Here is a 55,783-nt window from a genome sequence, read left to right on the forward strand (position 1 = left end):
CGGCGTCAAGGAAGGCGTCATCGAAGCCATGAAGTTCTTCACAAACGTCAAGACATACTCCCTCCCATGGCCGGAGTGAGCCTGGCCAGGCCGGGGCGGGCTCCACCCAGCCCCGGCCTTTTCACCCATTCCCTTTGACCCCCTGCACGGAGGCGGCCCATGCTTGTCCATACGGAAGGTGAATCCAACACGTCCCAAGCCCGAAAGGCCTGGCTGAAGACATCCATCGGCCCCAAATCCGCGCCGCTGCTGGAGCGGGACGCAGATGCCTTTTTGCACCAGAGCCTCTCCAGCCCCTGTGTCAGCACCATCGCCCGCGCCGAGGGCATCTGGATCGAGGATCTGGACGGGCGCCGCTACATGGATTTCCACGGCAACTCGGTGCATCACCTGGGGTATGGACATCCGAAACTGGTGGCGGCGATCAAGCAGCAGCTGGATGACCTGCCGTTTGCGCCGCGCCGCTTCACGAATGAACCCGCTGTGCAGCTGGCCGAGAAGCTGGCGGAGATCACTCCCGGCGATCTGGGCAAGACCCTGTTCACCACCGGCGGCTCCGACGCCAATGAGGTGGCGCTGAAGATCGCCCGCGCCGCCACCGGCCGCTTCAAGACGCTGAGCTTCTGGGACGCCTTCCACGGCGCGGGCTTTGGCGCTGCCTCGGTCGGGGGCGAGGCCACTTTCCGCAGCCATATCGCCGGGCCGCTGTTGCCGGGCACCGAGCATGTCGCCCCCTACAGCCCCTCGGACTGTCCTTACGGCCACAAGACGCTGGAAGACAGCGCCGCGGCCTGCGCCCGGATGATCGACTATGTGCTGGGCCGCGACGGCGACTACTGCGCCTTCATCGCCGAGCCGATGCGGGCGGTGCCCATCGTGCCGCCGCCGGGGTTCTGGAAATCGGTGCGGGAAATCTGCGACCGCCATGGCGTGCTGCTGATCCTGGATGAGATCCCCACCGGGCTCGGCAAGACCGGGCAGATGTTCTCCTTCCAGCATGACGGGGTGGTGCCGGACATTGTCACGCTGGGCAAATCTCTGGGTGGAGGCATCCTGCCCATCGCTGCCTGCGTGGCGCGCCGCGATCTGGATGTTTGCGGCGATTTTGCCATCGGCCATTACACACATGAGAAAAACCCGGTCACCGCCCGCGCTGCGCTGACCACGCTGGAGATCATTGAGGAGGAGGGCCTTGTGGAGCGCGCGGCAGAGCTGGGCCAATATGCGCTGGAGTACCTGCAGGAGCAGATTGGCCATTTGCCCCAGGTCGCGGACATCCGCGGCCGTGGATTGATGTTCGGGGTGGAGATGGCTGGCGACGGCGGCAACACGGCCCAGGCCCGCGCCCGCGCTGAGCGAATATACTACGCCTGCCTGGATGCAGGCCTCAGCTTTAAGATCAGCCAGGGCAGCGTCCTTACCCTGTCTCCGCCGCTCACCATTTCGCGGGGGGATCTTTCCAAGGCGCTTGATATTGTCACCGGGGCCGTCAGGGCCGCCGGGTAGAGCGCCGCACGGCGGGCGCCGCTGTCTAATGAGAGTACACGATCAGAACGGAAGACCAGCAACAGCACAATAGCAAACGGGGAGATCCAGATTATGCCGGTAATCGAAGCCAGCCAGTTCCGCCTCAGCTACAACGAAGCGACGTGCCGCAGCTCCGGCCAATGCGGTTTGGCACTCTCCCGCGTGATCAGCGCTGTTGGCGGCAAGGATGGCGAAAGCGCAGCCCCCGAAACAGATGAGTATATAAGACAGGCTGTCGCAGCCTGCCCCTCTGGCGCCCTGTCGTTCAGCGGCCGGACCAGTGGTGGCAGGGTCCAAGTCCGGGACAAGGACAGAGTTCGCGAGCGGAAGTTCTATCTCCCCTGACGCCATGTGAGCCGACCTGTGCGCTGCCCGGTTGAACAGAGGGAGCGGGGCAGGGGCCAAACGCCTCAGGTCAAAGCTTGTCGAGGACCTTCTTCGCGCTGTCGAGGTATTCCTCCTGCCGCGGCTCAGACATCCTGTCCCAGGTGCTGTAGGCCCGCTTCAGGCGCGGGTTGTCCCGCAGCTTGTCCTGATTGCGCACCAGGAAGTCCCAATAGAGCGGATTGAACGGGCAGGCATCCTCGCCGGTCTTCTGTGTCACGCTGTAGCGGCAGCCTGCGCAATGGTTCGACATCTTGTTGATGTAGTTGCCGCTGGCGGCATAGGGCTTCGACCCCAGCAGGCCACCATCGGCAAACTGGCTCATGCCGATCACGTTGGGTGCCTCGACCCATTCATAGGCATCGGCATAGACCGCCAGGTACCATTCATGCACCTGATGCGGATCGACGCCCGCCAGCATCGCGAAGTTCCCCGTCACCATCAGCCGCTGGATGTGGTGCGCATAGGCTTCGTCTCTGGTCTGGGTGATGGCGGCAGCCAAGCAGGCCATGTCTGTGCCGCCTGTCCAGTAGAAGCGGGGCAAGGGGCGGGAGGCCCCTAGGAAGTTCCGCTCAGTATAGCCCGGCATGTTGAGCCAGTAGATCCCGCGCACGTATTCGCGCCAGCCGATGATCTGGCGGATGAACCCTTCGGCCGCATTGAGCGGCGCGTGCCCCTCGTAATAGGCCCGCTCCACCCGGCGGCAGACCTCCAGCGGCTCTAGCAGGCCCGCATTGATGTAGTGCGACAGGACGGAGTGATAGAGGAACCGCTCGCCCTCCAGCATCGCGTCCTGGTAGTCGCCAAAGCAGGGCAGAGCCTGCTCGGTGAAGCTCTCAAGCGCCTGCAGCGCGCCTTCCCGGGTGACCGCAAACCAGAACGGGCGCAGGGTGCCGAAATGCTTGCCAAACCGGGCTTCAACCAGCTCCAGCACTTCCTCCGTGATGGCATCCGGGCGGGTTTCCGGCAGGCGCGGCAGGAACAGCCCGCCCTCGGCGGGTTTGCGGTTTTCGTGGTCGAAATTCCACTTGCCGCCCTCCGGCTGATCGCCATTCATCAGCAGCCCGGTTTCGCGTCGCATTTCGCGGTAGAAATACTCCATGCGCAGCTGCTTGCGCCCCTCCGCCCAGGTGCGGAACCGCTCATGGGAGCAGAGAAACCGGCTGTCTTGCCGTATGTCCAGGGAGACATCCGCTTCCTCGGCCCAGTTAAGAAGCGCGGACTTGAGCCTGTATTCGCCGGGTTCGGTGACCACCACGCGGGCAACCGGTTGCTCCGCGCGCAGCCGGCCAATTTCGCCGGTCAGGCTGCCGGAGTTTTCGGGATCATCCAGCCGCACATAGCGTACCTGCCAGCCGTCTGCCTCCAGCTCCTGGGCAAAGTGGCGCATGGCTGAGAACAGAAATGCGATCTTCTTCTTGTGGTGCTGAACGTAATTGGCCTCCTCTGCAACTTCCGCCATCAAAATGATGTCACGCGACCGGTCAGCCTGCCGAAGAGAGGCGATATTGCGGCTGAGCTGATCGCCGAGAATGAGGATGAGATTGCGCTTGGCAGACTGATCGTTTGTGGGGGTCATCACGCGTCACCTAAGCAGGTCATCCCGCAGGCCGCATGGTGGCGACCAGCTCCGCAACCTTGAGGCCGAATTTACGCATCTCCGACTTGTTCATGATCACCCCGTCAGCGGTCAGATACAGCCAGTCGGTGGCTTTCAGCGTATGCCCGCCTGCGCTTTCGGGGAGAATGATCTCATACTGGAGCTGCACCGTTGAGCCGGACACGATACCCTGCGCCTCTCCCGCCAGGTCATCGGCTGTGGCGGTGAAGGTGTTGCCGGGGCCAAGGGTCAGGAACCATTTCCGGCTTTGGGTGACGCCGTTGGAATAGGTGAACTCTTCGCTCAGCGTGCCGGTGTCGCCATCCCATTCGCCCACCATTTTGGCGGTGAAGCTGTTGGCCATCTTGCCGGTGGGGCCGAAAATCACGCCTTCGGACAGGATCTCACCGGACAGGTGTTCGGTCAGGATGAACTGCGGACCGGTGTCCGCATAATCCTGTGGCGACTGGAACCGGAAGCTGAACAGGTAGGTTTTCGCGATCATCGCAAGCACGATGAGGGCGAGGATGAGGGTCAGGAGTTTCATTCGGTTGCTCTTTCTGATGGCAGGGTCAGGGCAAAGGCGAAGGCAGCGGTTTTCAGAACGCAGGGCAGGACGGCATAGGCCAGGGCAAGGGCGCTGAGCGCCTGCTGGCTGTTGTCCGCCCCGGGCTGGAAGCCCTTCTGCTCCAGCAGCGGCAGCGCCAGGGCGGCGGCCAGGGCCAGTGCCAGCTTGCCGGCAAAGGACCAGATGCCGAAGGCGGCGGAGGCGTTGAGGCCCGCGCGGGTCAGCGCGATGCTGAACATGGCGGGCAGCAGCACCATGTCAGCGCCAAGGGTGGCGCCCGAGACCGCGCAGATCACCGCAAAGCCCATGAGGCTGCCCGGGCCGAGCGCTGCGGCGCCCGCAAAGCTGGCAATGGCCAGCGGCATGGCGATCAGCAGCGTCTGTTTCGGCCCGATCCGCTGGCTGAGACGCGCCCACAGCGGCACGCTAAGTCCGGCGCAGAGGAAAAACAGCACCAGCAATGGCCCGGCATAGCCGGTCAGCTGCAGCCTGTCCTCGACAAAAAAGAGGAACAGGGTGGAGGTTAGCGCCACCGGCAGGCTGTTGAGCACGGCCAAAGCCAGAAGGCGCAGCGCGCCGGCCTGTGTCAGGGCCATCGCCGACAACGGCTGACCGGTGACCGCCGGGCGCCTCCAGAGCTGCAGGGTGGCCGTCGCGGTGAGCAGGGCAAAGCCCCCCAGGACCAGGCCAAAGGCCGCATAGCCCTGGCCCGCGGCGCCAAGCGCCACCAGAACCGCCGGTGCGATGGCGGCAAAGATCACGCCGCTCAGCATTCCGGCTTCGCGGAAGGCGGCCAGCGTCATCAGCTCGCGCGGGGTGGATTGCTTGGCCAAGGTGGCGCTGCGGCCATAAAGCAGGATCATGCCCAGGCTGTAGGCCGAGAACAGCAGCAGCAAAACAAGAACAAGCTTTGGCACCACCAGGGGGCCTGCCGTCAGGCCGAACAGCAGCGGAAATCCGACGGCAAGACCGCCCGCCGCCGCCAGCGCGAACCAAAGCTGCGCCTTTGGCCAGCGGTCGATGGCCCAGCCGATCAGCGGATCCTGCACCAGGTCGAACAGGCGGATCCCCAGCAGGATGCCGCCAAGCGCTCCCAGGCCGATCCCCAGGTTCACCGACGCAAACTGCGGCAGGTGAATGTAGAGCGGGATCCCCGCCGAGGCGAGCATCATCGCATAGAGGCTGACGCGGGAATACAGCATCATCAGCCCAGAAGCGCGCGGGTGAAGCGGGCGGAGCGGGTGTTTGCGCCGACAAAGATGGACATGAAGCTGTGCTTGATACCCGGTTGGTTCAATGTGCACGCGGTGCGTCCATTGCGCAGGAACTTCACACGGTCCGGTCCCTGGCTGACGGCCAGATACCGGTCGCCGGGGGAGACGCCTTGGAAACAGGCCTCGAACCGGGCGCGGGCCGGGGCGGGATGCCCCAGGCGCCGCATCTCGCGCAGGGTAGCTTCGACCAGGTCTTCCTGGCTCAGATGGCGCTGGTAGGTGAGCTCGATGCCGAAATCCTGCGACCAGTCCAGAGGCGCCGCGCCCCGCGTGAACAGCCGCGCCTGATAGACCGGCAGTCCCAGCAGCCGGAACGTCGCCGCGCCGCGCTGTTCGGCCCCCGGCAGCAGGGATTGCACCGACGAGGCAAAACCAGCCGCCGGAACCGCCAGCAGGCAGAGGGTCAGGAGCAGCTTACGCATGGGCGAGCTCCACCTGCACCACATTGGTGTGACCGATGGCAAAGGAGGCGGCGCAGATCTCCAGATAATATTGCCAATTGCGGAAGAACGCCTCGCCATAGCCCAGTTCCGTGATCCGGCGCTTCTGCGCGGCCAGGCGCTGTGCCCAGATCCGGCAGGTGCGGGCATAATCCTGGCCGAAGGCAAAGCTGTCCGCGACCTGCAGCCCGGCCGATTTTGCCTGCTGCGCGATCACCTGATCGGACAGCAGCATGCCGCCGGGAAAGACGTACTGGCGGATGTAATCAGAGGAGGTCCGGTAGGTCGGAAAGAAGTCGTCCCGCACCGTGATCGCCTGCAGCAGCACGCGGCCGCCTTCGGCCAGGCTGCTTTTGAGCTTGGCGAAATAGCTGGGCCAGTAGCGCTCACCCACGGCCTCGATCATCTCGATCGAGACAATATTTTCGAATTTGCCGCCAATATCGCGGTAGTCGCGCAGCTGGATGTCGGCGCGCCCGTCCAGGCGGCTTTCGGCATAGCTGTGCTGGTTGCGCGAGATGGTGACGCCGGTCACATCGCGGCCCTCGGCACTGGCCTGTTCGGCAAAGCCGCCCCAGCCGCAGCCGATCTCCAGCACCTGCTCGCCGCTGCCCAGCCGGGACAGGATGCGGGCGTTCTTGCGGGTCTGCGCCTGCGCCAGATCATCGCCCTCCGCCCCGAACAACCCGGAGGAATAGGTCATGCCGTCATCCAGCCACAGCTGGTAGAACTCATTGCCTACATCGTAATGGGCGCGGATGTTTTTGCGCGCTCCGCGTTTGGAATTCGCCCGCAGCAGGGTGTCGACAACGCGGAACTTGGCCCGGTTCAGCGGGCTGGCCTGATCGTAGCTGCCCAGATGATCGCGGTTCTGCATTGCCAGCTGCATCAGCCCGTCGACCGACGGCGTGTCCCACAGGCCCTGCACATAGGCCTCGCCCAGACCGACCTGGCCGTGCGCCGCCATGGCCGAGACCGCGGCCCAGTCGTTGATGTGCATTTCCGCCTCGGGGCCGCGGTCGCCGAATTCATAGCGCGCGCCATCCGGGGTGCGCAGCGTCAGCCGCCCCTCACGCAGTCGCGCGCAGACCGTCAGAAATTCCGACTGAAGGGCTTTGTCCGTGAATGCCATGATCTGTTCCTTTGGCCGGGGAGGGGGTGAGAGAATTCATCATGCGGACAATCCGCATGGCGCTGGCGATGCCGTCTTCGTGAAAGCCGTGGCGGTTGTAGGCGCCTGCGAACCAGGTGTTGTTCTGCCCCTGTATCGCCCGGATCTGGCGCTGGGCATGCAGCGCTGCCTTGTCGAAAACGGGGTGGGAGAATTCCACCGTGTCATAGACCTTGTCCGCAGGAATAGGCCGGGTGGGGTTCAGGGTGACAAACAGCGGATCGCTTTCGGGGATGCTTTGCAGACGGTTCATCCAGTAGGTGACCCCGACGCCGCCGTCCTGGCTGCGGTAGGCCCAGCTGGACCAGCAGCTGCGCCGCTTGGGCATCTGGCGGCTGTCGCAATGCAGAAGCGCGGTGTTCGGCTGATAGCGGATTGCCCCCAGCGCCGCGGCTTCGGCTGGGGTGGCATCACCCCCCAGAATGGCAAGCGCCTGATCCGAATGACAGGCCAGGATGATGTCATCAAAGACGCGCGGGGCCGCGCCCTGCGCCTGCACCGAAGCACAGCCCGCCTGCCGGGTGACTTGCCGGACCGGGCTGCAAGAGCGGATCTCGCAGCCCCGGGCAACCAGCGCAGCCTCCAGACGGCGGACATATTCGATGCTGCCGCCCTTGACCGTCCACCACTGATGCTTGCCGGTCCCGGCCAGCAGCGCATGATTGCGGAAGAAGCGGACCAGCGATTTCGCCGGGAACGCATCAACGTCGCTGACCGGGGTTGACCAGATCGCGCCGCACATCGGCATCAGGTAATGGTTGCGGAACCAGCTGCCGAGGCCCAGCTCATCGACCAGCTCGCCGATGGTCTTGTCATCATCGGTGGCGGCGGCCTCGGCCCGTTTGCCGAAGCGCACGATATCGGCGACCATCTTGTGGAACTGCGGGCGCACCAGATTGCGCTTCTGTGCCGCCAGCATCCGCAGGCTGTTCAGCCCGTATTCCAGGCGGCCGTCGTCGATGCTGGCGCAAAAGCTCATCTCGCTTTTGATTACCGGCACATCCAGCTCCCGGAACAGCCTCGTGAGGTAGGGGTAGGTGACATAGTTGAAGACGATGAACCCGGTATCCACCGGCTGATCGCCGTTCTTTCCCGCCAGAACGGTGCGCGCATGTCCCCCCAGCCGGGAGGCAGCTTCAAACAAGGTGACATCATGGCTGCCGGCCAGATAATACGCCGCGGACAGACCGGAAATGCCGCCTCCCACGATGGCAATCTTGCGGCGCGGCCCCTGAGTTTGATCCAGCATGCGTCGGTTTTCCCTTGCTGTTGTTTGGACCGGATACGCCGTGGGCAAGAAACCGGATCACCTCTTTCCCGATAAAACTGTGCTTGCAGGTGATCCGGGGCGGCAGCGGCTGCGTATCCGGTGCATGATCGAACATGTTGCAGCACAGACCTTTCACGCGCGCCGGGGCCGCCTGAAGAACGCCTTCCGCTACGGCGTGGACTACATTCTGACCGACATGACTGATGGCGCGCCGCCGCTGCTGTCGCGCAACCGCTTCAACCTGTTCTCGATCCACGACCGCCGCCACGGCGGCCCCCGCGGCAACGGGCGCGGCGTCGCCTGGTTCCGCGAGGAGCTGGAGCGGCGCGGGTTTCCCTTGCAGGGCACTCAGCTGCTGCTGCTGACACAGCCGAGTTTCCTGTGGTTCCACTTCAACCCGGTCAGCTTCTGGATCGCGGTCAAGGAAGGCCGCCCCCGTGCCTTCATTGCCGAGGTGAACAACACCTTCGGCCACCGCCACTGTTATTTTGCGGCCCATCCTGATTTCCGCCCGATCCAGCGCAGCGAGGTGATCGAAGCGGAGAAGCTGATGCATGTCTCGCCGTTTCAGCAGGTGGCCGGGCGCTACCGGTTCAATTTCGAGATGACGGAGCGGGCGTTCAACATCCGGATTTCCTACACCAATGGGCGCGAGGGCGTGCTGGCGACGCTGAATGGCCTGCGCCGTCCGGTGACCACCGGCGGGCTGCTGCGCGCTGCCTTGCGCAGGCCGCTGGGAGCGGCCCGTGTGGTGGCGCTGATCTACTGGCAGGCGCTCAAGCTCTGGGTCAAGCGCGCGCCGTTCCTGCGCAAGCCGGAACCGCCGAAGCCGTTGATCTCCGACAGCTCGACCTTCTCGGGCGGCAAGGCGTGACGCAGTTTGCAGGCAAGAGCATCTGGCTGGTCGGGGCGAGCCACGGGCTGGGGCGCGAGGTTGCCCGGCAGCTGGACCAGTCTGGCGCCCGGCTGGTCTTGTCGGCGCGGTCAGAGGATGCGCTGGACGCGCTGGCACATGAGCTGCGCCGGGCAAGGCCGGTGCCTGTGGATGTCACCGATATGGACTCGGTCAGAAAAGCCGCCCGTCTTGCCGGGCCGCTGGATGGCATCGTCTACAACGCAGGCGCCTATGAGCCAATGCGCACCCAGGACTGGGACAGCAGCGCGGTGCTGGGGATGAGCGATGTGAACTTTACCGGCGCGCTGCGGGTTCTGGGGCAAGTGGTGCCCGGATTTGTGAAGGCGGGCCGGGGGGATATCACGCTGGTCGGCTCCTTAGCCGGATACCGCGGGCTGCCCGCATCCATCGGCTATGGCGCCAGCAAGGCGGCGCTGATCAGCCTTGCGGAAACCATGCGGCATGATCTGAAGGACAGCGGCGTCACCGTGCGCGTGGTCAACCCGGGCTTCATCAAAACCCGGCTGACGGACAAGAACAGCTTTAAAATGCCGCAGCTGATGGAACCGGAAGATGCTGCCCGGCATGTGGTTGCGGCGATGCAATCGCGCCGGTTCAGGACGGATTTTCCCCGTCCTTTCTCCTGCGCGATCAAGGCGTTTAATCTTCTGCCCGACTGGCTGGTCTACCGCGGCAAGTGAGGCTGGCAGCCCGTTGCCGCCGTGGTCAAATCCGGAACAAGGGCTGCAGCAGACGCGGCATGAATGCCTTGAAACGCAGCGGCGCATCGGTGGCGGCCAGGCAAATGCAGGGATCGCCGGCATCCGCAACCGGCGTGTGCTCCAGGGTTTCATCGCCGATTTCGACATCCCCGACACCAAACCGCCCGGTCTCGTCGCTGAAACTGCCCTGCAGCACCAGGGTCAGCTCCAGCCCATTGTGGCTGTGATCCGGCACCGCCTGGCCTGCAGGGATATACAGCAGCCGGGCGGATCCCAGATCATCCTCGAAAAGGATGTTCTGTTTTACTCCCATGCCCAGCGTCTTCCAGCGCGGCGGCTGCCCCTTCAGAGACTGCATCACCGGCCCAGGGTAGATCCCCTTGGGGTCATAGACCGGCACCGGCGCGGCAGGCTCATCCAGCTGCGCCATGAGGTTTGATTTCGCGTCCTGCGACATCGCCACGCAAGCGGCCTCTTCCAGCAGCGCGCCACCAACCGCCTGATGCGCGCCAAGCGCTGCCTGGCAGTCGCGGCAAAGGGACAAGTGGCTGGCGACAACCATGGAAAAGGCATGCGGCAGGCTGCCCGCCGCGTAGGCCGCGATCATCGGATCGGGGATGTGATGTGTGATTGCAGGCATTCAACGCAATCCTTTTAGTTCCTTGCGCAGCCGCCCCAGGCCAAGGCGGATACGCGACTTTACTGTTCCCAAGGGCAAGCCCGTCTGGGTGCTGATCTCCTGGTGGGTCAGATCGCCGATATAGGCCTTTTCGATCATCTCCTTCTGATCGGGGTGCAGTTGCTCGATGGCCTGTTTCAGGTGCAGGCTCTCCTGCTCCAGGGCGAGGATCTGGCTGGCATCGGGCTCTGTTCCGGGATCCTCTCCCAGCTCATCGGGAACGGGGCGGTTTTCCTTGCGGACGATATCGATATGGCGGTTGCGGGCGATCTGGTAGATCCAGGCCGAGGCCTGCGCCTTGTGCGGATCGAACATCGCCGCCTTGCGCCAGATGGTGAGCATGACGTCCTGGACAATCTCTTCGGCCAGCGCCGGCCGCGCGCCGCAGCGGATGACAAACCCCTTCAAGCGCGGTGCCAGGTAGTCGAACATTTCACCGAACGCCGCGCGGTCCCGATGATCGCGCACAGCCAGCAGCCAGACGGTGAGCTGCGAATAGGTTTGCTCTTTTGACACTACTGCTTTGCCCTCAGGGGATGCCCGAAGCACGATGTTTTTATCGGGCGGCCTGTCCAAGTTTAGTGTCAGCATAGTCCGGATACGGACCTGTGTGGAAGTTGGATCATGGGCCGCCGCAATTTTTGCGACGCCCGGAAACACCGATGGGCGGCCAGGGCACCAAGACCTGATCCGCCTCCGGCTGCGGGACGTAACACATGCAAGCCCCTGCAAGAAAGAGTTCAGTGATGCGCAATATCGTTGTCAGCGGCGGGTCCGGCGCGATCGGGTCAGCCTTCCTTCGTGAACTGGCGCGGAAATACCCGCAGGCCAGCATCCACAGCCTGTCCCGCAGCCCGAAAGCCTCAGCGCCGCCCGGCGTGCAGTCCATACACGTGGATTACCTGGATGAAGACAGCCTGCAAGCCGCAGCGGGGCAGGTCGCCAGGAAAGGCGCGGTTGACCTGATAATCCTGGCGGGCGGGATCCTGCATCAGGGGGATATCACGCCGGAAAAATCCCTTAGAGAGCTGAGCGCCGGGAAACTCCTGGCGCTGTTCACGGCCAACACGGTGGCTCCGGTCCTGACCGCAAAGCACTTTCTGCCCTTGCTGCCGCGTGACAGGCGCGGGGTTTTTGCCGCTCTGTCCGCCCGCGTCGGCAGCATCTCCGACAATCATCTGGGCGGCTGGTATTCGTACCGGGCGTCCAAGGCAGCCCTGAACATGTTCATCCGCACTGCCGCGATAGAAATCCGCCGCCGCAACCCGCAGGCCATTGCCGCCGGGCTGCATCCCGGCACGGTGGAAAGCGGTCTGTCCCGACCCTTTCTGCGCAACGTTGCCCCGGACAAATGCTTTTCGCCGCAGTATTCGGTTTCCAGGATGATGACCGTGATCGACACCCTGACACCCTCTCAAAGCGGGTACTGCTTCGCCTGGGACGGAAGCCTCATTGACCCTTGAACAGCCTGGAGCGCGAGGGTGGCCAGCTGGCCGGAATGATCCGTTTGCACCCGCGTCAGGCCGCGTGCGCGGTCTGCCCACCAGTCTCTCTTAGCGGGACCTGAGCCCAAATTTCCAGCAAACCAGCTGCTCTTGGCAGGCCATATGCGGCAAGCACCCTCCCATATGCGCACTCAGGGTAAAAAACATTTCCGGAAAATAAAAAATGTCTTTGTGATGCGCCTTCTTCCCAGCATCATTCCCTTGAGACCAGATGAGTCCGCAAGCCGGCCCTGATCTGGTGCGCTTCACACCGGTGCGCCCCGCCTGATGCGGCTGTGCGTGCCGGCAAAAAAACCGAGGAAACACACTCGGCAAGATGGCAATGAACCGGGAGGAAAATTCAAATGTCATTGGACGTGAGCACAATATTTGCTCAGCAAGTCACTCTGAACTCGCTGGTGCAGAACATTCTGTACGCATCGGGTGTCGTCGGGGCAATCCTGGTGGTTGTCGGGCTTTTGCTGATCGACGCGGGGACCGCGCGCCGCAGGAACCTGTTCAACTCGACGATCGAAAAGACGCTGGGCTTCTTCCTGGGGTTTGCAACCTACTACGTTATCGGTTTCGGCCTGTGGGCCGGGCAGTATTACATCATGGAAGGCGCGACCATGATGGATTCCATCAATGACTGGTGGCTGGGCGGCGCGATGACCAACGCGCTGGCGCATCACACCGATCCGGGCACCTTCCCGGGGCTGAACACCTTCCAGATCTTCATCTTCTTCCTTGCGGTGTTTGCCGGGATCATCAACATCCTGCTGCATTTCGCCGTGTCGGAGCGGATGAAGGCCCCGGCCTATTTCATCACCTGCATCGTCGCCGCAGTGGTGTCCTCGGCCCTCAGCTGGGCGACCTGGGGCTCGGTCGGGCCGCTGACCAATGCCGGCTTCCACGACTTCTTCGGGGTAGGCTTCGTGTACCTGTTCCCCGCGGGCATGGCACTGGTGTTCACGCCGAAACTGGGCGCGCGCCCGGGCATGATGGCACCGCACCCGCGGATCTCGGCCTATCTGGCGCCCAGCATCGGCCTGTGCGCACCCGGCCTGCTGCTGATCTTTGCCGGCCTGCCGATGGTGATCCTGTCCTGCCTGTTCTTCTTTGACCCCGAAGCGCTGGCGGTCAGCGTCACCATGGCCGACACCAGCGTCGGCATCGCGATCAACAACTACGCCCTGGTCTGGGCCGGCGGCGCGATCACCGGCCTGCTGATTGCCTACTCGACAGGCAAGTACGCCTATACCCTGCTTGGGCCGCTGGCGGGCTATGTCGCCGGGGCGTCTGGCTTTGATGTCTACCTGCCCTGGCAGGCCTTCGTCCTCGGCCTTGCAGCGCCTTTCGTGGCCTACGTTGTCTACGAGTTCACGCTGAAACGCGGCATCGACGAGCACAAGCTGTTCCCGCTGTTCCTGGGTTCCGGCGTCTTCGGGATGATCGTGCTGGGTCTTTTCAAGGCCGGCACCCCGCGCGGCGGCTACTTTGGCATCGAGGAAGGCGCCTATGCGTTCCAGCACGGGGAAATCTCGCTGGTGATGCAGCTGGTGGGCACGGCTGTCTGCATCGGCACTGGCGTGGTCACGGCGCTTATCCTGGCCTTCATCCTGGAGCGAACCGTGGGGCTGCGGGTGAATGAGGACGACCAGATCGAGGGCCTGGATGGCAAGATCTGGGATCTGGAGCCCGACGTGGTCACCCACGCGGACAGCGCGCAAAACGCCTGACACCGCCTGCAATCGCAAAGGCCCCGGCATCTGCCGGGGCCTTTTTTGCTGGGGCAATTCCCGCCGGGCGTTAGAGATGCGTTGTCAGTTTGTAGCCCGGCGCAAAGAACAGCTTGGCCAGCGTGACCGGGCTGCCGCGCAGCCAGGTGATCCGTTCCGCCGTGAATACCGGGTCCCCGGCGGGCGCGTCCAGAAACTCCGCCACCGCCTGATCCGCCTTGGTGGCCATGAAGCTCAGCTCCAGATTGGTGAACGGCACCTTTTGCACCAGCCAGTCATTCGGTCCCGACTGGGAGAAATCCGCCTCCAGCACCTCAGGGATGCTGTCGGGGATCACCCAGCGCACTTCGTACTGAAAGGGGGCATTGTCCGCATAGTGCATGCACCTGATGTGCAGCACCTCCTGGCCCTGGGGCAGGTCGAGCCGGGCGGACAGCCATGCTGGCGCAGCCTGCACGCTGCGCTCAACCAGGGAATACCGGTATTCCGCGCCGGTTCCTGCGATCTCGTCCCGGACCAGCGGGATCGAGAACTGGGCCTTGCGCACCGGGGAATTCAGCACCCTGGTGCCTGCCTTGCGCTTGCGCTCCAAGAAACCCTCCTCGGCCAGCTCCCGCAGCGCCCGGTTCACGGTGGTGCGGGTGCTGGAAAACTCCTCGGCCAGTTCGGTCTCGCTCGGCAGCAGGCTGTCCGGCGCCCAGATCCGGTTCTGTATCCGGTCGAGAACGACCTGCTTGATATCCCGGTAGCTCATTTTCCGGCGCGGTGCTGCCATGGTGCCTCTCAGGGTCATAAGAAAATTTAACACCCATAAGAATACACATAATCCCCGGACAGGAAAGCGGCATCCGGTAACGGAGGCTCAGATACGCGGGCAGGGCGTCAGCCGCTCAGAACCACTGCCCGGGTTCCATCAGCCCCAGATCCAGCAGCTGGCGCGAGTGCCACTCGAACGGCGCGGAATTGTGCCAGCGGAAGGTTTCGATATCGAAGGTGGAACCCGGATTGCGTTTCAGCGCCTTGGCCGTGCGGAAGGAGCAGACGGCCGCGGTCAGGTTGTGGTGCCAGGGGCAGGCGTATGTGTTGTACTCCTGATCGTTGAAGGTGTGATCCGGCTGCAGCTCCAGCCCCGGCTTGGCCCTGAACAACGATATCCGGTCGATCTTGCGGCTGGCCGTGGGGATATGCTCCTCGAACCGCCAGCGCACGCCGCCAAAGAAGTCCAGCTGCCGCTCGCGCGGGTGGCCGGTTGCGGGATCCTGGCGCGACTGGGCGTAATAGCCGGACTTGTCCAGATAGGCATTTTCCAGCGACACCGCGCCGGGACATGCCTCCAGGTCGCCCGCGTAAAGGTCGATCACATAGCTGAGCATCGCATCGCGCCGCTCCTCAGTATGAAAGGCCAGCATCTCGCCGACGGTGCGGGTTTCGCAGAACGGGTAGAACAGGTATTCCGCGTTGTAGCAGTAATACAGCCAGCAGCCCGGCTGCGCCGCCGCAATGACCGCGTTGACGGCACCGGTCACCGCGCCCTCCGGCCCGCAGTCGAACGGCACCCGGTGCACCTTGGCGCGCACGTCCTGCGGCAGGTCGAAGGCATCGGGCATCAGCGCCACAACCGCCTTGAAGCGGCTTTGCAGATGGTGGCGCAGGGTGGTGGCAATCTCCACCTCATCCTCGATGAAGACCAGCGCAACCGGGCCCTTGGCCAGCAGCGCCTTGCCCTGCTTCAGGAAATCCTCCAGCGAAGAGTACATCATGCCCGTCTGCCCCTGCCTTTCTGGCCTTTGCGGCCAAAATCGGGTAATTCCCGCGTCATTGCAAGCGGCGGCATTTGCCTGTAAGGCAGGCCGCTGACCCCGGATCAGGCTAAAAGGCTGAGACTCATGAGCGCCCCGAAGAAGCTGTTTATCAAGACCTATGGCTGTCAGATGAATGTCTACGACAGCGAACGCATGGCCGAAGCGCTGGGCGGCGAGGGCTATGTCGAGACCAAGTCGCCCGATGAAGCCGACATGATCCTGCTGAACACCTGCCACATCCGGGAAAAGGCGGCAGAAAAGGTCTACTCCGAGCTGGGCCGCTTCAAGGGGCTGAAGGCTGAAAAACCTGACCTGAAAATCGGGGTGGCGGGCTGCGTGGCCCAGGCCGAAGGCGAAGAGATCATGCGCCGCCAGCCGCTGGTCGACCTGGTGGTCGGCCCGCAAAGCTATCACCGCCTGCCGGAGATGGAAGCCAAGGCGCGCGAAGGGGAGAAGGTGCTCGATACCGACTTCCCCGAAGAGGATAAATTCGAGAAACTGAAAAACCGTCCCAAGGCCAAACGCGGCCCGACCGCGTTCCTGACGGTGCAGGAGGGCTGCGACAAGTTCTGCGCCTTTTGCGTGGTGCCCTATACCCGCGGGGCCGAGGTCTCGCGCCCGGCAGACCGCATCCTGCGCGAGGCGCAGGACCTGGTGGAGCGCGGCGTGCGCGAAATCACCCTCTTGGGCCAGAACGTGAACGCCTATCACGGTGCCGGCGCCAATGGCGACCTGACCCTGGCGCAGCTGATCTGGGAGCTGGACAAGATCGACGGGCTGGAGCGCATCCGCTTCACCACCTCGCATCCCAATGACATGCAGGACGACCTGATCGAGGCGCATGGCACCTGTGCCAAGCTGATGCCGTACCTGCATCTGCCGGTGCAGGCGGGCTCCGACAAGATCCTCAAGCGGATGAACCGCTCGCACACGGCGGAAAGCTACATCCGCCTGATCGAGCGCATCCGCGCCGCGCGTCCCGACATCCTGATTTCCGGCGATTTCATCGTCGGCTTCCCGGAAGAGACCGAGGAGGACTTCCAGGCCACCATGGACCTGGTGGAAGAGGTCAAATACGGCACCGCCTATTCCTTCAAATACTCGACCCGCCCCGGCACCCCGGCGGCAGAGCGTCCCCAGGTCGACCCGGCTGCGGCCGACGACCGGCTGCAGCGTCTGCAGGCTCTGCTCACCAAGCAGCAGCGCGAGGTGCAGGACAGCATGGTCGGCCGCGAGGTTGGCGTGCTCTTTGAAAAAGCCGGCCGCCTGCCGGGCCAGATGGTTGGCAAGTCCGACTATCTCCACGCCGTGCACGTCGCCGATTGCAGCCGTGACGTCGGCGAACTGGCGCGGGTCCGGATTGTCTCCTCGGGTGCAAATTCGCTGGCGGGCGAGCTGATCGGCTAACGCCGCCGCCGCCAAGCGAATCTCTTGGGGCAGCCGCTTCCTGGGGCTCCCTGGGGGGCTTTGCGGCAAATTGATGGCGCGTCCTGATTGCACCGCGATCAGCAACAATTCCCTCCTGGCGCCGCGAGTGTCCGGCGCTAGCGCTCAATGCGCGCGTAAAACAATACAATTTTACAGGTGGAAATATCTAAATTCAGCTATTTTAGACTTTATGGCCTGAGCGGTGGCCACTTATGGGGGAAGCTCCTTGGGGGGCTTAGGTGAAGGAATTCTGGTTTTGTTGAAATTCAAATTGAACAAGGCGATTGCGCTGGCTGCCGCTGCCACGGCCGCGCTCAGCATCGCCGCCGCGCCCGCCAGCGCGCAATCCCAGCAGCGGACGATCAAGGGCGAACGGTATGTTCCCACCATCTGGGTCGACCCGGACGGTTGCGAGCATTGGGTGATGGATGATGGGGCCGAAGGCTACATGACCCCGCATGTCAAACCCGATGGCAAGCCGGTCTGCCGGCGGGGCAACATCTGCGGGGTGATGCCGACCGACCAGTTCTTCGCCACCGACCGGCATTTCATCAACGCAGCGGGCAAGCAGCGTCTGCGCGAGTTTTTCCAGCAGGCGCAGAGCAACGGCGCGCGCTCTTTCATCGTCGCCGGCCACACCGATAGCAGGGCTTCGGATGAATACAACATCCGCCTGTCCGAGCGCCGCGCAAATGCAGTGGCCCAGGTTGCCCGTTCTGTCGGCGCGCGCATCGCCGGTATCCGCGCCTATGGCGAACGCGATCCGCGGGTGCCCAACACAAGCGCCGCCAACATGGCGCAGAACCGCCGCGTCGAAATCTACTGCCTGCGCTGAGGGGGATAACATGAAACGCTACATGCACACCGCTGCTGTCCTGGCCGCAGCCGCTGCCGTTTCGGCCTGCACGCCGACTGTCGATAAAACCACCGACCAGCATATTGCGGACGGCCAATCGCTGGACCTGTCCAACCTGACTGCAGGCATCTGGATTGATCCAAATGGCTGCGAGCATTGGATTATCGACGATGGCCTCGAAGGCTACGCCGATCTGCGCCGCACCCCCGATGGCAAGCCGGTCTGCAACAGCGACCTGCCGCCAACGCTGGCGACTGGCCCGTTCAAGGACGGGTCGACCTTCGCGGATCCGCTGTGACAGCGGCCGTATCGTGCTGATTGCAGCCGCCCCCCGGGGCGGCTGTTTTGTTTCAATTGAGTGAAATTCCGCTGCTCATGCTTGCGCAAACGCAGCAGGGGCGGCAAACTGAAAGGGCAACCCCGGATTGAGGAGATCAGCTTGGCCATCGGTGCCCTGAATGACGCGCAAGACCAGACCGCAACCCATGAAGTGCTTCTGGAATTTCCCGACAACCGCTTGCTGATCGACCTGTGCGGCGAATATGACCGCAACCTGGCTGACATCGAACAGAAACTGGGCGTGCAGATCGTCCGCCGCGGCAACCAGCTTTCGGTGATGGGCGAGGATTCGGCGCGCGAGCAGGCGGCCGGCGTGCTTACGGCCCTCTACGACCGGCTGGAAACCGGCCGCAGCGTCGAAAGCGGCGACATCGACCGCGAGTTGCGGATGGGGCCGGGGCCGGACACCGACGATGCGGAACCTGACGGCCAGCTGCAGATGTTCCGCGGCGGCCGGGTGGAGATCAAGACCCGCAAGAAACTGGTGGAGCCGCGCACCGAGGCGCAGAAGGCCTATGTGCACGCGCTGTTCGAAAACGAAATGGCCTTCGGCATCGGCCCGGCCGGCACCGGCAAAACCTATCTGGCCGTGGCGGTCGGCGTCTCGATGTTCATCACCGGCCATGTCGACCGCATCATCCTGTCCCGCCCGGCGGTGGAGGCCGGCGAGAAGCTCGGCTATCTGCCCGGCGACATGAAGGACAAGGTCGACCCCTACATGCAGCCCTTGTACGACGCGCTGAACGACTTCCTGCCGGGCAAGCAGCTGGCCAAGCTGATCGAGGACAAGCGCATTGAGATCGCGCCCCTGGCCTTCATGCGCGGCCGCACACTTTCCAACGCCTTCGTGGTGCTGGATGAGGCGCAGAACGCCACCACCATGCAGATGAAGATGTTCCTCACCCGCCTGGGCGAGGGCTCGCGCATGGTGATCACCGGCGACCGCTCGCAGGTCGACCTGCCGCGCGGCGTGCAGTCGGGCCTGGCAGACGCCGAGCGGCTGCTGAAATCGGTCCCCAAGATCAGCTTCAACTACTTCACCGCCCGCGATGTGGTGCGCCACCCCCTTGTGGCGGCCATCATCGAGGCCTATGACGCAGACGCAATGCCGGCCTGATCCCGCTTTCCTCTTGCCTCAAATATCCCGGGGGCGCGGGGGCTGGCCCCCGATTCCGGATGTGCTCCATGACACTCGACATCTCTATCGAAGACAGCCGCTGGCAGGACGCCGGGCTTGAGCCGCTGGCCATTGAGGCCGTCACCGCCGTCCTGGACCATTTCGGTCTGGATCCGGAGGAGTGCGAGATTTCCCTGCTGGGCTGCGATGATGCCCGCATCACGGAGCTGAACGCGGAGTTCCGCGAAAAACCCAAACCCACCAACGTGCTGAGCTGGCCCGCCGAAGACCTGGCCGCGGAGCAGGATGGCGGCACGCCGCAGCTGCCGGAACCAGATTTCACCGGAGAGATTCCGCTGGGCGACATTGCCATTTCCTTCGAAACCTGCGCCCGCGAGGCGCAGGAGGCGGGCAAGCCGCTGGCCGATCACACCCGCCATCTGACCGTTCACGGAATGTTGCATCTTCTGGGCTACGATCACATTCGCGACCGCGATGCCGCATTAATGGAAGGGATTGAGGCGGAGATACTTGGCAAAATGGGTATCGCGAACCCATATATGGGTGAGGATGCCCCCTGAGCGGGGTTTTTGGATAGGACCGATGGGCGACATAGAAGGCAGTTCTAACGCGGCGCAGGGCGCGCTGCAGAACGTGAACGGCACGGCGGCAGAAGCGCCTGCCACTGAGAAAACCGGTTTCTGGGCACGGCTGTTCGGCGTGTTCAGTTCCGAGACGCAAGCCGAAGATGAACCTGGCAGTGATCAGCCTGCGGCGGGTATGGGCCCGCACGGCATGATCAATCTGCGCCGGCTGCGGGTGGAAGATGTTGCCATCCCTTCCGCCGAAATTGCCGCTGTGCCGGTCACCATCGACAAGGACGATCTGGTCGGCATCTTCCGGCAAAGCGGCTTTACCCGGATCCCCGTGTACGAGGGCACGCTGGACACGCCTCTGGGCTTCGTCCACCTCAAGGATTTCTCGCTGACCCACGGCTTCAATGGCGGCAGTTCGGACTTCGACCTGTCGCGGATGCTGCGTCCGCTGCTGTTTGTGCCGCCGTCGATGCCGATCGGGGTGCTGCTGACCAAGATGCAGGCCGAACGCCGCCACATGGCGCTGGTGATCGACGAATACGGCGGTGTCGACGGTCTGGTGACGATCGAGGATCTGATCGAACAGGTGGTCGGCGAGATCGAGGATGAGCACGACGCCGACGAGCTGCAGACCTGGTACCAGGAAAAGCCGGGCAGCTACATCGCCCTGGCCCGCACACCCCTGCCGGAGTTCGAGACCGAGATCGGCCATTCGCTGACCAGCCATGACGCGGTCGACGAAGAGGAAATCGACACGCTGGGCGGCCTGGTCTTCATGCTGTCGGGGCGGGTGCCTGCCCGCGGCGAGGTGATCGAACACCCCGAAGGCGCCGAGTTTGAGGTCATTGACGCCGACCCGCGCCGGATCAAACGGCTGCGTGTCCGGCTGCCGGACGCCGCTGCATGATCACACTCGGGCTGCGCCGGGCTGCCCGCCAGCTCAGGCTTGCGCCGGCGGCGCTGGCCTTTGGCGGCGGCGCGCTGCTGTCGCTGTCGCTTGCTCCCTGGCATGTTCTTCTTGGTCTGCCCGTCGCGCTGGCCGCTGCGGGCTGGCTGATCCTGCAGGCTGCCTCGGCCCGCACCGCGGCGCTGGCCGGCTGGCTGTTCGGGCTGGGGTATTTCGTCTTTGGCCTGTCGTGGATCATCGAACCCTTTCAGATAGACCCGGAGCGCCACGCCTGGATGGCGCCTTTTGCGCTGGTGTTCCTGGCCGCAGGCCTCGCCCTGTTCTGGGGCGCTGCCTTTGGCCTGACGGCGCGGTTCAGCCGCGGCGCCTGGCGGGTGCCGGTGCTGGCGGCCATGTGGACGCTGGCGGAATTTGCCCGGGCCTATCTGCTGACCGGTTTCCCCTGGGCGGGTTTCGGGCAGTTCTGGATCGATACGCCGGCCGCGAACCTGCTGCCCTGGACCGGGCCGCAGGGGCTGGGGCTGCTGACGCTTGCGGCGTTCCTGCCGCTGGCCCTGATACGGCAAAACCCGCTTGCCGCCGCCGCGCCGCTCGCCATTTCCGCGGCCGCCGCTGTTGCCGTTCCCGCGCCGCCGCAGGCCGCGCAAACGGGCAAGGCCGTGCGAATCGTTCAGCCCAATGCGCCGCAGAACCTGAAATGGCACCCGGACCACCGCTGGGAATTTGTCCGCCGGTCCGTTGCCTTTTCCGCGGGGGCGCCGCGCCCGGATCTGATCGTCTGGCCGGAAACCGCGGTGCCGCAGCTGCTGAACTATGCTGAGGACACGCTGCGGATCATCTCGGACAGCGCGGGCGGCGTGCCGGTTCTGCTGGGGATCCAGCGGGAGGAGGCAGGCGCCTATTACAATTCCGCGGTGCTGCTGGACGCCGATGGCATGGCCACCGCCACCTATGACAAGGCGCATCTGGTGCCGTTTGGCGAATACGTGCCGTTTGGCGACTTCATGGCGCGCTTTGGCATCCACGGCTTTGCCTCCCAGGCGGGCGCGGGCTATGCCGCCGGTCCCGGCGCCCAGGTGATGGATCTGCCCATCGGCAGCGCCTTGCCGCTGATCTGCTACGAGGCTGTTTTCCCTCAGGATGTGAACGCCGCCGAATCCCGGCCGCAGATGCTGGTGCAGATCACCAATGACGCCTGGTTCGGCACCCGGTCCGGCCCCTATCAGCACCTGGTGCAGGCCCGGATGCGGGCGCTGGAGCAGGGTCTGCCGATGATTCGCGCCGCCAATACCGGCGTCTCTGCCATGATCGCGCCGGACGGGGCGATGCTGGACAGCCTGCCGCTGGGCGAGGCCGGCTATATCGACGCAAGCCTGCCTGCACCGCTGCCGCCGACGCTCTACAGCCGCACCGGCGACTGGCCTGTCCTGCTGCTGTGTCTTTTTGGTGTATCTGCGGCATTCTTCCGCAGCCGCGCCCTTGCACCGCGGTCATAGCTGCTTAACTCTGTCGGAATATAGATTGACCCGCGCGGTCTTGCCGCGTAATGCGGCCCGATACCTGCCACAACGGCTTCCTGGCGTGGCGGGCTGAACCTCAATGGAGCACTCTTTCATGACCCGTATGAACTACACCTTCACTTCGGAATCGGTTTCCGAAGGCCACCCGGACAAGGTCTGCGACCGCATTTCCGATGCGGTGCTGGACGCTTTTCTGGCGGAGGAGCCCGAAGCACGTGTGGCAGCTGAAACTTTCGCCACCACGAACCGTGTTGTCATCGGGGGCGAAGTCGGCCTGTCCGATCAGGACAAGCTGCACGACTACATGGGCAAGATCGACGAGATCGCCCGCGCCTGTATCAAGGACATTGGCTACGAGCAGGACAAGTTCCACCACGAGACCGTGGAGGTGACCAACTTGCTGCACGAGCAGTCGGCCCATATCGCGCAGGGCGTGGATGCCGCCGGCGACAAGGACGAAGGCGCCGGCGACCAGGGCATCATGTTCGGTTTCGCCACCAATGAAACCGACGCGCTGATGCCGGCGCCGATCCAGTTCTCCCACGCGATCCTGCGCCGCCTGGCGGAAGTGCGCAAGAACGGCACCGAGCCGACGCTGGGCCCGGACGCGAAATCGCAGCTGTCGGTGATCTACGAAGGCGGCAAGCCGGTGGGCATCAGCTCGCTGGTGCTGTCGACCCAGCATCTCGATGAATCGCTGACCTCGAATGACATTCGCGCCATTGTCGAGCCCTACATCCGCGAAACCCTGCCCGAAGGCTGGCTGACCGACGCCACCGTCTGGCATGTGAACCCGACCGGCAAGTTCGTGATCGGCGGTCCGGACGGCGACGCAGGCCTGACCGGCCGCAAGATCATCGTCGACACTTACGGCGGCGCAGCCCCGCACGGCGGCGGCGCGTTCTCCGGCAAGGACCCGACCAAGGTGGACCGCTCGGCGGCCTATGCCGCGCGCTACCTGGCCAAGAACGTGGTGGCTGCGGGCATGGCGGAGAAATGCACCATCCAGCTGTCCTATGCCATCGGCGTCTCCAAGCCGCTGTCGATCTATGCCGACACCCACGGCACCGGCGAAGTTGCGCCCGCTGCCATCGAAAAGGCAATCGATCAGGTGATGGACCTGACCCCGCGCGGCATCCGTTCGCACCTGGGGCTGAACAAGCCGATCTACCAGCGCACGGCGGCCTATGGGCACTTCGGCCGCGAGCCGGATGCCGACGGCGGCTTTAGCTGGGAGCGCACCGATCTGGCCGAGGCGCTGAAGAAAGCGGTCTGAGGCCAAAGGGAAAAGATCAGGGGAGCGGGCCGCAAGGTCCGCTCTTTTCGTTTCCGGAGTGCTCCCGCCCGGATCAGTGCCTTCATGGAATGCACCTTTCCCGTTGGGCCCGGCGCCGCGCTGCGCGCGGCGCACCGGTCAGCCGTGCTGACCGGATGTTTCGCGGGCGGATCATTGCGGGAGAAGCGCCGGCCTGTTGGGGGTGGAGCCGGGCAGCGGGCTGCGCCATAGTGGCCGGGTGAATGTACTCAGCTGCAGGGGCCGCGATGCTGCGATTGACAACTGCTTTTCTCTGCCTGGCGCTGCCGCTGACAGCGGCCGCAAAGGAAGCGCTGCCGCAGAAATTCAGCCTGCAGGGCCAGACGCTTGTCTATGACACCGAAACGGATGTGGAAGGCCAGCCGGCCGAAATCGCCGATGAGGACATCGACCGGCTGCAGGAGATCCTGGCGCAGAATCCGGAGATCACCGAGCTGCAGCTCAACAGCATCGGCGGCAGCGTCTATGCCGGCGAGGAGATTGCCGCGCTGGTGCTGGAATACGGGCTCGACACCCTGATCGACGGCGAGTGCATCAGCGCCTGCGTGGATGTTTTCCTGGCGGGCAACCGGCGGCGGATGACGCTTGGCTCCCGCATCGGCTTCCATCAGCGCAACTGGCCGGCGCCTGCGGTGCACAAGTATTACCGCAGTGAACGGAAGGCGCAGCGCTGGTCGACGCCGTTCGAGTTCGGCTCCTGGATCTATGAGGATACCCAGCGCGAGATCTATGACCACCTCAGCTATATGGTGGCGCGCGGGGTCGACCCCGGCTTTGCCATCGAAACCATGCGCACCGATCCGGACGGGGAGTGGTATCCCAGCCGCCTGCGGCTGATTGCTGCCGGGGTTCTGCGGGAGCTTCTGCCGGGGCAGCGGCCCTAGCCGGGGTGGCGCCGGCTTGACCCCGGGGCCTGCTTGCGGCAGAGGAGCGGCCAGCCTTTCAAATACCGCCTCGAACAGGAGCCCCGACGCATGTCCGGCGACCAGAAGCCCCGCGACGACCAGTCCAAGGAAGCCCAGCCCGCCGCTGCCAATGCGGCTGAGAAACACGCCAGCGGCGCGCCCTGGCGCAATTTCTACGGCCGCTTCAAGGGCAAGACGCTGAAGGACAGCCAGAAGCGCTATCTGGACGAGGATCTGGCCAAGCTCAGCCCCGGTGCGGTCGGCTGGGAGGAGAACCCGGAGCGCACGCCGCTGGACCTGGACGCGCTGTTTGGCGGCAAGGACGTCTGGCTGGAGGTCGGCTTTGGCGGCGGCGAGCATCTGGTACATCAGGCCGTCAGCAACCCTGACACCGGTATCATCGGCGCCGAACCCTTTATCAACGGGGTGGCCATGCTCCTGGGCAAGATCCGCAAGGCGGAGGCGGACAATATCGCCATCCACCCGGGCGATGCCCGCGACCTGATGGATGTGCTGCCCGCGGGCTCGATCTCGCGCGCCTTTCTGCTGTACCCGGACCCCTGGCCGAAGAAGCGCCACCACCGCCGCCGTTTTGTGACGCAGGAGCATCTGGAGCCGCTGGCCCGCTGCCTGAAGCCGGGTGCGATCTTCCGTGTGGCCACCGATATTCCAGACTATGTGCGCCAAACCCTGGAGGAGGTGCCGAAGGCCGGTTTCGAATGGCTGGCCGAAGGCCCCGAAGACTGGCGCCAGCCCTGGGCGGACTGGATCTCCACCCGCTATGAGCAGAAAGCCCTGCGCGAAGGCCGCACACCGCATTACCTGACCTTCCGCCGCCTCGGCTGACCAGCGGGCAGGCCGGCGGGCAAATGCGCTGGACCGGCCGGCCCCGATCCGTTACCGATAGCGCAAACGAACAGACGAACGACCGACAGACGAAGGAAGCCCCCATGTCCGGACACGGCACGCCCATCCCGATGACCTCGCACCGCTGCGGCCCGCTGACCGGCACGGCGGAGGTGCCCGGCGACAAGTCGATCTCGCACCGGTCGCTGATCCTGGGCGCACTGTCGGTGGGAGAAACGAAGATCTCCGGCCTGCTGGAAGGCGAAGACGTGCTGGACACCGCCAAGGCGATGCAGGCCTTCGGCGCCGAGGTGGTGAACCACGGCGGCGGCAACTGGTCGGTGTTCGGCGTCGGCGTCGGCGGCTTTGCCGAGCCGGACAACGTGATCGACTGCGGCAACTCCGGCACCGGGGTGCGGCTGATCATGGGTGTGATGGCGACCTCTCCGATCACCGCGACCTTTACCGGCGATGCCTCGCTGAACAAGCGCCCGATGGCGCGCGTCACCGACCCGCTGGCGCTGTTCGGCACCCAGTCCGTGGGCCGCTCCGGCGGCCGCCTGCCAATGACCATCGTCGGCGCGGCGGACCCTGTGCCAGTCCGCTATGAGGTGCCAGTGCCCTCGGCGCAGGTGAAATCGGCGGTGCTGTTTGCAGGCCTCAACGCGCCCGGCAAGACCGTGGTGATCGAGAAGGAAGCCACCCGCGACCATACCGAGCGGATGCTGGCCGGTTTCGGTGCCGAGATCATCACCGAGGAGACCGAAGAGGGCCGCGTCATCACCCTGACCGGCCGGCCCGAGCTGAAACCGCAGGTGATCGCGGTGCCGCGCGACCCGTCCTCCGCCGCCTTCCCGGTTTGCGCGGCGCTGATCACGCCCGGCTCTGATGTGCTGGTGCCGAACATCGGCCTGAACCCGACCCGCGCGGGCCTCTACTACACCCTGCAGGACATGGGCGCCGACCTGACCTTCGAGAACATGCGCGAGGAGGGCGGCGAGCCAGTTGCCGATCTGCGCGCCAAGTACTCGCCCAATATGAAGGGCATCGAAGTGCCGCCGGAGCGCGCCGCCTCGATGATCGACGAATACCCGGTGCTGTCGGTGGTGGCCTCCTTCGCGGAAGGCAAGACCATGATGGCGGGCGTCAAGGAACTGCGGGTCAAGGAAAGCGACCGGATCGACGCGATGGCCAAGGGCCTGCGCGCCAATGGTGTGACGGTCGAGGAAGGCGAGGACTGGTGGGAAGTGACCGGCCTTGGCATTGATGGCGTGCCGGGCGGCGGCACCTGCGAGAGCTTTCTGGATCACCGTATCGCCATGTCCTTCATGGTGATGGGCATGGGCGCGCAGAACGCTGTCTCGGTTGACGACGGCAGCCCGATCGCCACCTCCTTCCCGATTTTTGAAACCCTCATGGGCAACCTCGGCGCCAAGCTGGAGCGCACATGAGCAAGAGCTTCACCATAGCCGTTGACGGGCCGGCTGCCGCAGGCAAGGGCACCATCTCCAAGGCGGTGGCTGCCCATTACGGTTTCGGCCACCTGGACACCGGGCTGCTGTACCGGGCCGTCGGAGCGAAGATGATGGAGGGCGTGGCCCCGGTCGAGGCGGCCCGGAACCTGACGCCCGAGGATCTGGCGCGCGAGGATTTGCGCGGGCCGGAGGTGGCGCAGGCGGCCTCCAAGGTGGCGGTGATTGCCGAAGTGCGCGCGGCACTGGTGGACTTCCAGCGCGCCTTTGCCCGCCGGGCGGGCGGTGCGGTGCTGGATGGTCGCGACATCGGCACGGTGATTTGCCCCTATGCGCAAGTGAAGCTGTTTGTCACCGCCAGCGCCGAGGTACGCGCGCGGCGCCGGTTCCTGGAGCTGACGGCGGCTGGCAAGGTGATCACCCTTGCCGAAGTGCTGGCCGACGTGAAGGCCCGCGACGACCGCGACATGAACCGTGCCGAGGCACCGCTGAAGCCCGCCGATGATGCGGTTCTGATCGACACCAGCGATCTCAGCATCGAAGAGGCGCTGGCCAGGGCCTTGGCCGTGATCGAAAGCCGTATGGAGCCCGCGGGCTGACACGGAAACGCCCGCAACTGAGACATCAGCTGCGGGCGTAAGGGCAGGCAGAAGGGCTCGCCCTGCGGGACACGGCCAGCGCGGGATCAGAGCGCGCCGACGGCCACGTGCTTGATCTTGCCCCACTGGCTGTCCGCAGTTTTGGCAGTACCGGCCACATCCTCCAGGAAGGCAGCGCGGGTGGCGGCGTTCAGGAACAGGAACAGCTTGCCGTCATGCACCAGGTACTGGTCCGGGTCGCCGTCAAACTTTTTGCCGACTGACACGCCGTAAGAGCAGAAGCCGCCATGCTGCGGCAGGTATTTCGCCGGATTGGCCTCAAACGCGGTCTTGTTCTCTTCCGAGACAAAATAATACGACGCGCCGTCCACCGTGGCGGAGTAGGTGGCCATGCCCTCCACCGGGTTGCGGCTGTCCAGCAGCGCCACCAGGTCGACGCCATGCGCGCCCAGCGGCGCGCCGCCGGCGGAGATGCCATTGGAGACGTTGACCTCGTCGGCGGCAAAGGCGGGCGCGGCCAGCGCGGCAGTCAGCGAAATCAGGGCGGTTGTCAGAAGCATTTTCATGTTGGTCCTCATCGGGTTCAAGGGCGGGTTCAGGGGCACCGGGGCAGGCTGTGCGCCCCGGTGATCTGAAGCTAAGTCCGCAGCGCTGGACGTTTAATCTCCGTCCGTCCCGGTGATCTTGCAGATCGTCCCGAATTTACGGGGCGTTGTTTTGTTGAGGGCTCACCCAACTGTGCATGGAGCCGAGTGCGGCGTCGCATTAGCCTGAAGGGGCGTGTCAAAAGGGGAGGTGCCGTCATGGCCTGGCTGCGGACATTTGTGATTGCTTGCGTACTGGCTGTGCCCGGGCTGGCGCAGGAAACGGCACCAGAGCCGGAGCCGCCGATGACCTATGAACGGCTGGGCCGCATCCTCTTTGCCCTGGACGAGAAGACGCAGCCGGTGGGCCGGGGCTTTCAGCTGACCATTTCCGGGGTGCCGATGCTGGTGGTCACCGACCCGGCCGCGGACCGGATGCGTGCGATGGTGCCGCTGCGCCCGTCCGAGGGGCTGACGGCGGAAGAGCTGATGCGGATGATGCAGGCCAATTTCGACACCGCGCTGGATGCGCGCTATGCGGTCGCGCGCGGCCAGCTGTGGGCGGTGTTCATCCACCCGCTGTCAGCGCTGCAAAAGGATCAGCTGATCTCGGGACTGGGGCAGACGGTGAATATCGCCCGCACCTACGGGACGCTCTACACCGGCGGGGCCTTGCAGTTCCGCGGCGGCGACAGCCCGGGAATCCAGCGGCAGCTGATCGAGGAGCTGCTGGAAAAAGGCGAGGAAATCTAGCGGGCTGGCCTGGCGGCGGAGCCCGCGGCGGCCTCATCCCGCCGGGTACGAAAATCAGCCCGAATTGCTGGAAGAAGAATGAATTTCGTCATCGGAGCGCAGGATTAATACGCACCAAGTCGCAAGCGGCGGCCTAAAGTCGCCTCAAACAGCTTGGAGAGCGCACATGACCAGCTTTCAGGACCGCCTGACCGCTCTGCGCCGGGAGTTTCACCGGCACCCGGAGCTCGGCTTCCAGGAAGACCGCACCAAGGCCAAGGTCGCGGCGCATCTGCGCGGGCTGGGGCTGGAGGTGCATGAGGGCGCAGGCGTGGTCGGGCTGCTGCGGGCCGGCACCGGCAACCGGGCCATCGGGCTGCGGGCCGATATGGATGCGCTGCCGATCAGCGAAACCTCCACGCATGGATACGTGTCCGAAACACCGGGGGTGATGCATGCCTGCGGCCATGACGGCCACATGACGATGCTCTTGGGCGCTGCCGAACGGCTGGCGCAGGAGCAGGGGTTTGACGGCACCGTAGTGTTCCTGTTCCAGCCCAACGAGGAGCACGGGCTGGGCGCGCAGGCGATGCTTGCCGAGGGCGTGCTGGAACGCTTCCCGATCGAGGAGGTCTATGCCATCCACAATCTGCCGGGCACGCCGGTGGGTCAGGTCTCGACCCGCCCGGGGCAGATCTGCAGCAGCGAGAGCCTGTTCGAGATTGCGATCAAGGGGCAGGGCGGCCATGCCTCGATGCCGCAGGCGGGTGTGGATGCCATCACCGTCGGGGCAGAAATGGTGCTGGCGCTGCAAACCATCGTCTCGCGCAAGCTGGCACCGGGGGCGGGTGCCGTGGTGTCGGTGACTGAATTCCTGACCGACGGCCAGCGCAACGTGCTGCCGGGCCACGCGGTGCTGAAGGGCGACGTGCGCGCCCGCATGCCCGCCGACCGCGCGGCAGTGGAGCGCTTCATGCGGCAGATCGCCGCCGGAGTTGCCGCCACCCATGCGGTGGAGGTGGAGGTAAGCTTCAACACCGAATTCGTGGAAACCATCAATGCCGCAGGTCCGGCCGAGGCCGCCTGCCGCGCCGGCGAGGCCGCGGGCTGCGAGGTGATCCGCAACCGCCCGCCGATGAGCTTCTCCGAGGACTTTGCCCATTTCGCCAACGCCGTGCCCGGCTGCTTCCTGCTCTTGGGCAATGGCGAAGAGGGGCCGCACGGCCAGCCGCTGCATGCGGCGGATTATGATTTCAACGACGCTCTGCTGCCCATCGGCGCGGAGGTCTGGGTGCAGCTGGTGCGGGACCGGCTGCCAGCGGGAAAGGACTGACCATGCTTGAACAATTTGCTGTTGCCCTGCGCCACACGGCAGGGAGCCCGAAATCCGGCGAGGCGGCCTATAGCGTGCTGTCGGAACAGGACTTCGCCAACGCACAAGCGGAGATCACCGCCTGGGAAGGGTACGAGGAAACGCCGCTGGTTTCCTTGGCCGGTTTGGCGTCGCAGATCGGCGTGGGCCGGATCGACTACAAACACGAAGGCCCGCGGTTCGGCCTGGGCAGCTTCAAGGCGCTGGGCGGGTCTTATGCGGCGATGCGGGTGCTGCAGCGGGAGCTGAGCAAGCAACTGGGCCAGGACGTCAGCCTGGAGGAAATCCGCAAGGGCGCCCACAAGGAGGCTTGCGCCGGGATCACCCTGGTCTCGGCCACCGACGGCAACCATGGCCGCTCGCTGGCCTGGGGCTGTCAGCGGTTTGGCGCGCCCTGCCGGATCTATATCCATGCCGAAGTCAGCGAGGGCCGCGCCGTGGCCATGCGTGAGCTGGGCGCCGAGGTGATCCGGATCGAAGGCGACTATGACGACTCGGTGCTGCTGGCCAAGAAGGAGGCCGAGGAAAACGGCTGGTTCGTGGTCTCCGACACCTCCTGGGAAGGCTACACCGAGCCGCCGCGCGACGTGATGGCCGGCTACAGCGTGATGACCCGCGAAGCCTGCGAGGCGATGGAGCAGCCGCCCACCCATGTGTTCCTGCAGGGCGGCGTCGGCGGGCTGGCGGCATCGGTCGCGGCGGCGCTGCGGCAGTATTACGGGGCGGAGGCGCCGCGGGTCGTGATCGTTGAGCCTGAGCTCGCGGCCTGCCTGTTCGACAGCGCCAAGGCAGGCAAGGCGACCAATTTCGCCATCAAGGAAGAAACCATCATGGCGGGCCTCTCCTGCGGTGAGCCGTCGGAAATGGCCTGGCAGGTTCTGGCAGAGGAGGCCTCGGACTTCGTGACCATCCCCGACAGCATCGTGGCGCCCGCGGTGCGGCTTCTGGCCAATGGCGAAACCGGCGATCCAGTGGTGGAGGCGGGCGAAAGCGCGGTGGCGGGCCTGTCCGCGCTGATCGCGGCTTGCCAGTCGCCGGAAATGAAAGAAACGCTGGGCCTGGATGAAAGCTCCCGCGTGCTGCTGATCGGCTCCGAGGGGGTCACCGATCCGGCGATCTATGCCGCGATCATGGAAGGGAAAGACCATGTCTGACGCGCCCGCACGCGGGTTTCCGGAAGCGGAGTTTGCAGCCCGGACCGGGAAGGCCCAGGCGCTGATGGCACAGCAGGGGCTTGATGGGCTTCTGCTGCTGACAGAGCCGGAAGTGCGCTATTTCAGCGGCTTTCACACGCTGTTCTGGCAGAGCCCGACCCGGCCCTGGTTTCTGTTTGTGCCGCCCGCGGGCAAGCCGATTGCCATCATCCCGGAGATCGGCGCTGACCTGATGCGCCGCACCTGGATCGAGGACATCCGCACCTGGAGCGCCCCGGCGCCCGAGGATGACGGCATCAGCCTGCTGACAGAACTGCTGTCGCCCATTGCCGGGCGCGGCGGGCCCATCGGTATCATGAAGGGGCATGAGACCTCTTTGCGGATGCCGCTGGGCGACTATGAGCGGCTGATGGCGGGGCTGCCGGGGCTGAAGGTGGCGGATGCCACCCCGCTGGTGCGCGGCCTGCGGATGGTGAAATCCGCGGCAGAGATCGAAAAGCTCTCGCACATCTGCGCCATCGGCTCCCGCACTTTCGCGCAGGTGCCGCAGATTGCCCATGAAGGCCAGCCGTTCGAGGATCTGTTCCGCGCCTTCCGGCGCGAGGCGCTGGCGCAGGGCGCAGACGATGTGCCTTATCTGGTCGGCGGCGCCGATCAGGGCGGCTACAGCGACGTGATCTCGCCGCCCACCGGCCGCCCGCTGCAGGCCGGTGACATCGTGATGCTGGACACGGGCGCCACCTGGGACGGCTACTTCTGCGATTTCGACCGCAACTTTGCCATTGGCCGCGCCGATGACCTGTCACGCCGCGCCTATGACGTGCTGTGGCGGGCGACAGAGGCGGGGATTGCCGCGGCCAAACCCGGGGCGACCTGCCGCGAGCTGTTTCAAGCGATGCAGTCCGTGATCGCGGAGATGGACGATCAGGGCGGCGATGTGGGGCGGCTGGGCCACGGGCTGGGGATGCAGCTGACCGAATGGCCCTCGCACGCGGCTTTTGACGAGACGGTGATTGAGGAAAACATGGTGCTCACCCTGGAACCCTCGCTGAGCTACGGCGATGGACGCATCATGGTGCATGAGGAAAACATCGTCGTGCGGGCGAATGGTGCTGAGCTGCTGACAATCCGCGCCGCTCCCGAACTGCCGGTGATCTGAAGGAGGCTTTGGGCCATGAAACTCCCCTATGAGACGGACGCAGGCATCGGCACCCGCGCCACGCTGGGTGTGATCGTGCTGGAAACCGACGAGACGCTGGAGCCTGAGTTCGCCCGGATGATGGCGCAGGACGGCGTGGCGCTCTATCACAGCCGCATTCCGATGGTGCCGGAAATCCGCCCGGAGACGCTGGCGCGGATGCAGGCGGACCTGCCGGCCTCGGCCCGGCTGCTGCCGTCCTCGCTGGATTTTGACGTGATCGGCTATGGCTGCACCTCGGCGTCTACCGTGATCGGCTCGGCCAAAGTGGCGGAGGCGGTACAGACGGTCCTGCCAAAAGCCAAGGTCACCGACCCGCTGGCAGCGATCATTGCGGCGGGCAAGGCGCTGGGAGCGGCGCGGCTGGGGTTTGTCACGCCTTACCTGCCGGAAGTCTCGGCGCAGATGCGGCAGAAGCTGGAGGAGGCGGGATTTGGAATCGCCGGCTTCGGCTCGTTTGAGGAAATGGACGACCGGGTGGTGGCGCGGATCACCGAGGCGGCGATTGCGGCGGCGGCCAAACAGGTGGCCAGGGCCGGGGACTGCGATGCGATCGTGATCTCCTGCACCAACCTGCGCTGCCTGCGGGTGATCCCGGAGATCGAGGAGGCGGCGGGGGTGCCGGTGGTTTCCAGCAATCAGGCGCTGGCCTGGCACATGCTGCGGCTGGCCGGAATCTCAGACTCCCAGCCGCAATTCGGCAAGCTGTTCGCCCGGGGGTTGGCAGCCGGATAGATACAATTTTACGGGATTTGCCAGCTGACAATCCGTGGCAAGCTGACCCGCCTGACAGCGCAGTCTGCGCTTGTAATCCGCGCGCGGATCATCACAGTTTGGCAGCCGAAACCTGACCTGTGCCGCGCGAGGACCCCGGATGCCTGCCACCCCTGCCGAGAACCGCCCCACGACCCGCAACGTCCTGTTCATCATCATCGACCAGCTGCGTGCGGATTGCGTGTTCGGCGCCATGGCAGAGCATGTGGAGCTGCCCAACATCCGCGCCTTCATGCAGGAGGCGGTCTCCTTCAAACGGCATTTCTCGGTCACCAACCCCTGCGGGCCGTCGCGGGCCTCGATCCTGACCGGGCAGTATGCGATGAACCACCGCTCGGTGCGCAACGGCACGCCGCTGCGCCATGACACGCCGAACATCGCCACCGAGATGCGCAAGGCGGGCTATATGCCGATGCTGTTCGGCTATACCGATACCTCGCAGGACCCGCGCGCCTATGATGCCAACGACCCGGCGCTCAGGACTTATGAGTTCCCGATGAACGGGTTCCACGAGATGACCGAGATGCGGCTGGAAATGTCCTATCCGTGGCAGTCGCATCTGATGAACCGGGGCTATGAGTTCGAAAACTACTGGGATGTCTACAAACCGGTGTCCCCTGATGGCGGCGCGCCCCGGCTGAACGACCCGGCGCTTTATGCGGCAGAGGACAGCGACACGGCGTTCCTCACCAACTCCTTCCTGGGCAAGATGACCGCCTATCAAAAGGAAAGCTGGTTTGCCCATCTGACCTATATCCGCCCGCATCCGCCGCTGGTGGCACCGGCGCCCTACAACACCATGTACGACCCGGCCTCGCTGCCGCTGCCGGAGCGGCTGGATACGTCGGAGCAGGAATGCGCGCAGCATCCGTTCTTTGATCCAGCACTGCGCAAGAGTTCCATTGCGGGCTTTGTCGAGGGCTTCCCGGACCTGGAGCCGACGGATGACAACATCCGCACCCTGCGCTCGGTGTACCTGGGCCTCGCCACCGAGGTGGACCATCATGTCGGGCGGGTGATCCAATTTCTCAAGGACACGGGCCAGTACGATAATACAATGGTGGTCATTACGGCAGACCACGGCGAGATGCTGGGCGACCGGCACGCCTGGGGCAAGATGACGGTTTATGACGCCGCCTATCACACGCCGCTGATCATCCGGATGCCGGGCAATGAGGGTAATGCCGGCACCTGCCTCACGCAGATCACCGAGTCCATCGATGTAACGCCAACCATTCTGGATTGGGTCGGGCAGGAGATCCCGAATTCGATGGACGGCCGGTCGCTGCTGCCGCTGCTTCGCGGGGACGTGCCGCAGGACTGGCGGCAGTATTCCTTCTCGGAGCTGGATTTCTCCGAACCGTTGAAGCCGACGCTGTGGCAGAAGGCGCTGGGCACCTCGGCAAGCGACAGCTGCCTGGCGATCCTGCGCGACGGCCGGTTCACGCTGGTGGAGTTCGCCGCCGACCTGCCGCCGATGCTGTTTGATGCTGAGGGGCAGGGGGAGCTGGCAAACGTGGCCGGGCAGCCGGAGTATGCCGCCGATCTCAACCGGCTGACCCGGCTGATGCTGCGGCACCGGATGAAGAACATGGACCACACGCTGTCGCTGATGTCGATCACCGCGGACGGTGCACGGGGCGTTTCCCGCTTTGCGGGGCAGCGGAGCTGAGCACAAGCGGGGGCAACGCTGCCGGAATACCGAAAGGCCCGGTTCGGTCTGGATACCGGACCCTTCACGGTTGATGCGGGTTAAACGAACCAGTCTTCAGCCTGCTGATCGCTTGATTTGATCCGTTTCAGCCAGGCGATCTGCAGCGGATCGCCGCCGCCTTCACCGCCGGAGCCTCTGCCGCCGGTGACTTCGGGAATTCTTTGGTTGGCTTGACCGCAATATTCCCACACATCCGTGCTCCATCCTAGATCTCTGATTGCAAGGGAAATTCTGTTTGCCTGACCAGCTGGCCAGTCCGGCCTTTGCGAAAGCGCATTTTTGCTCAGGCCGGGGTGGCTGTTGCAAATCATTCTCAATTTCATTGACAGTTGAGAATGATTTGCAATAACGATGCGTCAAAGACATCTTCAAAACGGAGAATCGGATGCTTTCGAACCTGCTCAAGACGGTTTCCGCCGCCGCGGTTGCGGCTGTTGCTGCCAGTGCTGCCATGGCTGAAGACAAAATGAAGGTGGTCACCACCTTTACCGTGCTGGCCGACATGGCTGCCAATGTGGCGGGGGATGCCGCTGAGGTCGTCTCGGTCACCAAACCGGGGGCGGAGATCCACGGCTATGAGCCGACTCCGCGCGACATCGTGCGGGCGTCCGATGCCGACCTGATCCTGTGGAACGGCATGAACCTGGAGCTGTGGTTCGAACAGTTCCTGTCGAACCTGAACGATGTGCCCTCTGTCACCCTGACCGACGGCATCGACCCGATCCCGATCGCAGCCGGCTCCTATGAGGGCAAGCCCAACCCGCACGCCTGGATGGGCTTGGATAACGCGCTGATCTATATCGACAATATCGTCGAGGCTTTTGCCGAGCACGACCCGGAAAACGCCGCGATCTACGTCAAGAACGCAGGCGAGTACAAGGACAAGCTGCGCGCCACCATCGAGCCGCTGCGCCGCGCCATTGCGGAAATCCCCGAGGACAAGCGCTGGCTGGTGACCTGCGAGGGCGCCTTCAGCTACCTGGCCCGCGATTTCGGCATGAAGGAACTGTACCTGTGGCCGATGAACGCCGACCAGGTCGGCACCCCGCAGCAGGTGCGTTCGGTGATCGACGGCGTGCGCGCCAATGACATCCCGGTGGTGTTCTGCGAAAGCACCGTGAACACCGCCCCGGCAGAGCAGGTGGCCCGCGAAACCGGCGTGACCTATGGCGGCGAGCTTTATGTCGACTCCCTCAGCGAGGCCGATGGCCCGGTGCCGACCTACCTGGACCTGCTCAAAGTCACCTCCCAGACCGTGGCCCGCGGCCTGACCGAAGTGACCAACTAAAGCCGCTGTTTTTCATATCCAAGTGCCCCGCAGCGGAAGTTGCGGGGCGTTTCATTTCACAAAACACAATTTCTGTGTGTAACTCTGCGGGAAAGCCCAATGCTTGATGCCAGCGAGACCCACATCATGAATACCAGCGCCGCACCAGCGGACGGCGGGATTGCCGCACAGAATGTCACGGTCACCTACCGCAACGGCCATACCGCGCTGTGGAATGCCAGCTTTGGCATTCCCCGCGGCACGGTTACGGCGCTGGTCGGGGTGAACGGCGCGGGCAAATCGACCCTGTTCAAGGCGATCATGGGGTTTGTCCCGGCCGCGCAGGGCGAGATCCGCATCCTCGGCATGACCGTCAAGGAGGCGCTGCGCAAGAACCTGGTCGCCTATGTGCCGCAGTCGGAGGAGGTCGACTGGGCCTTCCCGGTGCTGGTCGAGGACGTGGTGATGATGGGCCGCTACGGCCACATGGGTTTCCTGCGCCGCCCCAAGGCTGCTGATCATGAGGCCGTCGACCAGGCGCTGCGCCGGGTCAACATGCAGGACTTCCGCCACCGCCAGATCGGCGAGCTGTCCGGCGGTCAGCGCAAGCGGGTGTTCCTGGCCCGCGCTCTGGCGCAGGACGGGCAGGTGATCCTGCTGGACGAGCCATTCACCGGCGTCGATGTGAAGACCGAGGAGCAGATCGTCGCCCTGCTGCGGGAGCTGCGCGAGGAAGGCCGGGTGATGCTGGTCTCCACCCACAACCTCGGCAGCGTGCCGGAGTTCTGCGACCGCACTGTGCTGGTCAAGGGCACGGTGCTGGGCTACGGGCCGACCGAAACCACCTTTACCCGCGAAAATCTGGAACTTGCCTTTGGCGGTGTGCTGCGCCATTTCACCCTGGGCGGTGAAAAGCTGCACGAGGACGGCGACACCCGCGAGGTCACCATCCTGACCGACGACGAGCGCCCCTTTGTCCAGTACGGCGAAAAGACCCAGACCAGCGAGAGCAGCGGCGAGGGCGGGGGCAAGCCGTGATGGAATACCTGCTGGAGCCGTTCACCTACGGCTATATGACCAATGCGATGTGGGTTTCGGCGCTGGTGGGCGGCGTCTGCGCCTTCCTGTCCGCCTATCTGATGCTCAAGGGCTGGTCGCTGATCGGCGACGCGCTCTCGCACTCGGTGGTGCCTGGCGTGGCGGGCGCCTACATCCTGGGCCTGCCCTTTGCGCTGGGCGCCTTCATCGCGGGCGGGCTGGCGGCAGGGGCGATGCTGTTCCTGTCGGAACGCTCCGGTCTCAAGGTCGATGTGATCATTGGCCTGATCTTCACTTCCTTCTTCGGTCTTGGCCTGTTCATCGTCTCGATCAGCCCGATGTCGGTCTCGGTGCAGACCATCACCATGGGCAACATCCTGGCGATCACGCCGGAGGATACGCTGCAGCTGGCGATCATCGGCTTTGTCTCGCTGGCGGTGCTGCTGGCGAAATGGAAGGACCTGATGGTCACCTTCTTTGACGAAAACCATGCCCGCACCATCGGGCTCAGGCCCGGGCTGCTCAAGGCGGTGTTCTTTGTGCTGCTGTCGGCGTCGGTGGTGGCGGCGATGCAGACCGTGGGGGCGTTTCTGGTGATCGCCATGGTGGTGACGCCGGGTGCCACGGCCTATCTGCTGTGCGACCGCTTCCCGCGGCTGATCATGGTGTCGGTGCTGATCGGCGCTGCCACCAGCTTCCTTGGGGCATACGCCAGCTACTTCCTGGACGGCGCCACCGGCGGCATCATCGTGACGCTGCAGACGCTGATCTTCCTGCTGGTCTTTGTCTTTGCCCCGAAACACGGGCTGCTGGCGGCCAAGCGCAAGGCGCGCGAAGCGCTGAAGCGCGGCCCCGCCGCACAACAGGAGGCAGCGTGATGGATCTCGATACCCTGCTGATGCCGTTCCAGTTCGCGTTCATGCAGAACGCCTTTTGGATCTCCATGATCGTCTCGGTGCCCACGGCCCTGCTTTCCTGCTTCCTGGTGATGAAGGGCTGGGCGCTGATGGGCGACGCGGTCAGCCACGCGGTGCTGCCGGGGATCGTGCTGGCCTATGTGCTGGGCTTCCCGCTGATCATCGGCGCCTTTGCCGCCGGCATGCTGTGCGCGGTGGCGACCGGCTTCCTGGCGGGCAACAGCCGGGTCAAGCAGGACACGGTGATGGGGGTGGTGTTTTCCGGCATGTTCGGGCTCGGCATCGTGATGTACGTGGGGCTGGAGACCAACGCGCATCTGGACCACATCCTGTTCGGCAACATGCTGGGGGTGGAGCCGGATGAACTGTGGACCGCGGGGATCATCTCGCTGGTGGTCGGCGCGGCGCTGGTGCTGAAGTGGAAGGACCTGCTGCTGCACAGCTTCGACCCGGCGCAGGCGCAGGCTTGCGGCCTTCCGGTCACGGTGCTGCATTACGGGCTGCTGGCGGCGCTGTCGCTGACCATCGTGGCAACGCTCAAGGCGGCCGGGCTGATCCTGGCGATCGGTCTACTGATCGCCCCCGGTGCGATTGCCTTCCTGGTGGTGCGCAAGTTCAGCACCATGCTGTGGGTTGCCGTGCTGGTCTGCATGTTCTCGATGCTGGCGGGCACCTATGCCAGCTTTTTCCTCGACAGCGCGCCGGCGCCGACCATCGTGCTGATCCTGACCGCGCTGTTCATCCTCGCCTTTGTGCGGCGGCTGTATCTGACGCATCGCAGGTCGATGCAGCGCGCCATGGACTCCTCCGGCGGCGCGTGAGTCACGCGGTTCCGGGCCTGGCCATCTCCAACAGCCACTGCCGCACCAGTTCCGCGTTGGGAACCAGGTCCTGGGTCTTGGACCACACCAGGTAAAAGCCCGCGCCGGTGGTCCAGGACCATTCCTTGCGCGCGGCCAGCAGCCCTTGCTTGATCAGCGGCTCGGTCACATGCTGCCAGCCGAACGCAAAGCCCTCGCCTGCAATTGCCGCCTGCAGCACCAGCGCATAATCATTGAGGCGCATGCCCGCGGCCGGCGGCCGGCCTTTGACCCCGAAGTGCTCGAACCACTGCTGCCACCTGGGGCGCTCGCGGATCGGTTCCTCCAGATGGATCAGCCGCTCGTGCAGCAGGTTCGGCACCGTTGCCAGATTGACCGCCGAGGCCATCACCCGCGGGCTGGCCACCGGAAAGATCACCTCCGGCGCGATCAGGGCCGAATGGCAGTCCGGCCAGTTGCCGTCGCCGCGCCGCACCGCCAATGAGATGCCTTCGGTATTGATGTCCGGCTCCCGGTCGGAGCTTTGCAGGCGCAGGTCGATATCGGGGTGCGCCTCGTGCAGTTGGGCCAGCCTTGGCATCACCCAGTAGTATGCAAAAGCCGAGGAGCAATTGAGCGTGACATGGTCGTTGCGCCCGAACTGCCGCACGGCCTTGGCGGAGGAGAGGATGTCCTCCAGCGCCTTGGAGACATCGGTGTAAAGCCGCATCCCCGCCCCGGTCAGCTCCACCTTGCGGTGGCCGCGGCGGAATAAAATAACGCCCAAAGACGCTTCCATCTGCTTGATCGCTGCGCTGACGGCAGGCTGCTGCACGTTCAGTTCCTCCGACGCGCGGGTGAATGAACCGTGCCGGGCGGCGGCCTCGAAGACGATCAGGTGGCGGGGGCTGGTGAGGAGCTTCCAGAGTTCTTGCATAACTGTGAATTATCCAAATCATCAGATTTTTCAACCGTCACAACGCGGGCCGCGGAGCTTATCGTTACGCAGCTTTTGAACACTGGAGACCCCCATGGCCCGACGCGCCCGCGCCTCTCGCGATAGAAACACCGCCCCCGCGGGCGCCCCGGCATCGCCCTTTATCCAGCGTACGCTGCCGTTCTTCGACGTGCTGGACGAGGAAAAGCTGGTCCGGCTGGAAGCCCAGGTCGACTGGATTTTCGAGGATGTCGGCATCGCCTTCCGCGACGATCCCGAAGCCTTGCGGATCTGGAAAGAGGCCGGCGCGAAGATTGACGGCGACACCGTGCGTGCCGATGCCCAGTGGATCCGGGCTCTGTGCGCCAAGGCGCCGCGGGAGTTCACCCAGCTGGCCCGCAACCCGGCGCGGTCGGTCACCATTGGCGGCACCAATCAGGTCTTCGCCCCGATCTATGGCGCGCCGTTTGTGCGCGACCTGGAAGGGGGGCGGCGCTATGGCGACATGGCGAGCTTCGAGAAGCTGGTGAAGCTCACCTACATGCATCCGAACCTGCATCACGGCGGGTTTGTGATCTGTGAGCCCTGCGACGTGCCGGTCTCCAAGCGCCATTTCGACATGCTGTTTGCCCATATGACGCTGAGCGACAAACCGCATCTGGGTGCCATCACCGAGATGTCCCGCGCGCAGGACAGCGTTGACATGGCCGAAATCGTCTTTGGCAAGGATGTCATGGACAAGAACTGCGTGATCATGGGCAACGTGAACACCAACTCGCCGCTGCTGGTCGACAAGGTGGTGACCGAGGCGGTGCGCACCTATTGCGCCCGCGGGCAGGGGATTATCGTTGTGCCGTTTATCCTTACGGGTGCGATGGGGCCGGTTTCCACCGCGGCGTCGGTGGCGCAGGCGATGGCGGAGGCGATGATGGTCTGCGCCTTCAGCCAGATCGTGCGGCCCGGCGCGCCGTTTGTGCTGGGCAACTTCCTGAGCTCCATGTCGCTGAAGTCCGGTGCGCCGACATTCGGGATGCCGGAGCCGGTGATCTCCAACTACGCCATCGGCCAGCTGGCGCGCCGCGCCGGGCTGCCGTTGCGCTGCGGCGGGTCGCTGACCGCGTCCAAGATCGAGGATGCGCAGGCCGCCTATGAGAGTGCCGACTCGATGCATTCCACCATGCTGGCCGGGGCCAACTATGTGCTGCATTCGGCGGGCTGGCTGGAAGGGGGCCTGTGCACCGGGTTCGAAAAGCTGATCATGGATGCGGACCGGCTGGGCTCCTATCAGAAGGTGCTTTCGCAAGGTCTGGACACCAGCGACGAGGCACTGGCGCGCGATGCCTATGGCGAGGTGGAGCCGGGCGGGCATTTCCTCGGCTCCGCCCACACCATGCGCAATTACCAGACCGCGTTTTATGAGCCGAAACTCAGCGACAGCGAGAATGTCGAGAGCTGGGAGGAGGGCGGTTCCAAGGACATGCGCCAGCGCGCCTATGAACGCTGGAACAAGATGCTGAACGAGTATCAGGCGCCGCCGATGGATGAGGCGGTGAAAGAGGAACTGGCCGCCTATGTCGCCCGCCGCAAGGAGGAGATCCCGGATGCGTGGTACTGAGTTAACCCTTTCTTCACGCATAAGTTCAGCTGATGCAGGATGTGCCGGATTGCCCCGGCACCCCCTGTGCACCCCCCGTACACCCCCTGTGCACCCCTTTGGTGCCGTTTGCCGCAATTCCTGCGCCTTGCCCCAGATCTGAGGACAAACCCATGTCAGACAATTTTGCCCAATCGACGCTCAACATCCACAAGGAGGAGAGCACCGGCGACAAGAAACTGCCCACCCACGCCAAGGCGGTGATCATCGGCGGCGGTGTGGTTGGCTGCTCGATCCTGTTCCACCTGGCCAAATTCGGCTGGAAGGACGTGGTGCTGCTGGAACGTGACGAGCTGACCTCCGGCTCCTCCTGGCATGCGGCGGGGCAGATCCACACGATTTCGTCGGACCCGAACATCTCGCGCCTGCAGAGCTATACCATCGACCTGTACAAGGAGATCGAGGAGACCTCGGGCCACTCGGTCGGCCTGCACATCACCGGCGGGTTTTATCTGGCGTCGAACAAGACCTGGTACGACTATCTGAAGCGCGAGCGCTCCAAGGCGCGTTACATGGGGCTGAACCAGGAGTTCATCAGCCCCAAGGAAGTGGCCGAGCGCCATCCGCTGATCGACCCGAAGCATTACCACGCGGCGCTGTGGGATGATCAGGACGGCGATCTGGACCCGTCGGGTGCGACCTACGCATTCGCCAAGTCGGCCAAGGTGCACGGAGCGCAGTATTTCACCCATACGCCGGTGACCGCGACCACCCAGCGCCCGGACGGCAGCTGGGATGTGACCACCCCGCGCGGGGTGATCAATGCCGAGCATATCGTGAACTGCGGCGGCCTGTGGGCGCGGGAGGTTGGCCATATGCAGGGCATCAACCTGCCGGTGCAGCCGATGGAGCACCATTACCTGATCACCGACAAGATCGACGCGGTGGCCAACCACCCGACCCGCCTGCCGGCCGGTATCGACTATGAGGCCAACATCTATTTCCGGCAGGAGCGGCAGGGGATGCTGCTGGGCACCTATGAGCCGAAGGGGACGCCGTGGAAGGTGGGCGGCACGCCCTGGGATTTCGGGCACGAACTGCTGCAGCCGGATCTGGACCGGATTGCCGACCGTCTGGAGATGTCGTTCGAGCGCATCCCGGCGATTGGCGAGGCGGGCATCAAGGATATGATCAACGGCCCCTTCACCTTCGGTCCCGACGGCAACCCGATGATCGGCCCGGTGCCGGGCATGAAGAACTACTGGTGCGCCGTGGGCGTGATGGCGGGCTTCTGCCAGGGCGGCGGCGTTGGTTTGACCATGGCCGAATGGATGATCGACGGCGAGCCGTCCATCGACGTCTGGGCGATGGATGTGGCGCGGTTCGGCGAGTTTGCGACCCCCGACTGGGGCACCGTGAAGTCGACCGAGAACTACGAGCGCCGGTTTGTGATGACCTTCCCGAACGAGACGCTGCCGAAGGGCCGGATGCAGAAAACCACCGCCTTGTACGACCGGCTGGTCGCCAAGGGCGCGCGGATGGGGCAGGGCTTTGGCCTGGAGAACGCGCTGTGGTTTGCCGACGGGCCTGAGGACGCGCATGAGGAGCCGACATTCGAGCGCAACCGGTCGCATGATTATGTGGCGCGCGAGGTGAAGGCGGTGCGCGAGGCCGTGGGCGGCATCGAGGTTGCCAACTTTGCCAAGCATGAGTTCAAGGGCAAAGGCGCGCGGGCCTATCTGGACCACGTGCTGGCGGGATACGTGCCGAAACCGGGCCGCCTGACGCTGACTCCGATGCTGACCCCCAAGGGTAAGCTGTACGGCGATCTGACCGTGGCGTGCCTGGGTGAGGAGCATTTCATGCTGTTCGGCTCCGGCGCCATGCAGGAGGCGCACCGCCGCTGGTTTGAGAAGGACCTGCCGGAGGATGTGAGTTATCAGAACGTCTCGGACGACTGGCACGGCATTGCGCTGTCGGGGCCGAAGTCGCGGGAGCTGCTGCAGCGGATCAGCCGTGAGGATGTGTCGGGTGAGGCGTTCAAGTTCCGCGACCTGCGCCAGACCTTCGTGGGCGGCGTGCCGGTGATCCTGAACCGGATCAGCTTCTCGGGCGAGCTGGGCTATGAGATCTACTGCAAGCCGCAGTATCTGCTGCGCCTGGCGGAGGCGATCGAGGAGGCCGGTGCGGATCTGGGCTACCGCTGGTACGGGGCGCGGGCGCTGATGTCGATGCGGCTGGAGAAGGGCTGGGGCGTGTGGACGCTGGACTTCCGCCCCGATTTCGACGCGGTGGAAAGCGGCATGGATGTCTTCATCAACTGGAAGAAGGATTTTGTCGGCAAGGAGGCCGCGCTGAAGGCCAAGGAGGCCGGTGCAAGCCGCAAGCTGGTCACCATGACCATTGATGTGGACGGCATCGATGTCTCCAACGACGAGGCGATCCTGAAGGACGGCGCGGCGGTGGGCTACATCTCCTCCGGCGGCTATGCGCATCATGCAAAGGCGTCGATGGCGATGGGCTATGTCTCGGCTGAGCACGCCGCGGCCGGCACTAGGCTGCAGGTCGAGATCCTGGGCGAGATGTATGACGCCGAAGTGCTGGGCGCGCCGGTCTACGACGCCAACGGCGCCAACATGCGCGCCTGATCAAAGCAGGGGAGCGGAAACCATGACCCAACCCATGCGGAAGCTCCCCGAAGCGGTGCAGGCCGTGCCGGCCTGCCGCTGCATCTTCCTGCTGCTGCCCACCTTTTCGCCGCTGGACCTGTCCAGCGCGGTGGCAGCGCTGGAAGCGGCGAACACACATGACGGGTCCGCGCGCTATGACTGGCGCGTGGTCAGCGAGGACGGCCTGGCCGTCACCGCGCCCAACGGGCTGAGCGTGGCGGTGGACGGCGGACTGCCGGAGCTGGCGCGCGGCGACATGATCTTTGTCTGCGGCGGCCAGGGGCAGGAGCCGGGCATCTCGCTGAAGGTGCTGGGCTGGCTGCGCAAGGCGCAGCGGATGGGGGTGACCCTGGGTGCGCTGGGCGGCGGTGTGCTGGCGCTGGCGCGCTCCGGCCTGCTGGCGGGGCGCGAGGTTTCGGCCCATTGGGCACTGCGGGCGATCCTGGCCGAGGCGCATCCTGATGTGGAGGTCAGAAGCTCGCTGTTCACCATGGAGGGCAAGCTGATCACCTGCGCCGGCGGCACCGCAACCGTCGACATGATGCTGAACCTGATTTCGGAGCATCACGGCGCCGCCGTGGCAACCGGGGCGGCGGACCTGATGGTCTGCTCTTCTGCCCGCAAGGGGAGCCAGGATCAGACGGTCTCCGAATACGGCCGGACCGGCGTGCGGCATGAAAAGCTGGCGGCTGCGCTGAGCCTGATGCGCAGCAACCTGGAGGAGCCGCTGACGCCAGGGGGCATTGCCGATCTGGTCGGGCTGTCGGTGCGGCAGCTGGAGCGGCTGTTCTCGAAATATCTGCAGACCACGCCCAAGGTCTATTACACAAGGCTGCGGCTGGACTATGCGCGCAGCCTGCTGCTGCAGACCAACATGCGGATCATCGATATCGCGCTGGCGTCGGGGTTCAACAGCCAGACCCATTTCGCCAAGGTCTACCGCCGCTATACCGGCAAGTCGCCGCATCAGGAGCGGCCGTTTTAAGCGGGTTCGCGCAAGGGGGCCGGGCTGAAGGCCAGCCCGGCCGCGAGGACACGCAGGGGAGTCAGAGGCCGAGGTCGCTGAGGCCCGGATGGTCTGCCGGGCGCGGGCCCTGCGGCCAATGGAACAGGCGGTCGTCTTCTGTGATTTTCAGGTCGTTGATCGAGGCGAACCGGTGCGCCATGCGGCCATCTTCGGCAAATTCCCAGTTTTCATTGCCATAGGAGCGGTACCATTGGCCGCTGGCGTCGCGCCATTCATAGGCAAAGCGCACGGCGATGCGGTTGCCGGTGAAGGCCCACAGCTCCTTGATCAGCCGGTAGTCCTGTTCGCGTTCCCATTTGGCGGCGAGGAAAGTCTGGACCGCCGCGCGTCCGCGGGGGAACTCTGCGCGGTTCCGCCAGATGGTGTCCGGCGTATAGGCCTGGGCCACGGCCTCAGGGGTGCGGCTGTTCCAGGCGTCTTCGGCGGCGCGGACCTTGGCAATGGCGGTGTCGCGGGTGAAGGGCGGTAGCGGGGGGCGGGGAGCTTCTGTCATGTTTGTTTACCGATCTGTCAACTTGCGAAAAGAGGGTGAACTGATCGGTAAATATATTCAAGTGGGGGATTTTGGATTCTGCCATGCCCGCATGTGTAAAGTCTTGGGGTGAGGCGCGGAAAACCTATGAATTCAAGACCATTAGCTTGACCTTCGCTGCGGAAATAATATTTACTGATCGGTGCAGAAACTAGCCCGCGGGAGCGCCAATGCGGCCCAATAAACGTGCCGAGCTGATTCGAAAATCGCTGGATCTGTTCTATGGAAACGGATTTCACGCCACCGGGATGGACCTGGTGGCGGCGGAGACCGGGGTGTCGAAAACCTCGATCTACAAGCATTTCCGTTCCAAGGAGGAGCTGATCCTGGCGGTGCTGAAGTTGCGGGACGAGGATTTCCGCAACTGGCTGTACCAGCGGCTGGAGGCACGGGCGGATACTGCGCGCGGCCGGCTGGAGGCGCTGTTCGATGTGCTGGAGGAATGGTTCGGGCAGCCCGGGTTCCAGGGCTGCATGTTCATCAAGGCCAGTGCCGAGTATCAGTCGCCGGAAGATCCGATCAACAAGCAGGCGGCGGAGCACAAGCGGCTGTTGCAGGAGCATTTTGCCGGCCTGGCGGCCGAGGCCGGCGCCCGCGATCCGGAGGTGCTGGCCCGTCAGCTGATGGTGCTGAAGGAGGGCGCGATTGTGCTGGCCGCCCTGACCCACAGCAGCGCACCGGCCCGGGATGCCCGCGCGGCGGCGGCGGCGCTGATTGACCGGGCAATTTCCTAGCTTTCAGGCAGTCGGCGCTGCCGGTGCGGTGCCTGGCGGCGGGCTTTCGCTCATGGGTTGCATAACCGCCGTCCGCGCCGGAGTGATGCGCGGCCCGGGCCCGGCTTGCGGGCAACACTCCGCCCTGTCTGCGCGTCAGGGCATGCTGCACGGGATGGCGGCTGCCGCGGCAATCCTGTATTCTGGAGGCAACATACGCCAACGGAGTACAGGCCGAATGACGCCCTTTTCCATCGCCGGCATCCAAATGCACGTGGACGCACTGCATTCGAATGTCGACGCAATGATTCACCGGATCGACGTGCTGATGGCGCGCTTCCCCTGGACACAGATGGCCGTGTTCAGCGAACTGGCGCCCTACGGGCCGCTGACCAAACATGCGCTGCCGCTGCATAACGAGGCGATCGAGCGCTTTTGCGCCGCGGCGGTGAAACACGGGATCTGGGTGGTGCCGGGCTCGATGTTCGAGGTCACGGACTCCGGCAAGATCTTCAACACCTCCTCGGTCATCAATCCGCAGGGCGAGGTGGTGGCGGTCTACCGCAAGATGTTCCCGTTCCGCCCGTATGAGCAGGGGGTGGAAGCCGGAACCGAATTCTGCGTGTTCGATATTCCGGAGGTGGGCCGCTTTGGCCTGTCGATCTGCTATGACATCTGGTTCCCGGAAACCACCCGCCAGCTGACCAGCCAGGGGGTGGAGGTGCTGCTGCATCCGGTGCTGACCGGCACCGCCGACCGGGATGCCGAGCTGTCCATCGCCCGCGCGACCGCGGCGCAATTCCAGTGCTATGTCGTCGACGTCAACGGCCTGGGCGCCGGCGGGGTGGGCCAGTCCTGCATCATCGATCCGTCTGCCACGGTGCTGCACCAGTCGGGCCGCCACGAGGACATGTTCCCGCTGGAGCTGGATCTGGATCAGGTGCGCCGCCAGCGCGAAATCGGCCTGAAGGGGCTGGGCCAGGTGCTGAAAAGCTTCCGCGACCGGGAGGTGGATTTCCCGGTTTATGACCGCGCCAGCGGTGCGGATGGGTACCTGCACACGCTTGGGCCGCTGGAGATCCCGGTGCAGGGCTCGCAGGCGGGGCTGAACGCCCGCGCGCCGGGCGACGAAGCAAACGGGTTTGCCGAATTGCATTCAATACACTACGCTGAAAGAAAAGCGGGCGGTTGATCAGTCTCATTTTCCAGTAGCCAGAACCGGCTGATCTCCCGTTGATAATCAGTAAGGGAGGTGCCTATGCAAGCAATGGGTGACTATTACTCGGCGATCCAGCTGCGTCATGACCAATGGACAACGCTGAGGGAAGTGACCGAAGCCCTGGCCAGTGCCCGAAAACCGAAACGTGAAGCAGCGCTCGTGACGAATGTCCGGGCGCTGTTTGATTTACTGGGCCCGATCGAGACCTACTGGGCCTTTCCCGGCGTGCAGGCGTTTGAACAGCTGCGGCGCCAGTTCGAGCACGGCAATTACGCCGATGTGGCGTTTTCCGTGCAGCGGATTTGCCGCGCCCTGTCCACCGGCGCCTACCGGCGGCGGCATGTGCCGCTGGACCGCGACTCGGCGGATGCGGACGAGCATGAGGACGAGGTCATCCAGCCGCCCGAGGCGCGGGCGCTGGCCAAGCCCTATTTCGAGGTGCTGGTGGTCGACAACGTCAACGAGCACCAGGAGCGCTGGCTGCACAGCAACTTCAAGAAGATGCGCCGCCCGGAAGATCAGTTTCATTATGAAACCGTGGTGGTGCCAAGCCTGCAGGACGCGCTGATCGGGATCCTTTTCAATTACAACATTCAGGCGATTGTGGTGCGGCCGGGCCTCAAGTTCGACTCGCAGATGGAGATGTCGCTGCTCACCCGCTACCTGGACTGGGCCGGCGGCACCGAAGGGATCGAGGCGGTCCGGTCGCACGACCACGGCCCGGCGCTGTGCCGGTTGGTGGCGAATGTCCGGCCCGAGCTGGACGCCTATCTGGTCACCGACCGCTCGGTCGAGGAGATCGCAGGCCATGACCTGGGGATCTGCCGCCGGGTTTTTTACAACCAGGAAGATTTCATGGAGCTGCACCTCAATATTCTGAGGGGGGTGCAGGCACGCTACAAGACTCCGTTCTTCACCGCGCTGGTGGAATACTCCAAACAGCCCACCGGCGTTTTCCACGCGATGCCGATCAGCCGCGGCAAGTCGGTTTCGCGCAGCCATTGGATTCAGGACATGGGGGCGTTTTACGGCTCCAACATCTTTCTGGCCGAAACCTCCGCCACCTCCGGCGGGCTGGACAGCCTGCTGGAGCCGCATGGGCCCATCAAGCAGGCGCAGGAGCAGGCCAGCCGCGCCTTCGGGTCGAAACAGACGTTCTTTGCCACCAATGGCACCTCCACCTGCAACAAGATCGTGGTGCAGGCGCTGGTGCGGCCCGGCGACATCGTGCTGGTGGACCGCGACTGCCACAAGTCGCACCACTACGGGCTGGTGCTGGCGGGGGCGCAGGTGGCCTATCTCGACAGCTACCCGCTGCATGAATACTCGATGTACGGCGCGGTGCCGCTGCGGGAGATCAAGCACATGCTGCTGCACCTCAAGGCGCAGGGCAAGCTGGACCGGGTGCGGATGCTCTTGCTGACCAACTGCACCTTTGACGGCATCGTCTACAACGTCGAGCGGGTGATGGAGGAGTGCCTGGCGATCAAGCCGGACCTGATCTTCCTGTGGGACGAGGCCTGGTTCGCCTTTGCCCGGTTCAGCCCGCTGTACCGGCAGCGCACCGCGATGAACGCCGCCAATGTGCTGCGCGAGCGGCTGCGCAACGAAGCCCATGCCAAGGCCTGGGAGGAGCAGCAGAAGCAGCTGAAGGATGCCAGCGAGGAGGACTGGCTGAACACCCGGCTGCTGCCGCCGCCGGATGCGCGGGTGCGGGTCTATGCCACCCAGTCCACCCACAAGACGCTGACGTCGCTGCGGCAGGGGTCGATGATCCATGTGAACGACCAGGACTTCAAAGGCGAGGTGGAGGTGAGTTTCCACGAGGCCTACATGACGCATACCTCGACCTCTCCGAACTACCAGATCATTGCCTCGCTCGATGTGGGGCGGCGGCAGGTCGAGCTGGAAGGCTTCGAATTTGTGCACCGGCAGGTGGAAGCGGGCATGGCGATGCGGCGGGCGATCATGACGCATCCGCGGCTGAGCAAATATTTCAGGATCCTGACCGCCGCGGACATGATCCCGAGCGAGCACCGCGAAAGCGGGCTGGAAAGCTATTACGATCCCGAGCGCGGCTGGTCTGACGTCTGGGACAGCCTGGTGCATGACGAGTTCGTGCTCGACCCGACCCGGGTGACGCTGGCGGTGGGCGGCACGGGCTGGGACGGCGACACGTTCAAGACCCAGATCCTGATGGACAAATACGGGATCCAGATCAACAAGACCTCGCGCAACACGGTGCTGTTCATGACCAACATCGGCACCACGCGCTCCTCGGTGGCCTATCTGATCGAGGTCCTGGTGGAAATTGCCACGGATCTGGACGAATTGCTGGACGATGCCTCGATGATGGAGAAGCGCGGGTTCGAGAAGCGGGTGTCCAACCTGATGCACGACCTGCCGCCGCTGCCCGACTTCAGCCGCTTCCACGATGCCTTCCGCTCTGCCCCGGAAACCCCTGAGGGCGATATCCGCTCGGCGTTCTTCCTCAGCTATGAGGAAAACAACTGCGACTATCTGGAGCTGGACGGGTCGGTCAAGGCGGCGATGGAAAGCGGCCAGGAGGTCGTCTCAGCCTCCTTCATCATTCCATATCCGCCGGGGTTTCCGATCCTGGTGCCGGGGCAGGTGGTGAGCCAGGAGATCCTGTCCTTCATGCGCGCCCTGGATGTCAGCGAGATCCACGGCTACCGGGCCGACCTGGGGCTGCGCGTGTTCACCGAGGAGGCCTTGAAACAGCAGGCCAAGGCCAATGCTGCGCGGCTGAAGCTGAACGCGGCCCGGCACAAGATATTCTAAAGGGAGAATGGTATGCCATCTGCAGTACTGAACAATATCTCTGAAATACGCCGGCACTTCCATCGCAACGAAGACCCCGTGTACTTCGTCTCGGCAACCAATTTCAACCTGCTGGGCCTGGATGAATGGTGTAAGAATTTCAAATACATATGTTACATTGACTGCTACGGCGGCAAGCATCCCAACGTGTTCTGCCCGTCCGAGCAGCCGCATGCGGAATTCCAGTCGATCGAGGATATCAACAACTACCTTCTGCAGCACAAGGAGGTGGTCGAATGGATCAAGGCGCGCGGCGGCAAGCCCAAGTTCGTGTTCCTGATGTTCGACGAGGAGACCGAGCGGCTGGCCAAGGAGCTGGGCGGCGAGGTCTGGTTCCCCAGCGCCAAGCTGCGGCAGAACATGGACAACAAGATCGAAACGGTCCGGATCGGCAATAAGGCGGGGGTGCCCTCGGTGCCGAACGTGCTGGCGGAGGTGAAGGATTACGAGGATCTGAAGAAGACCTGCGAAAAGGCGGGCATCGGCCATGACGTGGTGCTGCAGTCCGCCTTTGGCGACAGCGGGCACACCACCTTCTTCATCAATTCCGAAGCCGATTTCCGCCGCCACGAGCATGAGATCGTCGGCGAGGGCGAGATCAAGATCATGAAGCGGATCGACTGCCGCGGCTCGGCCATCGAGGCCTGCGCCACCAAGGAGGGCACCATCGTCGGGCCGCTGATGACGGAGCTGGTCGGCTTCAAGGAGCTGACGCCTTACCGCGGCGGCTGGTGCGGCAACGAGATCTTCTCGACCGCGTTTCCGCCCAAGACCCGCGAGCGGGCGCGCGAGCTGACCTTCAAGTTCGGCGAGCAGCTGCGCAAGGAAGGCTACCGCGGCTATTTCGAGCTGGATTTCCTGATCGACAAGAAGACCGGGGATATCTGGCTGGGGGAATTGAACCCGCGCATCACCGGTGCGTCGTCGATGACCAACCACGCGGCCTTTGCCCATGCGGATGCGCCCTTGTTCCTGTTCCATCTGCTTGAGTTCTCGAAGAAAAAATTCAAGCTGGACGTGGAGGAGCTGAACAACCGCTGGGCCGATCCCAAGATGATCGACAGCTGGTCGCAGATGGTGATCAAGCACACCGAGGACTCGGTGGATATCGCCACGGAGGTGCCGGAGACCGGCATTTACCGCATGGCCGAAGACGGCAGCGTGCAGTTCGACCGTTTCGATTATCACCGCCGCGCGGTCGAGAGCGAGCAGGAGGCGTTTTTCCTGCGCATCCTGCAGCCGGGCGATTACCGCTATGAAGGCGCCGACATCGGCATCCTGGTGACCCGCGGCCGCTCGATGACGCCGGGGTTCAAGCTCAATGACCGCGGCAAGCGCTGGATCGACGCCATCAAGAGCAATGTCAAAGCACGGCCGCTGCCGATGCAGGAGGCGGGGCCGGTGGTGTCCGACCCTGCCTTCAAGATCATGTAGACCCCGTGAGGGCATGATCATCCGCTGGCGCGCCATCGACGAACCGCAGCCTGGCCAGAAATGGGCCGGGCTGTTCCAGGAGTTCTGGCCGGACTACCACAAGTGGTGGATCCGCGAAGGCCCGGAGGCGCGTCCGGGCTATCTGGACAGCGTCAACGCGCTGAAGACGCATATGCCGGAGCTGCTGCCGCTCTATGAGGAGCTCTGCGATCTGGCGGGCGGGGCGGATCATGCGGCGCGGTTTCTCAGCTTCTACTGCCCGCCGCCGTATCTGTCGGCCTGCTCCCAGGCGCTGTGGCCCGGCCCCGATCCGGTGCTGGTGCGCAATTACGACTACAGCCCGCACGCCTTTGACGGGGTGGTGATGCGGACCGAGTGGCTGGGGCGCACGGTGCTGGGCACCAGCGACAGCCTGTGGGGGCTGGTCGACGGCATCAACGATGCCGGGCTGGCGATGTCGCTGACCTTTGGCGGCCGCCGGGTTGTCGGCGAAGGCTTCGGGGTGCCGCTGATCCTGCGCTACGTGCTGCAGACCTGCGAGACCGCCGAGGAGGCGGGTAAGGCCCTGGCGCGCCTGCCGACGCATATGAGCTACAACGTCACCGTGGTCGACCGCTCCCGCAAGTTCCTGACTGCCTTCATGGCGCCGGACCGCAAGGCCGTGCTCAAGCATGTGGGGGTTGCCACCAACCACCAGGAGAAGGTGGAGTGGGACAGCCATGCGCGGTTCACGGCGACGGTCGAACGGGAGCGTTTCCTGCTGCAGCGGCTGACGCTGCATGTGGAGCCGGAGGAGAAATTCATCGGCGCCTTCCTGAAGCCGCCGCTGTATTCCTCCGCCTTCAGCGAGGGCTTCGGCACGCTGTACACGGCGGTTTACAGACCCCGGAAGCTGGAGATGGAAATCCGCTGGCCCGGCACGGTCTGGCACCTGCCGCTGTCGGCCTTCGACGAGCGGACACTGGCCGTGCAGGTGCCGGTGTTTTAGCCGGACGCCTCCTGTTTGCGCACTGCGCAAAGGCGTATTCTTCCTTGTTTTAGTGACTGTTAAGCGGTGCGCGGCCGGTCCGGGCCGGCGCGCCTGCACCGGATTTGACTGACCATCTGCGCACGGGCGGCCGGGCGGTCCAATCGGGGGGGGGCGGCACCCGCGCAGCGGTACTGCAGCCGGCTGCACGCTCCGGGAAAATTGGAACTGATCGGGTGTGCCGTGAGTTGTCCCTGTAACGAACCGGCCGCTGCGGCCCGAGGAGGAAGCCATGCACAGTATCTTCTACATCATTGGCGTCGTTGTCGTCGTTCTCGCGTTGCTCAACTTTATCGCCTGATCAGAGGGAGTAATCAGATGTCCGGAACAGACAAAGTGAAAACCGCCGCGAAAAACGTTGCCGAAAGCGCGAAATCCGCTGCGGCAACCGCTGCTGAAACCGCAAAGAAAGAGGCCCACGCCCGCGCCGAAGCGGCCAAGGAAGGCGTTGCAGATGAGGTCAAATCCGTGGCCTCGGCCCTGCGCACCGCGTCCGATGAAATGCGCAGCGGTTCGCCGCATGAACGCGCAATCGGCCAGATGGCCGGCACCCTGGCAGATGTGTCCGATACCATCCGCAATCAGGACCTGGGCGATATGGTCCACTCGGTTTCGGACTTCGCCCGCAAGAACCCGGTGATGTTCCTGAGCAGCGCCGCGCTGCTCGGCTTTGCGGCCGCACGCTTTGCCAAGGCGTCGGACAGCAGCCAGCCTGATGCCCTGCGCCCGCCTGCGGCTGCGCCCGCCGGGACCGCCGCGCATCCGTCCGGCGCCTACACAGTCCCGCACAGCAAGGGGGATCTGCAATGACACAGACAAATCCCGAACCCGGCACAACGCCGAATGCGGCCAGCATCGTCGCTGAGGCGCTGAACAACATAAGCTCGCTGATCCGCAACGAACTCGCCCTGGCGCGGGCGGAGATCGGCGAAAACATCAACCGCGCGGCCGTGGCCCTGGGCCTGATCGTGGGCGGCGTCGTCGTGGCGCTGACGGCGCTGAACGTCTTGGCGGCGGCGCTGTCCGCCGGGCTGACCGAGGCCGGAATGGACCCGGGCTGGGCGGCCTTGCTGGTGGGGGTGGCCTTTGCTGCTGCGGCCTTTGGCATGATCGCCAAGGGGACCAGCGACCTGAAGCTGTCGAGCCTGGCGCCCACTCGCACCGCTGAAAACGTGAAGCGCGACGCGCAATCCATCAAGGAGACATACAATGACAAGTGAGAACCGGTCTGTTTACGAAATCGAGCGCGAGATCGAGCGCGATCGCGCGCAGCTGACCAGCAACCTTGAGCATTTGCAGGACAAGTTTTCCGTTGACGGCGTGATGCAGCAGCTGGGTGAACAGCTGCGCGAGCATGGCGGCGAGATTGGCCATGCGATCACCCGGACGGTGAAGGAAAACCCGGCCGCCGTGGCGCTGACCGGCGTTGGCCTGGCCTGGATGATCTTTGGCAAGGGCCGGTCCGGCAGCCGCAGCTATACTGCAGAGACCCGCGGCGCGGACTACTCCGGCCGCAGCTACAGCCGCGGCGGCGCCTACCGCGACAGCGGCTGGGAAGACCGCCCGGCTGCTGGCAGCGATGGCGGCCACGCCTCCAGCGGCACGCTGGTGACGCGGCCGGATCCGCGCATGAAGGGCGGGCCGGAAGGTGTTCCGTCCTGGGCGCGCGATGATGATGACGATGATGATGGCCGCAGCCTGGCGGATCGTGCCTCAGGCGCTGCCGCATCGGCGCAGGCCAAGGCGTCGGCTGCCGGTTCCGCAGTGCATGATAAAGCGTCGGCGGCCGGCTCGGCCGTCAAGGACGCTGGAAGAGCCGCGAAGGGAAAGGCCGCTGCCGCCGGGCAGGCTGCCCGTGATGGCGCCTCTTCCGCTGCTTCGTCGGTGCAGGACGCCGCAGAGGCCGCCCGGGCCCGGGCCGCGCGTCTGCGTGCCCGCCTGTCGGAGGGCACCGAGAACCTCTCGGAAGAGGCCCGGGCCCGCGTGATTGCCGCGCGCGAGGCCGCTGTCGATGCCCGCCGGAAGGCGGCGCAGGCGCTGGCGTCCGGCTCGCGCCAATCGGCGGATTTCTACAACCGCCAGCCGCTGGTGGCGGGGGCGCTGGCGCTGGCCCTGGGCGCGGCGATTGGCGGTGCGCTGCCGCGCACGCGCACCGAAGATGACGCGCTGGGGGAGTACAGCGACAAGATGATGGAGCGCGCCGAAGCAATCTTCCGCGAAGAGCAGGAGAAAGCTGCCGCTGTGCTGCAGGCTGCCCGCAAGGAAGCCGAAACCATCGCCAGCGAGAAGCGCGACGCCATGGACAGCGCCGCCCCGCAAGGCAAGACGGCAGCGCAGGCGGCTGCCGATGAGGTGAAGTCGGCAGGCAAGCGGATTGCCGGCGCGGCCGCCGGCAAGGCCAGGGAAAAGGACCTCGGCAAGCCTAAATCGTAAGAGGGGCCCGGAGGCTGCCCCCGGCGGCCTCTGCCCTTGCAGACAACCGGCTGTGGAGGAGAAGTCATGACGCGCGGCAGGGACGCGAAAGCGCCGCATAGGATCCCGCCCAAGGGCTGGAAGGATATCGCCCTGCGGGTCAAGGATGAGATCACTACCGACCATGTCGGGCTGATCGCTGCCGGCGTTGCCTTTTACGGTCTGATGGCGCTGTTCCCGGCAATTACCGCGCTTCTGGCCATCGGCGGCCTGATGGTTGAGCCCAGCCAGATCGTGGACCGGATTTCGCAGTTCGAAGGCGTGGTGCCGGATGAGGTGATGGAAATCATCATCGGCCAGGCCACACAAGTCG

At 64.5% G+C, this 55,783-nt stretch carries 54 protein-coding genes and 1 riboswitch (1 of these 55 cut by a window edge); of the genes, 40 read left to right on the plus strand and 14 right to left on the minus strand.

Features of this window, described 5'->3' with window-relative positions; genetic code table 11:
• Positions 1–159: 159 nt before the first annotated feature.
• Both pbfA and ACFMBG_RS07845 read left to right on the plus strand, forming a co-directional pair.
• Positions 160–1,506, plus strand: a complete 1,347-nt coding sequence (pbfA, locus tag ACFMBG_RS07840; protein WP_421054150.1) for a (R)-1-hydroxy-2-aminoethylphosphonate ammonia-lyase — start codon at positions 160–162, stop codon at positions 1,504–1,506.
• A 93-nt stretch (positions 1,507–1,599) separates the two neighbouring features.
• Positions 1,600–1,872, plus strand: coding sequence for a (4Fe-4S)-binding protein (locus tag ACFMBG_RS07845; protein ID WP_421054151.1), 273 nt, complete (start codon positions 1,600–1,602; stop codon positions 1,870–1,872).
• A gap of 70 nt (positions 1,873–1,942) precedes the next feature.
• On the opposite strand, the gene ACFMBG_RS07850 is transcribed toward ACFMBG_RS07845, so the two are convergent.
• From ACFMBG_RS07850 to ACFMBG_RS07875, 6 genes are read right to left on the minus strand one after another with little or no spacing between them, the layout of a single operon-like run.
• A complete protein-coding gene (locus ACFMBG_RS07850; RefSeq protein ID WP_421054152.1) occupies positions 1,943–3,490 on the minus strand; it encodes a cryptochrome/photolyase family protein in 1,548 nt (515 codons plus the stop codon).
• Positions 3,491–3,509: 19 nt separating this feature from the next.
• Positions 3,510–4,058, minus strand: coding sequence for a DUF3833 family protein (locus ACFMBG_RS07855; RefSeq protein WP_421054153.1), 549 nt, complete (start codon positions 4,056–4,058; stop codon positions 3,510–3,512).
• On the minus strand, positions 4,055–5,281 hold the full coding sequence (locus tag ACFMBG_RS07860; protein ID WP_421054154.1) for an MFS transporter: 1,227 nt from the start codon (positions 5,279–5,281) through the stop codon (positions 4,055–4,057). The genes ACFMBG_RS07855 and ACFMBG_RS07860 overlap by 4 nt, the downstream gene beginning before the upstream one ends.
• Positions 5,282–5,283: 2 nt before the next feature.
• Positions 5,284–5,775: a hypothetical protein gene (locus ACFMBG_RS07865; RefSeq protein WP_421054155.1), complete on the minus strand. Its 492-nt coding sequence runs from the start codon at positions 5,773–5,775 to the stop codon at positions 5,284–5,286.
• Complete coding sequence (locus ACFMBG_RS07870; protein WP_421054156.1) at positions 5,768–6,925, minus strand: class I SAM-dependent methyltransferase; 1,158 nt, start codon at positions 6,923–6,925, stop codon at positions 5,768–5,770. The genes ACFMBG_RS07865 and ACFMBG_RS07870 overlap by 8 nt, the downstream gene beginning before the upstream one ends.
• Positions 6,864–8,213 carry an NAD(P)/FAD-dependent oxidoreductase gene (locus ACFMBG_RS07875; RefSeq protein ID WP_421054157.1) on the minus strand — a complete coding sequence of 450 codons (1,350 nt, stop codon included), beginning with the start codon at positions 8,211–8,213 and terminating at the stop codon, positions 6,864–6,866. The genes ACFMBG_RS07870 and ACFMBG_RS07875 overlap by 62 nt, the downstream gene beginning before the upstream one ends.
• Positions 8,214–8,337: 124 nt before the next feature.
• On the opposite strand from ACFMBG_RS07875, the gene ACFMBG_RS07880 reads away from it, so the two are divergent.
• A complete protein-coding gene (locus ACFMBG_RS07880) occupies positions 8,338–9,108 on the plus strand; it encodes a DUF1365 domain-containing protein (protein WP_421054158.1) in 771 nt (256 codons plus the stop codon).
• Positions 9,105–9,830, plus strand: coding sequence for an SDR family NAD(P)-dependent oxidoreductase (locus ACFMBG_RS07885; RefSeq protein WP_421054159.1), 726 nt, complete (start codon positions 9,105–9,107; stop codon positions 9,828–9,830). The genes ACFMBG_RS07880 and ACFMBG_RS07885 overlap by 4 nt, the downstream gene beginning before the upstream one ends.
• A 25-nt stretch (positions 9,831–9,855) precedes the next feature.
• On the opposite strand, the gene ACFMBG_RS07890 is transcribed toward ACFMBG_RS07885, so the two are convergent.
• Together ACFMBG_RS07890 and ACFMBG_RS07895 are read right to left on the minus strand one after the other, a co-directional pair.
• Positions 9,856–10,491: a ChrR family anti-sigma-E factor gene (locus ACFMBG_RS07890; protein ID WP_421054160.1), complete on the minus strand. Its 636-nt coding sequence runs from the start codon at positions 10,489–10,491 to the stop codon at positions 9,856–9,858.
• Positions 10,492–11,046 (minus strand): sigma-70 family RNA polymerase sigma factor, encoded by a 555-nt coding sequence (locus tag ACFMBG_RS07895; protein ID WP_421054161.1) that lies wholly within the window; start codon positions 11,044–11,046, stop codon positions 10,492–10,494.
• Positions 11,047–11,276: 230 nt separating this feature from the next.
• On the opposite strand from ACFMBG_RS07895, the gene ACFMBG_RS07900 reads away from it, so the two are divergent.
• Together ACFMBG_RS07900 and ACFMBG_RS07905 are read left to right on the plus strand one after the other, a co-directional pair.
• Positions 11,277–11,993, plus strand: coding sequence for an SDR family NAD(P)-dependent oxidoreductase (locus ACFMBG_RS07900; RefSeq protein ID WP_421054162.1), 717 nt, complete (start codon positions 11,277–11,279; stop codon positions 11,991–11,993).
• A 386-nt stretch (positions 11,994–12,379) separates the two neighbouring features.
• Positions 12,380–13,753: an ammonium transporter gene (locus ACFMBG_RS07905; RefSeq protein ID WP_421054163.1), complete on the plus strand. Its 1,374-nt coding sequence runs from the start codon at positions 12,380–12,382 to the stop codon at positions 13,751–13,753.
• Between the two features lie 70 nt (positions 13,754–13,823).
• Here ACFMBG_RS07905 and ACFMBG_RS07910 read toward each other — a convergent pair whose 3' ends face one another.
• Both ACFMBG_RS07910 and ACFMBG_RS07915 read right to left on the minus strand, forming a co-directional pair.
• Positions 13,824–14,507 carry a UTRA domain-containing protein gene (locus ACFMBG_RS07910; RefSeq protein ID WP_421054164.1) on the minus strand — a complete coding sequence of 228 codons (684 nt, stop codon included), beginning with the start codon at positions 14,505–14,507 and terminating at the stop codon, positions 13,824–13,826.
• 136 nt (positions 14,508–14,643) lie between these two features.
• Positions 14,644–15,513 (minus strand): glycosyltransferase family protein, encoded by an 870-nt coding sequence (locus ACFMBG_RS07915; protein ID WP_421054165.1) that lies wholly within the window; start codon positions 15,511–15,513, stop codon positions 14,644–14,646.
• 126 nt (positions 15,514–15,639) lie between these two features.
• On the opposite strand from ACFMBG_RS07915, the gene miaB reads away from it, so the two are divergent.
• The 12 genes from miaB to ACFMBG_RS07975 all read left to right on the plus strand — a co-directional run bounded on the left by miaB (position 15,640) and on the right by ACFMBG_RS07975 (position 27,455).
• A complete protein-coding gene (miaB, locus tag ACFMBG_RS07920; protein WP_421054166.1) occupies positions 15,640–16,962 on the plus strand; it encodes a tRNA (N6-isopentenyl adenosine(37)-C2)-methylthiotransferase MiaB in 1,323 nt (440 codons plus the stop codon).
• A 277-nt stretch (positions 16,963–17,239) separates the two neighbouring features.
• Positions 17,240–17,818: an OmpA family protein gene (locus tag ACFMBG_RS07925; protein ID WP_421054167.1), complete on the plus strand. Its 579-nt coding sequence runs from the start codon at positions 17,240–17,242 to the stop codon at positions 17,816–17,818.
• Positions 17,819–17,828: 10 nt separating this feature from the next.
• Positions 17,829–18,137 carry a hypothetical protein gene (locus ACFMBG_RS07930; RefSeq protein ID WP_421054168.1) on the plus strand — a complete coding sequence of 103 codons (309 nt, stop codon included), beginning with the start codon at positions 17,829–17,831 and terminating at the stop codon, positions 18,135–18,137.
• 141 nt (positions 18,138–18,278) lie between these two features.
• A complete protein-coding gene (locus ACFMBG_RS07935) occupies positions 18,279–19,295 on the plus strand; it encodes a PhoH family protein (protein WP_421054169.1) in 1,017 nt (338 codons plus the stop codon).
• Positions 19,296–19,363: 68 nt separating this feature from the next.
• The gene (gene ybeY / locus ACFMBG_RS07940) at positions 19,364–19,876 is read left to right on the plus strand and encodes an rRNA maturation RNase YbeY (RefSeq protein ID WP_421054170.1); all 513 of its coding nucleotides are present in this window, start codon (positions 19,364–19,366) and stop codon (positions 19,874–19,876) included.
• A 22-nt stretch (positions 19,877–19,898) separates the two neighbouring features.
• A complete protein-coding gene (locus tag ACFMBG_RS07945) occupies positions 19,899–20,798 on the plus strand; it encodes a hemolysin family protein (RefSeq protein WP_421054171.1) in 900 nt (299 codons plus the stop codon).
• Positions 20,795–22,294, plus strand: coding sequence for an apolipoprotein N-acyltransferase (gene lnt / locus ACFMBG_RS07950; RefSeq protein WP_421054172.1), 1,500 nt, complete (start codon positions 20,795–20,797; stop codon positions 22,292–22,294). The genes ACFMBG_RS07945 and lnt overlap by 4 nt, the downstream gene beginning before the upstream one ends.
• 61 nt (positions 22,295–22,355) lie before the next feature.
• A riboswitch (SAM-SAH riboswitch) is annotated at positions 22,356–22,405 on the plus strand.
• A gap of 7 nt (positions 22,406–22,412) precedes the next feature.
• The gene (metK, locus tag ACFMBG_RS07955) at positions 22,413–23,594 is read left to right on the plus strand and encodes a methionine adenosyltransferase (protein ID WP_421054173.1); all 1,182 of its coding nucleotides are present in this window, start codon (positions 22,413–22,415) and stop codon (positions 23,592–23,594) included.
• A gap of 266 nt (positions 23,595–23,860) precedes the next feature.
• Positions 23,861–24,517 (plus strand): COG3904 family protein, encoded by a 657-nt coding sequence (locus tag ACFMBG_RS07960; protein ID WP_421054174.1) that lies wholly within the window; start codon positions 23,861–23,863, stop codon positions 24,515–24,517.
• 90 nt (positions 24,518–24,607) lie between these two features.
• The gene (gene trmB, locus ACFMBG_RS07965; protein WP_421054175.1) at positions 24,608–25,384 is read left to right on the plus strand and encodes a tRNA (guanine(46)-N(7))-methyltransferase TrmB; all 777 of its coding nucleotides are present in this window, start codon (positions 24,608–24,610) and stop codon (positions 25,382–25,384) included.
• 104 nt (positions 25,385–25,488) lie between these two features.
• A complete protein-coding gene (gene aroA / locus ACFMBG_RS07970) occupies positions 25,489–26,835 on the plus strand; it encodes a 3-phosphoshikimate 1-carboxyvinyltransferase (RefSeq protein ID WP_421054176.1) in 1,347 nt (448 codons plus the stop codon).
• On the plus strand, positions 26,832–27,455 hold the full coding sequence (locus ACFMBG_RS07975; protein WP_421054177.1) for a (d)CMP kinase: 624 nt from the start codon (positions 26,832–26,834) through the stop codon (positions 27,453–27,455). The genes aroA and ACFMBG_RS07975 overlap by 4 nt, the downstream gene beginning before the upstream one ends.
• Positions 27,456–27,541: 86 nt before the next feature.
• Here the strand turns inward: ACFMBG_RS07975 and ACFMBG_RS07980 are convergent, their stop codons facing one another.
• Positions 27,542–28,021 (minus strand): YHS domain-containing (seleno)protein, encoded by a 480-nt coding sequence (locus ACFMBG_RS07980; protein WP_421054178.1) that lies wholly within the window; start codon positions 28,019–28,021, stop codon positions 27,542–27,544.
• A 237-nt stretch (positions 28,022–28,258) separates the two neighbouring features.
• Here ACFMBG_RS07980 and ACFMBG_RS07985 point away from each other — a divergent pair, with 237 nt between their 5' ends.
• From ACFMBG_RS07985 to ACFMBG_RS08010, 6 genes are all read left to right on the plus strand, one after another.
• On the plus strand, positions 28,259–28,792 hold the full coding sequence (locus tag ACFMBG_RS07985; RefSeq protein ID WP_421054179.1) for a polysaccharide deacetylase family protein: 534 nt from the start codon (positions 28,259–28,261) through the stop codon (positions 28,790–28,792).
• A gap of 166 nt (positions 28,793–28,958) precedes the next feature.
• Positions 28,959–30,104, plus strand: a complete 1,146-nt coding sequence (locus tag ACFMBG_RS07990; RefSeq protein WP_421054180.1) for an amidohydrolase — start codon at positions 28,959–28,961, stop codon at positions 30,102–30,104.
• 2 nt (positions 30,105–30,106) lie between these two features.
• Positions 30,107–31,297 (plus strand): diaminopropionate ammonia-lyase, encoded by a 1,191-nt coding sequence (locus ACFMBG_RS07995; protein ID WP_421054181.1) that lies wholly within the window; start codon positions 30,107–30,109, stop codon positions 31,295–31,297.
• The gene (locus ACFMBG_RS08000) at positions 31,290–32,456 is read left to right on the plus strand and encodes a M24 family metallopeptidase (RefSeq protein WP_421054182.1); all 1,167 of its coding nucleotides are present in this window, start codon (positions 31,290–31,292) and stop codon (positions 32,454–32,456) included. Before ACFMBG_RS07995 ends, ACFMBG_RS08000 begins: the two co-directional genes overlap by 8 nt.
• Before the next feature lie 15 nt (positions 32,457–32,471).
• Positions 32,472–33,230, plus strand: a complete 759-nt coding sequence (locus ACFMBG_RS08005; RefSeq protein WP_421054183.1) for a maleate cis-trans isomerase family protein — start codon at positions 32,472–32,474, stop codon at positions 33,228–33,230.
• Positions 33,231–33,369: 139 nt separating this feature from the next.
• On the plus strand, positions 33,370–34,941 hold the full coding sequence (locus ACFMBG_RS08010) for an alkaline phosphatase family protein (protein WP_421054184.1): 1,572 nt from the start codon (positions 33,370–33,372) through the stop codon (positions 34,939–34,941).
• Positions 34,942–35,021: 80 nt separating this feature from the next.
• Here the strand turns inward: ACFMBG_RS08010 and ACFMBG_RS08015 are convergent, their stop codons facing one another.
• Positions 35,022–35,306: a hypothetical protein gene (locus ACFMBG_RS08015; RefSeq protein WP_421054185.1), complete on the minus strand. Its 285-nt coding sequence runs from the start codon at positions 35,304–35,306 to the stop codon at positions 35,022–35,024.
• Between the two features lie 62 nt (positions 35,307–35,368).
• On the opposite strand from ACFMBG_RS08015, the gene ACFMBG_RS08020 reads away from it, so the two are divergent.
• The 4 genes from ACFMBG_RS08020 (at position 35,369) to ACFMBG_RS08035 (ending at position 39,026) form a co-directional block, all read left to right on the plus strand.
• Positions 35,369–36,271: a metal ABC transporter substrate-binding protein gene (locus tag ACFMBG_RS08020; protein WP_421054186.1), complete on the plus strand. Its 903-nt coding sequence runs from the start codon at positions 35,369–35,371 to the stop codon at positions 36,269–36,271.
• A gap of 99 nt (positions 36,272–36,370) precedes the next feature.
• The gene (locus tag ACFMBG_RS08025; protein WP_421054187.1) at positions 36,371–37,288 is read left to right on the plus strand and encodes a manganese/iron ABC transporter ATP-binding protein; all 918 of its coding nucleotides are present in this window, start codon (positions 36,371–36,373) and stop codon (positions 37,286–37,288) included.
• Positions 37,288–38,166: a metal ABC transporter permease gene (locus ACFMBG_RS08030; protein WP_421054188.1), complete on the plus strand. Its 879-nt coding sequence runs from the start codon at positions 37,288–37,290 to the stop codon at positions 38,164–38,166. The genes ACFMBG_RS08025 and ACFMBG_RS08030 overlap by 1 nt, the downstream gene beginning before the upstream one ends.
• Positions 38,166–39,026: a metal ABC transporter permease gene (locus ACFMBG_RS08035; RefSeq protein ID WP_421054189.1), complete on the plus strand. Its 861-nt coding sequence runs from the start codon at positions 38,166–38,168 to the stop codon at positions 39,024–39,026. Before ACFMBG_RS08030 ends, ACFMBG_RS08035 begins: the two co-directional genes overlap by 1 nt.
• A 1-nt stretch (position 39,027) precedes the next feature.
• Here ACFMBG_RS08035 and ACFMBG_RS08040 read toward each other — a convergent pair whose 3' ends face one another.
• On the minus strand, positions 39,028–39,942 hold the full coding sequence (locus ACFMBG_RS08040; RefSeq protein WP_421054190.1) for a LysR substrate-binding domain-containing protein: 915 nt from the start codon (positions 39,940–39,942) through the stop codon (positions 39,028–39,030).
• A gap of 94 nt (positions 39,943–40,036) precedes the next feature.
• On the opposite strand from ACFMBG_RS08040, the gene ACFMBG_RS08045 reads away from it, so the two are divergent.
• From ACFMBG_RS08045 to ACFMBG_RS08055, 3 genes are all read left to right on the plus strand, one after another.
• Entirely contained in the window at positions 40,037–41,557 is a 1,521-nt protein-coding gene (locus ACFMBG_RS08045; protein ID WP_421054191.1) for a trimethylamine methyltransferase family protein, read from the plus strand.
• Positions 41,558–41,709: 152 nt separating this feature from the next.
• Complete coding sequence (locus tag ACFMBG_RS08050; RefSeq protein ID WP_421054192.1) at positions 41,710–44,184, plus strand: GcvT family protein; 2,475 nt, start codon at positions 41,710–41,712, stop codon at positions 44,182–44,184.
• 22 nt (positions 44,185–44,206) lie between these two features.
• Positions 44,207–45,190, plus strand: coding sequence for a GlxA family transcriptional regulator (locus tag ACFMBG_RS08055; RefSeq protein WP_421054193.1), 984 nt, complete (start codon positions 44,207–44,209; stop codon positions 45,188–45,190).
• Between the two features lie 61 nt (positions 45,191–45,251).
• Here ACFMBG_RS08055 and ACFMBG_RS08060 read toward each other — a convergent pair whose 3' ends face one another.
• Complete coding sequence (locus ACFMBG_RS08060; protein WP_421054194.1) at positions 45,252–45,725, minus strand: nuclear transport factor 2 family protein; 474 nt, start codon at positions 45,723–45,725, stop codon at positions 45,252–45,254.
• Positions 45,726–45,934: 209 nt separating this feature from the next.
• Between ACFMBG_RS08060 and ACFMBG_RS08065 the strand changes: the two genes are divergently transcribed.
• The 9 genes from ACFMBG_RS08065 to ACFMBG_RS08105 form a co-directional block, all read left to right on the plus strand.
• Positions 45,935–46,498: a TetR/AcrR family transcriptional regulator gene (locus tag ACFMBG_RS08065; RefSeq protein ID WP_421054195.1), complete on the plus strand. Its 564-nt coding sequence runs from the start codon at positions 45,935–45,937 to the stop codon at positions 46,496–46,498.
• A gap of 217 nt (positions 46,499–46,715) precedes the next feature.
• Entirely contained in the window at positions 46,716–47,669 is a 954-nt protein-coding gene (locus ACFMBG_RS08070) for a carbon-nitrogen hydrolase family protein (RefSeq protein ID WP_421054196.1), read from the plus strand.
• A gap of 66 nt (positions 47,670–47,735) precedes the next feature.
• On the plus strand, positions 47,736–50,498 hold the full coding sequence (locus tag ACFMBG_RS08075) for an aminotransferase class I/II-fold pyridoxal phosphate-dependent enzyme (RefSeq protein ID WP_421054197.1): 2,763 nt from the start codon (positions 47,736–47,738) through the stop codon (positions 50,496–50,498).
• A gap of 12 nt (positions 50,499–50,510) precedes the next feature.
• On the plus strand, positions 50,511–51,971 hold the full coding sequence (locus ACFMBG_RS08080; RefSeq protein WP_421054198.1) for a biotin carboxylase: 1,461 nt from the start codon (positions 50,511–50,513) through the stop codon (positions 51,969–51,971).
• A 13-nt stretch (positions 51,972–51,984) separates the two neighbouring features.
• The gene (locus ACFMBG_RS08085) at positions 51,985–52,959 is read left to right on the plus strand and encodes a C45 family autoproteolytic acyltransferase/hydrolase (RefSeq protein ID WP_421054199.1); all 975 of its coding nucleotides are present in this window, start codon (positions 51,985–51,987) and stop codon (positions 52,957–52,959) included.
• A gap of 357 nt (positions 52,960–53,316) precedes the next feature.
• On the plus strand, positions 53,317–53,808 hold the full coding sequence (locus tag ACFMBG_RS08090) for a hypothetical protein (RefSeq protein ID WP_421054200.1): 492 nt from the start codon (positions 53,317–53,319) through the stop codon (positions 53,806–53,808).
• A complete protein-coding gene (locus tag ACFMBG_RS08095; RefSeq protein ID WP_421054201.1) occupies positions 53,805–54,218 on the plus strand; it encodes a phage holin family protein in 414 nt (137 codons plus the stop codon). Before ACFMBG_RS08090 ends, ACFMBG_RS08095 begins: the two co-directional genes overlap by 4 nt.
• Positions 54,208–55,431, plus strand: coding sequence for a DUF3618 domain-containing protein (locus ACFMBG_RS08100; protein ID WP_421054202.1), 1,224 nt, complete (start codon positions 54,208–54,210; stop codon positions 55,429–55,431). Before ACFMBG_RS08095 ends, ACFMBG_RS08100 begins: the two co-directional genes overlap by 11 nt.
• A gap of 66 nt (positions 55,432–55,497) precedes the next feature.
• On the plus strand, positions 55,498–55,783 hold the start of the coding sequence (locus ACFMBG_RS08105; RefSeq protein WP_421054203.1) for a YihY/virulence factor BrkB family protein. It continues 662 nt past the right edge of the window; only the first 286 of its 948 coding nucleotides appear in the window; the start codon lies at positions 55,498–55,500; its stop codon lies off the right edge, out of view.

This window comes from Leisingera coralii (assembly GCF_049056525.1).
Taxonomy (GTDB): domain Bacteria; phylum Pseudomonadota; class Alphaproteobacteria; order Rhodobacterales; family Rhodobacteraceae; genus Leisingera; species Leisingera coralii.

Coding starts and splice junctions, on each gene's coding strand:
- pbfA (WP_421054150.1), top strand. CDS start 160: ATGCTTGTCCATACGGAAGGTGAATCCAACACGTCCCAAGCCCGAAAG.
- ACFMBG_RS07845 (WP_421054151.1), top strand. CDS start 1,600: ATGCCGGTAATCGAAGCCAGCCAGTTCCGCCTCAGCTACAACGAAGCG.
- ACFMBG_RS07850 (WP_421054152.1), bottom strand. CDS start 3,490: ATGACCCCCACAAACGATCAGTCTGCCAAGCGCAATCTCATCCTCATT.
- ACFMBG_RS07855 (WP_421054153.1), bottom strand. CDS start 4,058: ATGAAACTCCTGACCCTCATCCTCGCCCTCATCGTGCTTGCGATGATC.
- ACFMBG_RS07860 (WP_421054154.1), bottom strand. CDS start 5,281: ATGCTGTATTCCCGCGTCAGCCTCTATGCGATGATGCTCGCCTCGGCG.
- ACFMBG_RS07865 (WP_421054155.1), bottom strand. CDS start 5,775: ATGCGTAAGCTGCTCCTGACCCTCTGCCTGCTGGCGGTTCCGGCGGCT.
- ACFMBG_RS07870 (WP_421054156.1), bottom strand. CDS start 6,925: ATGGCATTCACGGACAAAGCCCTTCAGTCGGAATTTCTGACGGTCTGC.
- ACFMBG_RS07875 (WP_421054157.1), bottom strand. CDS start 8,213: ATGCTGGATCAAACTCAGGGGCCGCGCCGCAAGATTGCCATCGTGGGA.
- ACFMBG_RS07880 (WP_421054158.1), top strand. CDS start 8,338: ATGATCGAACATGTTGCAGCACAGACCTTTCACGCGCGCCGGGGCCGC.
- ACFMBG_RS07890 (WP_421054160.1), bottom strand. CDS start 10,491: ATGCCTGCAATCACACATCACATCCCCGATCCGATGATCGCGGCCTAC.
- ACFMBG_RS07900 (WP_421054162.1), top strand. CDS start 11,277: ATGCGCAATATCGTTGTCAGCGGCGGGTCCGGCGCGATCGGGTCAGCC.
- ACFMBG_RS07905 (WP_421054163.1), top strand. CDS start 12,380: ATGTCATTGGACGTGAGCACAATATTTGCTCAGCAAGTCACTCTGAAC.
- ACFMBG_RS07910 (WP_421054164.1), bottom strand. CDS start 14,507: ATGAGCTACCGGGATATCAAGCAGGTCGTTCTCGACCGGATACAGAAC.
- ACFMBG_RS07915 (WP_421054165.1), bottom strand. CDS start 15,513: ATGATGTACTCTTCGCTGGAGGATTTCCTGAAGCAGGGCAAGGCGCTG.
- miaB (WP_421054166.1), top strand. CDS start 15,640: ATGAGCGCCCCGAAGAAGCTGTTTATCAAGACCTATGGCTGTCAGATG.
- ACFMBG_RS07930 (WP_421054168.1), top strand. CDS start 17,829: ATGAAACGCTACATGCACACCGCTGCTGTCCTGGCCGCAGCCGCTGCC.
- ybeY (WP_421054170.1), top strand. CDS start 19,364: ATGACACTCGACATCTCTATCGAAGACAGCCGCTGGCAGGACGCCGGG.
- ACFMBG_RS07945 (WP_421054171.1), top strand. CDS start 19,899: ATGGGCGACATAGAAGGCAGTTCTAACGCGGCGCAGGGCGCGCTGCAG.
- lnt (WP_421054172.1), top strand. CDS start 20,795: ATGATCACACTCGGGCTGCGCCGGGCTGCCCGCCAGCTCAGGCTTGCG.
- metK (WP_421054173.1), top strand. CDS start 22,413: ATGACCCGTATGAACTACACCTTCACTTCGGAATCGGTTTCCGAAGGC.
- ACFMBG_RS07960 (WP_421054174.1), top strand. CDS start 23,861: ATGCTGCGATTGACAACTGCTTTTCTCTGCCTGGCGCTGCCGCTGACA.
- trmB (WP_421054175.1), top strand. CDS start 24,608: ATGTCCGGCGACCAGAAGCCCCGCGACGACCAGTCCAAGGAAGCCCAG.
- aroA (WP_421054176.1), top strand. CDS start 25,489: ATGTCCGGACACGGCACGCCCATCCCGATGACCTCGCACCGCTGCGGC.
- ACFMBG_RS07975 (WP_421054177.1), top strand. CDS start 26,832: ATGAGCAAGAGCTTCACCATAGCCGTTGACGGGCCGGCTGCCGCAGGC.
- ACFMBG_RS07980 (WP_421054178.1), bottom strand. CDS start 28,021: ATGAAAATGCTTCTGACAACCGCCCTGATTTCGCTGACTGCCGCGCTG.
- ACFMBG_RS07985 (WP_421054179.1), top strand. CDS start 28,259: ATGGCCTGGCTGCGGACATTTGTGATTGCTTGCGTACTGGCTGTGCCC.
- ACFMBG_RS07990 (WP_421054180.1), top strand. CDS start 28,959: ATGACCAGCTTTCAGGACCGCCTGACCGCTCTGCGCCGGGAGTTTCAC.
- ACFMBG_RS07995 (WP_421054181.1), top strand. CDS start 30,107: ATGCTTGAACAATTTGCTGTTGCCCTGCGCCACACGGCAGGGAGCCCG.
- ACFMBG_RS08000 (WP_421054182.1), top strand. CDS start 31,290: ATGTCTGACGCGCCCGCACGCGGGTTTCCGGAAGCGGAGTTTGCAGCC.
- ACFMBG_RS08005 (WP_421054183.1), top strand. CDS start 32,472: ATGAAACTCCCCTATGAGACGGACGCAGGCATCGGCACCCGCGCCACG.
- ACFMBG_RS08010 (WP_421054184.1), top strand. CDS start 33,370: ATGCCTGCCACCCCTGCCGAGAACCGCCCCACGACCCGCAACGTCCTG.
- ACFMBG_RS08015 (WP_421054185.1), bottom strand. CDS start 35,306: ATGAAATTGAGAATGATTTGCAACAGCCACCCCGGCCTGAGCAAAAAT.
- ACFMBG_RS08020 (WP_421054186.1), top strand. CDS start 35,369: ATGCTTTCGAACCTGCTCAAGACGGTTTCCGCCGCCGCGGTTGCGGCT.
- ACFMBG_RS08025 (WP_421054187.1), top strand. CDS start 36,371: ATGCTTGATGCCAGCGAGACCCACATCATGAATACCAGCGCCGCACCA.
- ACFMBG_RS08030 (WP_421054188.1), top strand. CDS start 37,288: ATGGAATACCTGCTGGAGCCGTTCACCTACGGCTATATGACCAATGCG.
- ACFMBG_RS08035 (WP_421054189.1), top strand. CDS start 38,166: ATGGATCTCGATACCCTGCTGATGCCGTTCCAGTTCGCGTTCATGCAG.
- ACFMBG_RS08040 (WP_421054190.1), bottom strand. CDS start 39,942: ATGCAAGAACTCTGGAAGCTCCTCACCAGCCCCCGCCACCTGATCGTC.
- ACFMBG_RS08045 (WP_421054191.1), top strand. CDS start 40,037: ATGGCCCGACGCGCCCGCGCCTCTCGCGATAGAAACACCGCCCCCGCG.
- ACFMBG_RS08050 (WP_421054192.1), top strand. CDS start 41,710: ATGTCAGACAATTTTGCCCAATCGACGCTCAACATCCACAAGGAGGAG.
- ACFMBG_RS08055 (WP_421054193.1), top strand. CDS start 44,207: ATGACCCAACCCATGCGGAAGCTCCCCGAAGCGGTGCAGGCCGTGCCG.
- ACFMBG_RS08060 (WP_421054194.1), bottom strand. CDS start 45,725: ATGACAGAAGCTCCCCGCCCCCCGCTACCGCCCTTCACCCGCGACACC.
- ACFMBG_RS08065 (WP_421054195.1), top strand. CDS start 45,935: ATGCGGCCCAATAAACGTGCCGAGCTGATTCGAAAATCGCTGGATCTG.
- ACFMBG_RS08070 (WP_421054196.1), top strand. CDS start 46,716: ATGACGCCCTTTTCCATCGCCGGCATCCAAATGCACGTGGACGCACTG.
- ACFMBG_RS08075 (WP_421054197.1), top strand. CDS start 47,736: ATGCAAGCAATGGGTGACTATTACTCGGCGATCCAGCTGCGTCATGAC.
- ACFMBG_RS08080 (WP_421054198.1), top strand. CDS start 50,511: ATGCCATCTGCAGTACTGAACAATATCTCTGAAATACGCCGGCACTTC.
- ACFMBG_RS08085 (WP_421054199.1), top strand. CDS start 51,985: ATGATCATCCGCTGGCGCGCCATCGACGAACCGCAGCCTGGCCAGAAA.
- ACFMBG_RS08090 (WP_421054200.1), top strand. CDS start 53,317: ATGTCCGGAACAGACAAAGTGAAAACCGCCGCGAAAAACGTTGCCGAA.
- ACFMBG_RS08095 (WP_421054201.1), top strand. CDS start 53,805: ATGACACAGACAAATCCCGAACCCGGCACAACGCCGAATGCGGCCAGC.
- ACFMBG_RS08100 (WP_421054202.1), top strand. CDS start 54,208: ATGACAAGTGAGAACCGGTCTGTTTACGAAATCGAGCGCGAGATCGAG.